Consider the following 57671-nt stretch of genomic DNA (forward strand, 5'->3'; position numbering starts at 1 on the left):
TCCAGTCCTACCAGGCGAGCTGCCTACATACAGAGAACCATGGGGAAGGCGAGGAGATGGGCCGAACGATGAGCATCGGTGTTGCATCTGCTCTTGTCATTCTTCCTCCTGCTTGTGGGATGGCTCTTCTAGTTTCTGAGCTGGCTTTTGCTACTCGCACCGTGAGGAACGCCATTGAACAGGGCAGCTCCCTTCCGGTTTGCCTTTCTATCTGCGTTCAGCGTGCCTCGCTCAAGACACCCCCGCCCTTCGGACGCACGCTCTCCTTCCCAGAACCCGCTGCGCGCCTCTCAAGAGGTGCGGACTCCTGCCCCAAAGCAAGTTTGGGTCCCCTTCCGCAGATTCTATCCAGTCGCCGAGGGAGTGGGTCGCGACGGCACACCCGTTGGGCAAGCATGTACCGCATCCAGCGGACAAACCAAAAGAAATGGAGCCAAACACCATGTTCAACAAAGTCATCCTCATCGGCCGCCTCGGACAGAACGCAGAAGCCAAAACCGCCCAGAACAATAAAGAGTACGTCACCCTCAACATCGCAACTCAGGAGAGCTGGAAGAACGACAAAGGCGAGTACGAAACCCGCACCGAATGGCATCGCGTCTTTGCCTGGAGCAATCTGTCCAAATTCGCCAAAACCCTCCAGAAGGGGCAGCTAGTCACTCTTGAAGGCACTCTGCGTTATCGCGAGATTGAGGATGACGTCGAGGGCACTAGGTTCAAGCACCGGATCACCGAAGTCCATGCCACCAGCATGAAGCGGCTCTCGAAGATCGAGGCCGCGGATGATCCTTCGGACGGAGCAGACGACGAGTAGTCGTCGGCTAGGGTGGATGAGCCGGCCGGCTCATCCACCTGTGCAAGCAGTCAACACCGCGGAGCCTCAGAGGATCTGCCAAATGCTAGCCGACATCCACCATCCGGGGTCACCTTGATTGTTTACCGGACCTATGCTGAATCCGATAATCGGATGTTCTGGACTTGCACGATCGTCATTCTGTTGGTGCACGTGGTCATTTATCTTCCAAGTTGAGACAATGGAATGATACCGTTGCCCATCTGCACTCAGAGGGAATAAAGGCCCTTATGATTACCGCTCGCCAAATGATCGCTCTTCTCCAAAGCCTGAATGAAGGTGATGATGAGCAGTTCTACGCGATCGCCCTACAGGTTGCGGCGACTGAGGCAAGGCGGGGAAGGATTGAGGTCGCAACTGAGCTGAAGTCACAGGTCGACTTGGCCAGATCAAAGAAGCACCTTGCACCACGCTTGGAAACAAAAAAAGCAGGTAGCGTCGTATCCTTCGCGAAACCTCGCGGCGAACTCCAAGGCCTATTCGTCGCAACCTTACCCAAGATCAATCTCGAAAACCTCAGTCTTACTTCGGATGTCGCTGCCCGCCTTAAGAACTTTGTGCGGCAGCAGAGGCAACGAGAAAAGCTCAGAGAGCATTCGAGAACACCGAAATCAAAGCTGCTGTTGATAGGCCCGCCAGGAAGCGGGAAGACCTTTACGGCGTCGGCCTTGGCGGGGGAACTGCATTTGCCTCTACATGCGCTTCGGCTTGACGCCATCATAAGTCGGTTCATGGGTGAGACAGCCGCCAAGCTCCGTCTGATTTTCGATCAGATTGCAATCGAACGCGCAGTGTATCTTTTCGACGAGTTCGACGCGATCGGTGGCAAGCGCACTACCGACAATGATGTCGGAGAGATGCGGCGCGTTTTGAACTCTTTCCTCCAGTTCTTGGAGGAGCACAATAGCACCGACAGCCCAATTGTCGCCGCTACGAACCATCCGGAATTACTCGATCCAGCGTTACTTCGTCGCTTTGACGATGTAGTTATTTATCCTCTCCCGGGGCCCAAGATTGTCGAAAGTGTCTTGAGAAAACGGACTTCGCATCTAGATTCACGTTCAATAGATTGGACGCTTGTTGCAGCAGGTGGACTTGGTCTCAGCCAAGCAGAAGTAGTAAAAGCAGCGGACGAGGTTGTGAGAGATGCAATACTCTCTGGCGAATCTGTCCTCAGAGAAGCGGATCTTTTAGGTGCCCTGCATCACCGGAAGCAACTCCTCGGTCTACTCGACTCGGTCAAGTGAGATAGACTGGCTGCTCCCAAGGTTCAAGTAGTTCAGGAGCAGTAAAGCTACGATGGCCCCTCAAACGACCCCGCCTCCTTCCCATAATCTTCCACATTTTCGTATAGAGCGTTTTCAACGTGCGTCCAGGTATGCGCCGCCGCCAACTAATCGAGATGCCGACCCTCCTCCCATAGACCGTCAAGTGAGGGGCGCACGTTTGTCCCGCGAGTTTTCGGCCGCTTATGATGCAGCGCGCCAGCGGGTTGGGGCTCAACTCGCCAATGCAAGGCGAAAGCGCCCCGGCGTTTACGTTGAAGTTCAAAGCTTACCTGGTCGGCCAATGCCGGAACTTGTCTGGATGACCAAGGGAGTTCGTTTGGGAGCCGTGCGGCCTGCAGCAGAAGAGTCGCAGATAGCTAGCCTTTTTGTTCCAGATTCGGCCAAAGAATTTTTCGGGGAGAAGCTCCACGCTTACACCAACAAAGAGACCGCTATGGGTAATATTCCGCAGAGGGAAAAGTTTGAAGCACTAGGAGCAATCCGTCCAGCAAGCGTCTCGTCTTTGTGGACCGACCGAAGAGCACTCACTGAGGATGCGACTAAAGTGTTGTGGTGGGAATGCTGGACCTGGAAAGATCAAACTAATGAACTCCACTCGATCGCAGAACAGATCGGGTTTACGATCAGCGACCGGACTTTGACGTTCCCCGACATAACCATCGTGCCAATTCACGGAACCAGAGAGCAGCTCCAAGTTCTGATTGACAACACGTCTGCCGTAGAACAACTTCGCTATGCGTCTGATTCACCTGTTTTTTTCACGACCACAGTTCAGCGTGAACAACTGCCTTGGGTTGATGACCTTGTAGGTCGCTTATCTCTTCACAATGAAGACAGCCCGGCAATCTGCCTTCTAGACACGGGAGTTGCCCGGGCACACCCGCTAATTGGAGGTTCACTCGCCGACAGGGACTGCTTAGCCGTTGTCGAGGGCTGGGGTTCTGACGACACAAGTCCACTAGGCCATGGCACTAACATGGCCGGCTCCATTTTGTTTTCTGACCTGACACAACCCCTTATCGGATCTGGGGCGGTCGAGATCCCGTTCATCTTAGAATCTGTCAAAGTGATTCCGCCACCCGCTTTTCCTCCCAACGGACCAGACACCTATGGCGCAATCACGCAGTCCGGTGTTTCCGAAGCTGAGATCAATGCACCTCACCGGAAAAGAGCCTTCTGCATGGCAATCACAAACGAAGATGTCTCTGGGGAAGTTCCGTCAAGCTGGAGCGCAGCCCTAGATCAAATCTGCGCCGGGTCAATGCACGGTGATGATGCGCTTGGGAACGAGCGGAGACTCTTTTTCGTTTCCGCAGGCAACATTCGAGATACCGCTTTACCCGATGAAGTCGAGGTTCCGGGCGAATTCCCCATTGAGGATCCTGCGCAAAGCTGGAATGCATTATCCGTTGGTGGTTTCACTAACAAATCAGAGATCCACCAAGACGAAACCGACTACTTCGAGTGGACCCCCTTTGCAGAAGCCGGAAGTTTAAGCCCGTTCAGTCGCGTCTCGACGGATTGGGAACACTCTCGCACCCCGATCAAACCGGAAATCGTGTTCGAGGCGGGAAACCGCGCTCTAAGTCCAAATGAGAGTGAACTTCTGTCCGGCCTAAGTTCTCTCTCTCTTCTAACAACTGCGAAGGATTTCCTCGACGAGCCGCTAACCACTTTCTGGGCCACCAGCCCGGCTACAGCACAGGCTGCAGGAATGGCAGGCCGACTCATGTCTGCAGATGACGACTGGTGGCCAGAAACCATTAGGGCTCTTATGGTCCATAGCGCTGCCTGGACGCCGTGGATGAATGCACGAATGGATGAGGCAGCGACAAAAATGGATAAGGCGCAACTAGCCCGCCACTTCGGTTACGGAGTTCCAAGTCTTGAAAAAGCCATCGCATCCGCACAAAACGACCTTTGCATGATTAGCCAGGCAGAATTGCAACCGTTCTTTCGGGAAACGACCGAAAAGCATGGCAAGAACGTGACATCAGATCCGAAGCTCTTTGAGCTCCACGTATATGACCTTCCTTGGCCAATTTCTGTTTTGCAGAATTTGGGAGCGGAGGACGTTCGTTTGAGGGTCACGCTCTCGTATTTCGTTGAACCGAATTTAGGTGAAATGACGCCGGTGATGCCAAATCGATATCGGTCCTGCGGCCTCCGCTTTCAGATGAGGCGAGTTGGAGAAACAGAAGCCGATTTCATAATGCGGCTCAACGCTTTGGCAAGAGACGCTGATGCGAATGTCTTACCTGCTCAGCCGGATCCAGATTGGCATTTCGGAAATCAAATGATTTCGGCTGGTTCGCTTCACAGCGATGTTTGGACTGGATCCGCGGCATCTCTCGCCCTTCGAAATAGAATCGCTATAATTCCTGTCGGAGGCTGGTGGAAGGAGCTCAAGAAGGAGAAGAAGTACGGGTCTTCTATCCGCTACTCCCTAATCATTTCAATCACGTCAAAGAACAATGAAGCACTGCTATATTCAGAGATCAAGCAGCTCATACAAACTCCAATAGCTGTCGAGGTGTAGTAGGCCCTAGGAGCAGACTCGACACTTCATATCCGACGTTTTGGAAATAGGCTCAATTGTGTACCATTTGCAATCCCAAGAGCATCGAGGAAAGATCGTGCCTAAATTCCGGTGGGAGCTTAGCCGCCTCACAAAGATATTCGCACGCTAGAAGTGCATACTTACCGGCACTGAGATTCTGGCTGGCTAGCGTCATCGCATAAGCGGTGGAGCCGTCGCCAAGATAGGACCACGCGCATTCCCTGAGCAGCAATGGAACCAGACCGAGCGCCAGCGGTGATTCCAGTGTCTCGCGCACCAACTGGACGAAACGTTCCCATTCAGGCAAAGTTAAGTCCTCTCGCGGAGACTCAGTGGAGACACGAAGCAATTTCCGGAGCGAGTTAAGTGTCTCGTAGTTCCCCTTCCCCCCGTAGAGGACCATCAGAAGTGCTTCCGAAAGCTCCGCTTGAGTTTTAGGAAGCAAATAGCTTGCGAAAATAAGATGAACCACTTCGGAGAGCGATATAGCCATCAGAGCACACGCATCCAAGACGAGAGCCTTATGTTCAAGTTTGCTCGGGTCTAACTCTCCTCGCAAGCCTCGGAGCAAAGTGATATTTGCCCTCAACGCATCGGCGGCACTTGTAAACTGCCAAAAATCGACGGTCGAGAATGTGATCATCTTTTCGAGCGGCGGGTACTTAATTCTGAGGTCTAGAAACAGCTCCCACAGATTCATCTGCGTTGAGTGAGGTTCCCTTGCATTTAGAAGGTGCGTGGTGCTCGTCGCTTTGATGTAAATTTCAAACTCTTCTTCGGTGAGGAGCATGACGCCCAGCCGAGCAGCACTGATACGATGATCCGGCTCAATCCGCTCACCGCGCATCACGCAGAGGCCCCTCTCTGCTTTCATTTCGTCCATCAATCCACGCATCCAAAACGCTCTGGAGATTGGAGATTGATTCTTGAGAGTTTTACAGTCAATTAGAAGTTTGCGGAATGCGACAAAGTCGTCAGGGATCAGACCAAGCACATCTACATCTGTAAGCGCGGGTCCCTTTTTCCTACTCCCTGCTCCTGTCGACAAATCAGGTGCAACGACAACCTCAAGCTGCGGAAAATAGCCTTTTGCGACGATGTATCTGAGAGAGGTCGCCTTGAGGGCGCGATCATTGATCATTTGGTAAGTCCCCTCATGAATAGCAGCTCGAGTTGCTCGGATTGCTCTTCTGACAATGTGACGGTCTCGGTCTTTCGCATTTCGGCAGATGCAATCGCTGACTCAACGTATTCCTGATTCTGCTGCATAGCTTTGCGTGCATCTTGATCTACTTCGAGCCCTTTTGAAGCTCCATCGTTAACCAGGTCGTAGGCTATATCGAGGGCTTCTCGATTTTCCGGAGTATCAATGATCTTCAGAATAGAAAATCCACTTCCGACGTCTTCAAGCATCGCGATTCGTGAGATAGATAGCTGTTTATATTGCTGATTAGCTTCGGTCGTAGCACGACCCAGTTGAAGATCTCGTTGCAGTGTATAAAGAACAGCACCCGGACTCCTGATCGCATATGCCTTAGGTAGAAGTTGGCCCTGTCTGACTGCAGCGACAATTGCCATTGCCTTCTCATAAATGTCTCTCCGGCCCAAAGAAAGGACGCCAGAGGCAGGCGTAGGCGTGAAGATAAAATGGTTCTTGCCCGAGTGTGGGGTCTCGATCGTCGGCGGCTTGACCATACCGTCCTGTGCTAACCGACGAAGTAATTCGATTTGATCTGGAGCTACGTCGCTCTCACCAAGTTTGGCCTTCTTCTCGATAAGACCTAGCGGCCAACCTTGATACTGCCTGATGGACTTCAAGAGAGATGAAATGCTCTTTGAGCCTGTTTTGGCTACCGCATCCGCAAAAATGTCAGCGTTTTCCGAAAAGTACGACGGATTGATGAGTATATCTCGCCCGCGGAACCTGCGGGATATAAGAAAGTTACCTTGCGTCCCAATGGAGATGCTCCGTCGAAATAGCGCGTTGTCGCTACCTAGCTTGTTGCTGAGCGAATCCGACTTTTCTGGCGAGTTGGCTAATCTCTCAACGATCGTGAGTGCAAGAGTTTCGGGCTCATTGAATGCTTTCGACGTCCCCACGAACTGACCAAGATCGTTGTACAGCTTCTCGTAGAACGGAACAGTTGGGAGAACGGCGATGATTGTTGTTCCCAGGGTCTGAAGCCGTACGAATTCGACCTCTGCTAGGAGCCGAACAACACGTTCAACCGCAAGCTTTGGGATCTTAAGATAATGACTTGCCACGAGCTTCAGCAGTTCGTAATTGATGAGTGGCAACCCTTGTATGTGGAGCGCAAGTCGTGCAGCCATCCCCATCTCAGGGAGCGTTTCGAACTCAGGAACTTCCATTGAGCCGAGAGCTGTCTGAATCTCGTTACATCGAATAACGGCCTTTGCTGCATCTGTAAATCCTGCCATTCTTCCTCCAGGTTGATCGGCGACGGGTAACACTATCTCACGCAATCGCTGGCACATAGCATCAATGCTGGACGACGGCAGCTCTTATATGGATCTTGCAATCAAATTCTAGATATCTCCGGTAGTTGGCCGATTGGGGCCGCGTTGGGAAAGCAGTTAGTCATTGGGAAGTTCCAGCTTATCAGTATCTTTAGAAACCTAGATTGTCGTTCACTGCGACAGCAATGTCCTGCTCGGACCCAAGATAACGCTCCGTCGTCTGAATCGATGAATGACCCAGCAGAAACTTGATCTGTTCCAGATCGCCGCCGTTCTTGCGACAGAGCTTGGCGCAGGTCCGGCGTAAATCATGTGCGCCGAAGTGTTCGATTCCTATCTGCTTTGCACACTGTTCGACAATCGACCAAATGGCCCAGTCGCCCAACTCGTCGCCTATCAACTTCCCACTCTTGGAAAGCGGCCGCAGTAAGCGGCCGTCCTCGATCCTGGCCGCTATCATCCAAGCATCGATTCCGTGCTTGACCCAGAGTGGAATTGCCACGGTGCGGACTCGTCCGCCCTTTCCACAAAGATCGGGCATGACCCATCGGCCCTCGCGCATCTCGATACCGTCAACGTCCAGACTGGCCAGCTCCTGCCGCCGCAGAGCGCAGCCCAGCAGCAACGCCAAAATTGCGTAGTCCCGCTTGCCCTTGATCTTGGAGCGGTCGGGGACCGTAAGCAGCTCCTTGGCCTGCTCCCGCGTGAGCCAGTTCCCCACCCTGGTTCCCTTCTGGGAGAGGTTGGGCACGCCGGCGAGGTTGGCGGCCTCTTCCGCGCCGATGATTCCATTGCGTTGTGCCTCGCCGATCAGCTTGCGAACGGCAGACAAACGAACGTTCACGGTGGAGGCGCTCAGCTTCTTCTCCAACATGGCGGCACGGTACTCCATCAAAAGTGCACGAGATAACGGCTGCTTTCGCTCCTCGCACAGCGCGAAGACCTCATCCAGGGCCTTGGCATAGTTGCGTTTGGAATGCTCTGATACAACAGAGTTCAGCACCATCTCCCGCAAAGCCTGGAATGCCGCAGCGCGGTCGAGCGGAGACGCACCGGCCGAGTGCATTAGAGCGAGCGAGGCGCTCATACCATCCCACCGGTACCGGTACGAACCGTTTCATAAGGGCGATGAGTGTTCAAATCCCAATTTTGCAGCAGGCTGCTGCAAAATTGACCGGACCCAGCGATCCCTCGTTCCCCACTAATACGGAACGCTTTATTCCCCATTGCTCGGCTCCCTCCGCAACGTCTCTATCTCTGTGCGGAGCTTGTTGACGACCTCCTGGAGGTCCTCGACCGTGGGCAGCTCATCTTGAATCGGCGCCGGCAACTCGCGGGTTACCCGATAGGTGGACACCCCGATCGGCTGATTGATGTTTTCGAGAGCAAACTCCACCATGGGACCGCTTCGGCTTTCGCACAGCAGAACCCCGATGCTCGGACCCTCGACCGGAGTTCGCAACGTGCGGTTCACGGCAGCCAGGTAGAAGCTGAGCTTGCCGGCGTACTCGGGCTCGAAGTCACCGACCTTGAGCTCGAAGACAAAATAGCGGTGCAGACGGACGTGGTAGAAGAGCAGATCGATGTAGAAGGTTCGATCGTCCACGGTGAGCGGAACCTGGCTACCTACAAAGGAGAATCCGCGGCCCAGCTCTAGGAGAAGATCCCGGAGATGGCTCAGGAGGCCATTTTCGATCTCTCTTTCCTTCGCCGCCGTCGTCACAGTGAGAAAATCGAAGTTGTAGGGGTCCTTGAGGATCTGCTCCGCCAGATCGGACTCTCGAGGGGGCAGCTCTCGCTGGAAGTTGGTCAGCGCCTTCCCTTCCCTCTCACGAAGTTGGCCGGAGATCATGTGGACCAGGACATTACGGCTCCAGCCGTTCTCTAGGGCGGCGCGGAGATACCATTCCCGAGTCTCGCCCTCCTTCACCCGGTCGAGGAGGACCATGTGGTGACCCCATGGCAATTTTGCAGCAAGCTGCTGCAAAATTGGCTCGTCCGGCCAAGCCTCCGCGAAAGTCCTCATATAACGGAGGCTACGGGGGCTGAAGCCCTCGACACCGGGAAACTCGGCCTGCAGGTCCTTGGATAGCCGGTCGACGATCTTGCCACCCCAGTCTTCCCGGTCGAATCTCTGGCTGATCTCCCGGCCGATCGACCAGTACAGTAGAACCAGCTCCCGGGTAACGGCGAAGGCGGCCCGAACCTGGGCACCACGGATGCGGGTTTTGAGCTCCTGCAGGAGCTCGTGGTAGCCGGAGGGTAGCTGGAGGCTATTTTTCACCAATTCAGCCTAGCACAAAAATTTACTAAGACAATTGACATTGTCGTAGGTAATAAATCAAGAAGCCTCACAAGTGTTAATGCGCATATGCGCAGCTATTCCCTTCTCTTGTAAATCATCCTAAAATCCTAATACGTAAAGGAATCTTCCAAGGAGGAACGATGCCACGACCCATCTCATGGATCACTCGACTACACGAAATCCGACGGGCGGTGGCCTCTTCCGTCCGTTCCCATTACGAGCGTAAGGAAATCGAGTCGCTCTTCCAGGTGCAGCCCCGCGCCGCCCAACTCTTACTGGAGATGCTCCCAACCACAGCCATCGGCCGGTCGCGGCTCGTAGAACGTCAGGTACTCGCCGATTTCCTCGATCGCATCCATAAGGCCGATGATCCTTCAGCTGAGCTGGATCTCATCCGCGTCCAGGGGAGAGAAGTCTCACGCAAGAAGCTGCGCACCCTTGTTCGTCGTGACGTAGAACCAATGCAGCTCGATTCCCTTCCCGCAAATATCGAGTTCATTCCCGGCCAGATGATTGTGAGCTTTCGTACGATCGAGGATCTCGCCCAAGCGATGTATAGCCTCGCCCGCGCAATCGAGACGGACGGCGACGAGTTGGCTAGGAGATACGAGGTTCAAGAGGTTGCAGACGACGGCAGCCCTAATCGCTCCGAGTTCGAGGCTATGCTGCAGGAGCTTTCCAACCTGGAGTCCACTCGCGGCAGCGACGCTACTCCCCAACAGCGTCCAACAGCTTCGTAATGGCGTCGTGATAGGTAAGCTTGTATCGATCAGCGTAGCCGACGAACCGATCGTACTGCGACTGCACCATACGCACCGCCAGATGACGTGTAGGCTCCGCCGGCACTGCTCGGCGCCGTCGTCCGTGGATAACTGCTGCCTCAGTAATTACAGGGACAGCCTCGCGGCTCACAAAACCATGTGGAGCCGCAGCCGCATCTACCTCAGCGAGATCGATAGGAGATCTTTTCTGGACCGGGGGGAACCCCGACAAGTCAATCTTCCCTTCAGATCGCTCGATAACGTCGTCCGACTCATCTATGAGGCCAAATTTACTGCTCATTTGGATACCTCTTTCTATCTAGCTCGCGGAGAGTCTCGACCAGTTCCTCTACCAACTCATGAATATTTTGATAGGCAGCTTCGAGATTGCCGACCTTATGCTCACCCAACTCCGAAAGAGTAAGCCTTTCAACGAAGATCGCCTTGTACGCCAGACGTTCCGCAAGGCTCGTACGGAATCGAGGCACCTTCGCGTCCACCAATTCAGACTCCAATTGGCGTTGAACGGATGACACCGGAGCACCAGGCGCAGGAGTGCGCGTCATCAGCACTCGGTAAGGAATCTTGCGCAACATATTTGATCGTTGAGCTACCTTCTCCTCATCTTTTACGGCCCGGATCGCCTTGCCTGCTTGTCTCACGTCGACGGCACTGGCCTGTACCGGAATAATTACGAAATCCGACATAGCGATCGAACGGGATACGAGGACACTGGCGGTTCCCTCCAGGTCTATGAAAACGAATTGATCGTTTTGCGCGTCGAGTACCTCCATCAGGTTCGACTCTTTGATCCCACCAATGACCTTCAAAGTAGTTTTCGATACCCCGTTCGTCTTCCAATCCATGATCGGTTGATTCGGATCTGCATCGAGAACACACACCGACGCTCCGCTTTGAGCGAGATAAGTTGCAAGCAGTAGTGTTGTAGTGCTCTTCCCGGCCCCGCCCTTCGGATTTGAAACTGCAATTACAGGCATAAAACACTCTTTCTTGCGACATTGCTTGTCGCTGCGATATTGCAACTATATCGCAGTGTCGCACCTATATCGCAGCAATATTTATTGTCGCAACTTGCAGTATACAAAGCGTTAGTTTAGTTGCGATATTGCTTATCGCAACTTTGTCGCAGCTATATCGCTTGTTGCAAGGAGATTTTGGGGGGAAAACTAGGAATGAGCTCAGTTTGCTTGGAAGAGGTCAATTTGTCCGTTTTGCGACTTCCATTCCTCGAAAGAGGGAAGAACGAGACCGTCGCGGATCTCTTTCATGATGAGCTGCAGGGCGAGGTTCCGATGCTGGGCAGGAGGTACGCGCCGGAAGAACGTGTCGCCTTTGCTGTTTTTCTTGATGACTTCGGAGAGTTTAGCTTCGAGTTCGTCGCCAGAATAGCGTTCGGCCAATGCTTCTTGACGCTTGCCGTCTACCCAGCGCATGTAGGCCGCTTCCAAAGCCCGTCGGGCCTCTTCCTTAGCACGATCGCGTTCAGCGGCTTGCCGCATCACTTCGCGCCGGCGGCTGCTGATGAACCCAGCAGGGACTGGAAGATCTTTCTCCAGCGAGTAGATGATAAGTCCGGCAGGGTTCTCGACGCCGTTTCGTTTACCAGAATTCATCTGCGATTCGAGGTACTCGACCGTATCGCAGACCAAGTCAGCGCCGAAGCGCTCGACTAACGCCAAGCACTTCGCGGGCAAGATGCCGTGTCTCTTCAAGAGCTGGATTGCCTCATCTTCCGGAGAGGAGGGAAGCTTCGACACTTCTGATTTAGCGGCTGGCAATTCTTGCTGCTCCGGATATGACTCACGTAGAACGAGCATCAACGCAGGACCAGGCGCAAGTACGATTTTGTACCCATCTTTGCTGGACATGGGCTGCACGTCCCATTTGTCGAGGTACTTGATGTTCACAAGCTCATTCAGCGCGAGACCCATGGTCGATTTGATCTTCGACAGATGAGGGTAGACCTGCACGTTGAGCAGATTGCACAGTTCGGCATAGTCTTTTTCGACCTGCCTCCCCTGGCTAGCATGAAACCAGAGATGCAGGTTGCCAAAGATACCCTTCGCAGTCGGCCGCGTGAGCATCTTGTAGGCATTGAAATCTTCGGGGATGACGTACCGCTGATTGAGGTTCTCGATCAACCACTCTTCGAGCATCACCTCGTAATGTTCCTGCCTATCCGTTCCGTTGAGATTGCTCTCCCCGGTCCGCTTAAACGAGCGGAAAACGTGCAGCACTTCATCCGAGTAGACCTTCTTTGCAGCGCGATAGACCACCTTTTCAGAAGTAATCGTGGTATCGGTCATGCGCTTACCCCAGCGCACAATTTCTTCGTAGATTTCTCCGTTGCGCGACAGGCCCAGCTCCTGAATCATGCGATAGCCGCTAAAGCGGATCGGATTCGCAATCTGGCCAGTTTTGACGCGCTCTTCACTGAGTATCTTCAACAAAGCAATGAACTTGTCTCGATCTGTCGTAGAAGGAAGTCCGAGCTGCTCCGATCCGCGGAATTCAGCTGCAACTTTGACTTTGTGCCCATTTCGGAAAACGATCTGCTCGATGCGCCGTGATGTGCGATTCTTGTCGCGTGAATCATTGGCGCCAAAGAATCCGATCGACAGGAGATTCTTTTCGAAACGAACCAAATCAGGATCAACAGCAACAGGCAACAACGGTGCTGAACGTTCCGTTTTGTGGGCCAGTGATTTTGACATCGTGTGAACTGTTGTTGCTTGGTGAATACTATAAGAAAAGCAAATACTTTAAAATCCTTTAAGTACTATAGGCTTTTGCAAGTGGCTGTTGTGCCTACGTTTATACCCCAATCTTTGCCAGCGCACCTCTCTATCTTTGCCAGCGCACCTCTCTAGGGCTGCCAACACACCTCTCACTACCTGTGCCAGCGTTCCTCTCGCTTAATGCCAGCAGACCTCTCTATTCTGCCAGCGAGCCTCTCTATTTGCTGCCAGCGGACCTCTCTACGCTGTTCTTGCTGCCAGCGTACCTCTCTATGGTGTTCCCAAACCCAATCGGAGCTCGTCTAGCGCACCCCAAGACCCTCTTTTTGCCAGCCAACCTCTCTAATTCGGAAGTTTTGACACCCCAATTCAGCGAATTTCAACTGAGCGAGAGGTACGCTGGCAAAAACGCTGAAGGGTGGGTGTGGGAAATGCAACGGAAATGATGCAAACAAATCATTTAGGTCGTGGGCGTGCCAGTCAACCTCTCTATTAATCGCCTTGATTCCACCTAGAGAGGTTGGCTGGCACAACGAAGAACGAGTGATACGTGATTCGCGGCAGGCACTGAGGACAAGAGAGCTTCCTACACACAAATATGTGTACATCTTCGATAAGATGATGCAATGTCGCGAGCCAGCTGGGGCAAAAGGATTCTTGCAGTTATCGGTGTCACCCTCGTAGTCCTTGGAAGCACTTACTTTTACCTGATTTCACCGCACCACAGCTCCGCTCCCCCTGAGTCAGCAGAAGGCTTGCTCGACAGGGCCGATTCCTTAGCATGGGGGAATCGCTGGGCAGATGCACAGCCTTTGTACGCGAGAGCGCAGCATCTGTTCGACGCTCAAAAGCAACGCTCCAAAGCGCTGTATGCCGAAGTGAGCCAGGTCCCACCGGACGAATCGGGAAGTGTTCCGGGCAAAATCTTCCAACTGACCCAAGACCTGGAAAGCCCTGCAGCTCAAGAGGCCGAAACCAGACTCCGTATTCTCACAATCCGGGGAATGCTGGAGACGAATTACGACGCGGGACAGGCACGGTCTACATGGGAGGAAGTAAAGGCGCTTGCATTGAAGCAACGCCATTTCGAACTTGCCTCACGAGCTGAAGGCGAGCAGGGCATCGCCGCTTTTATCCTTGGCGACACCGATACAGCTAAGAAGCAGGTTGTGCGAGCGTGGGGACTTTCAAAAGTCGAACACGATCCCGCCGCGACCGTCCGCTATGCAAGCGTCTTCGGAGCTGGACTCGTGCAGCTTCGCCGCTATAAAGAGGCGCTTACTCCGCTCGATCAGGCAATCAAGATTGCAGAGTCGAATCCAGCTCTCGCATACCCAACGATAGCGGTTTACGCGAAGATCGACGCGCTCGCGGGATTGAAACAGTACGATTCAGCCTTGGCTCTTGCCAACGCATCTCTCTCGCGGCTTCAGGGAACCATTTACGAACAGCATAAGGCGCAGGTTTACATCTCTCGTGGCTCCATCAACCGAGAGCGAGGAGAGTGGAGCGCTGCGATCTCGGATTACATGCAAGCAGTCACGATTTCAGAAAAAACCGACAACTATCGCGGGGTAACGGATGCAGGAGGGTTGCTTGCTCAAGCCTACGAGCACACCGGCGAGCTTACCGCAGCTTTGGGCGCGATAGACGCGGCCATTGCAGCGAACACCCACATTGCCGACGAGCTTTACCTAGTTCCGCGCAATCTCGCCATCAAGGCTGAGATTACTGAGAAGATGGGCCACGCCCAGGAAGCAGACACTCTTTATCGAAAGAGTGTCGCCCTGGTCGATGAAATGATCCAGCACGCCGCGACAACGAACATTGAACGATACTTACTTGCGGAGATGAGCGATGTTTACTCGGGCTACTTCGCTTCTCTTTGCGCTCAAAAGCACTACAACGAAGCATTACAGATGCTAGAGAAAGTGCGTGGCCGTATCGAAACAGAGGCACTTGAACACCACACGAGCCAACCCGTTCACGCGTCCACGCCGGAAGAAAGGGAACTGACGGAGCTAAACGTCGCCCTTATCAACACCGACGACCCCGCTAGAAGGGAAGCGCTGACGAGCGCGATATACAACACTGAGCTGCGGATCAGCCCCAGCGCGCTAACGCAGCAGACCATCGCGCATCCAGTTCGTTTGTCGGAGTTGCAGCGCAGCCTATCGGCAAACGCCCTACTGATCGAATACGTGCTTGCAGAACCCAACTCCTATGCTTTCGCCATCACACGCGAGACTGTGACGCCTTACCGTTTGCCTTCCAAGAGCGTGATTGAAGCAGACGCCAACCGCTACAGGAAGGAAATTCACGATCAGAAGGAAGATCGAGCTCTCGCACAGCAACTCTTTTGGGAACTACTAGAGCCAATCAAGCAGTACAGCGAAAAAGCAGACCTTGTGATTATTCCCGATGGCTCACTTCATCTTCTGCCATTTTCGGCGCTTGCTGATCGTTCCGCGTACGTCCTCAAGACACATACGGTCGATGTAGCACCATCGTCCACAGTCTACGAGCTGCTATCGAGACGCAGCGAAAGCAGGGAAGCGGTTGCCATGCCATACATCGGAGTCGCTGCCTGGACTCAGCCTGCCGACAACCGGAATCCGGTTCTAAGAGCTATAAACGGACCTCAGCGCAGCCAGCTTATCCCGCTCCCGGACAGCAAGAAAGAAGTGGAAACAATCGCGGGCGACCTGCCACATCCAAGCACGATCCTCTTAGGTGCAGACGCGACGGAATCGCGTTTCAAGCAAGTCTCGATGGAGAGTACGGAGGTTGTACATCTTGCTCTTCATGGGTACGCCGACCTGGACTATCCCGACCGATCAGCGTTGGTATTCGCGCCGGAACAAACGACCAGTGCAGAGGACGGCTTGTTGCAAGTGCGCGAGATCCGCGGCCTCCATCTGAAAGCGAAATTGGTCACTCTCTCAGCCTGCAATACCGGTGTCGGCCCGGTTGGACAAACGGGTGTAGCAAACCTTGTGAACGCCTTTATCGAGGCAGGAGCCGATTCCGTTGTGTCCACGCTTTGGGAGCTGGAGGACCACACCACCGAACACCTGATGGCGCAGTTCTACTCACAGCTCGCCAACCACCAAAGGAAAGTAGACGCTCTTCGTGCTGCTCAAATGGAGCTGCTAGACAAGGGAGTGCCGCCGTACTACTGGGCCAGCTTCCAAGTTGTCGGAGATCCCAACGGTACAATCTGATTGGGCGCGCCGGCTTTATACCGCGATCAATTCGAGCGCCTTTTGAAGCTGCCCATCAACACCATTTCTCCGCTCCTGCCATGAGAAATCTGCTGCTACATCAGGCTCGATTGGACTTCCTTCGAGGGCCGTTCCATTCCAGGTGTAATAAGCTCCGGTTGGAAACGCCAAACGGAAACCGTGCCCGACCTTCACCGATGTAGCCGAAAGCAAGCGCCCGGCCGTTTTTTCACCAACAATCGTCGCGAGCTTATTTTCCTTCGCAAATATCGTGACCATCTCGGCTGCACTTGCCGTATGACGATCCACGAGCAACACGATACTTCCGTCATAGGGTTTCGGCCCCAAGCCTTCCGATTCCAACACAATCGGGGACTTGGTGATGAGTGCTGGAAGGAAACGCAGGCCCAGCAGCCAAAGTGCGCCCTTCGACGTTGGAATCTTGCCCAAGCGCGGGAACCTGGCTTTCTCTGTGGCAAGATCACGTTTAGCCCAACGTTTGTTGGGAGCATAGCCGACCGGTACGCGGTCAGGAGTCATCAAGCTCATCAGTCGTAGAGCGCCAGCGCCCCCGCCTGTATTTCCACGTAGGTCCACGATGAGCCCGCCGATATTTCCTAGTTCCGCAACGGCATCGGACAATGCGTTTGAGACCTCAACACCGATCATGCCCGGAAACATCGCGACTTTGAGGTATCCGAGACGTTCGCCCAGGTTCTTTGATTGAACAAGCGTCGGCTCCACAAACTGCAGCTTCTTACCTTTCGGTCGCGACACATTAACGGAGACGGTTCGCTCGTTTCCATCATTTGCAACGATGTCGAGGGTTGAGGTCAACCCCATAGGAAAGACGGGGTGCTCGGGCGGCACAATCTCTTTACCGTCTACCCGAAGCAGAATGTTTCCCGACTCTATTCCGGCAAGAGCCGCAGCTCCGCCGTCATGCACATCTTGGAAGATCCACCGTGAGCCGTAAGGTGTTTCGTCGGAGAGGTAGGTTGCGCTAAGGGCAGCACGGCTTGATGCTCGCCGTGCAGTGCCATGAAAAAACCCGAGATGGGAGGTTTTGAGCGTTTGGAGCAGATCTGTCATCGCTTGCTCAAAGGCGTCCGGCGTCGCAGCAGATTCAATTGCGGCACGATGACTCGCGACCGCAGTCTTCCAATCATGCCCGAGGAGTTCCGGTTTGTAGAACTTGGATTCCAGAGCCTTGAGAACACGCTCAAGAACTTCATGTTTTGCTTTGCCAGTCAGGCCCGATTCACGGCTAGGGGGAGTATTCATATCCACACACCTATGATGCCGCAACCGGAGCTAATTAATCTTCAGCGGATAGTAGTACGTTCCGTTGTCAGTGCCGCGCACTGTCGCGAGGAAGTAGGCTCCTGGCTTGGCAGCTCGCAGATCGAGCGTCACGTTCACCAAGACCTTTCCTCCGTCTCTTTCAACCGCATTCCCGGCCCCCGTTGCGATGATTTGGCTTCCAGTCTTGTCTTGGGACACATTCACGTTATATCTGCCCACTTCGCTGAAGCGGGGAAGCACAACCGAGAGGCGAACGATCGCGGCAGGCAATGAGACCTCTTTCAATGGGGTTGTCTCATCATCAGCCCCTCTCAGAGTGCCGCTATTGAAAAGATCAACCGTAGCGCTTACAGGCTGAGCAGCGGCAACCTGGACGTTCGGAGCGTCCGCTGAATGGTCGTGCCTAAATGCCACATAACCGCCGCTACACATCACAATCAGAGAGGCCGCCAAGGCCAAAGGAACAGCCATCAGGCGCGAGGTTTTTGGGACTCGCGCTGAGTTGGAAGGCGTAACCTCGACAGGGCCAGAAATGGCTTCGGAGTTGGGCGTAGAGGCGACGGCATTCGATTCTTCCCAATCCAAGCGGTAATGCCGATACTCGGCATAGCACTCAGAACAAGATCCAACATGAAGGCGGGCCGGATGCTCTGCCGGCAGCCTATCCTCAGCCAGGGCTTCTAGCGTTTTGTCGTCAGGACAGCCTTTTCGCTCGGGATTCGGAAATGTCTCAAGAAGGAAGTCCTTCATCAGATCCGGGTTCAATGACGATCTACCCTTTCGTCTCGCAAAATTGTGGTGAGCCGTGGCCCGGATCATCTATTTTGCGAGCACCAGTCAATGTGGAAGCTAAGCGCTCTTTGACGCGCTGGATGGCTTTCGCGGCTGCGGAGTATGTCGTTCCCAGCGCATTCGCGACAGTTGCCGGGCTCGTTTTATCTTGCAGAAGCAGAACGAGAATATACCTGTCCCGTTCATTCAGGGTTGCTTTTAGTTGTTCAAAGAGTATTTTACGGTCGATAGCGCCCTGAAAAGAACCACTCAGACCACCAATACTTTCAAGGTCACGCCCAATCCCGGCGACTTGCTCTCTGGCCGCTCCACTCCTCATCCAGTCGCGAACTTTACCTTTGAGTGCGGAGTATGCGTAGCGTTGCGGTGAAATAAGGATCGTTGCTCGCTCTTGCATGCTGAGAGCTACTTCTTCAGCCCAGTTCGCAATCATCGCCGGATCGACTTGAGGGTAATCCCTCAGTACCCAATGAAACGACCGCTCTACAGCGGTTTCGACCTCTGCACAAACAACGGTTCCGTTTGTGTCCACGAGATGTAAGTGAGCCCGAGTCATTGGCAAATCATCTCTGCAAAAAAAAGTGCTCAATGGTGTCAAAAAGAGCCCCTCTCATCTCGCTTAGAGGGTAGAAGTCAAATTTACTACGTGTCTGTAACTGACTGCCAACAGCGAGTTGCAGACTCTGTGGAAAGGGAGAGCTATTTCTTTGACGATTTTGATCGCGACTCGCCGCCCTCGATCAAGCCTAGACCGGCGACCAGTTCTTCGACAGGTATTTGAAAAACCTCGGCAATCCGAAGCAGAGTCGGCACTGAGAGACCATCGCCTTTCTCAATACGTTGTATCTGCGTCAAGTGAAAGCCATGCTGAACAACAAGTGCGCGCAAGGTCAGCCCGCGCTCCTTGCGCAACAATTTGACTCGCTTACCTAAAGCCGCTGAGAACTTTTTGTAGTCGTATCGCAGCATGGAATCGGTGTCGATGTGGACCTCGCGCAAGATGATAAGAGCACACCGCAACCTCCCGGTATAGCGATCTCTGCAAAATCTTAGCAACCTCCAAAGTACACACACAAATGTGGAGATGCCTTATTGTGTTTTGTACACAAAACTGTGGGTATGAAAAGTGTGTTGACACGAAGCGGAAGACTCGCTATAAGTTGTGCATCATGACACAAGTTTGTGGTAACACAGCAACGTGTACACGGCGGCGGATTGTACCGCGTGGCGATAGGGCTGTGGACCGCAAAGCCCAACACGAAAGGAGGACAAAAAGCCACTGCACGAAGGCTCTTTTGAGAGCACAACCCATTTCCTTTAGCCAAAATTCGCTTCATAAGGAGAAAACTTTGAACAAATCAATCGACTCACGCCTGGCGCGACGCTGGGTTCAGAAATTGTCCAAGAAGAATCTGCGGACATTCGGGCGAAGCATCGCACCAAGTCTGCTCGCCATTTCACTCACCTCACTTGCTCACGCTCAAGGCACGGTTGATTTTTCCGGTGCCACGACCGCGATGAACTCCTTCAAAACGTTCGCAGAGTACGCCGGAGCCGTCATCTGCCTCGGAGGTCTCATCTTCGCTGGCGTTCGGATGATGAGTGGTCGCTTCCAAGATGCGATTCCCGGTCTTTTCGGCGCACTCTTCGGTGCTGGCGTTCTCGGCTGGGGCGCTGGTTGGATCAGCTCTCTCACCGGCCAGACCGTTACCCAGTAAGGAGCCCAACCATGACCAAACGAGGGGAACCGTTACCGATCAATCAGGCGATGAACAGATCCAGAACAAAAGCCGGTCTGGAACTGACGACGTGGATGGTTATTGTCTTTGTCTCGATAACGGTTTTCCTCGTTGGTTTTCGCATTCTGGCCCTCATCAGCTTCCCAGTATTGGTAGCTGCTGCGTGGCTCACCGTCCGCAAGCACCCGAAGATGTTCGAGCTTTGGGGCCACAGCCTTTTCCAGAAGCCCTACTATGACCCCCGAAAAGAAAACTGAACTCAGACGCCATACGCCCTGGTACGCGAAAGCTGGAGCCGGTTGCAGCATCGTGCCGATTTCTCGTTTCGTGACCCCGACCCTCTTCGCCCTGAAAACAGGCGGCTATGGATGCCTGTTTTCTCTAACCGGCATAGATGAGGAGAGCTTGACCGATCAGGAACTCGAAGCGCGAGTGCGTTCCATCGAGGGCGCACTGCGCGGATTGCCTGAAGGTTCCTGCCTCTATCAGTACGCCCGCGTTCTCTCAGGTTTTGAGATTCCGCGCCAAAAGAAGTACAGCAATCCCGTCACCGAGACATTTGTAAACGACCGTCTCGCGTTCTTAGATCAGACAGCAGGGTTTCGCAGAATTGACCTGCATTGGTGTCTCACCTTCGAGCCGTCGCAGAAAAACCCTTTTGAACGAAAGCCCAATGAGAAGGCGGAGGATCATGCGCGGATGCTGTCGAGTCTTCAAAAAAGCGCGACGATCTTAGAATCACATCTAAATTCAGCGGTCGGCCTACGGCTTCTCGAAAAAGTCGAGGCGTTCCCATTCTTTTCTTATCTCTTCAACCTAGAGCCGTGGTGCGAACACGACCGTCTCATCCGTGATACCGGAGTGGACCGACAGATTGTAAAGAGCCCGCTGTCGTGGCACAGTGACCATCTCCGGGTTGGGAAGCGTTATGTCCAGATGTTCTCCCTGACGAATACACCGGAAATTTCAAGACCGTGTCAGTTTTCAGGCTTGATGACCCTCGACTGCGACAGTGTTCTATGCACGAGCTGGAGGCCGAAGTCGGCAGCATCAGCGCGATCGGAGATTTCCTCGCAAGAAAAGTTCATCTCCTTTTTCAAGGTAGGCGTTCTCGCCCGCGTGATGAGCGGTAGGGATACTGCTTCGCTAGAGACAGGGGCTGGTGCCAAAGCCGCTGAAGCCAGCGTGGACGATCTTAGTGAAGTCATCCGCTCTCTCGACAAGACCGCGCAAGGTGAATTCACAATGCGATTGCTACTCGCCGCCAGAAGCGTAGAGCAGCTTCGTGACACAATTCCAGCCGTTCACCGACTATTCGTTGATGCCCGCGCTCAAGTGATGGAAGAGACGCTTGGAAACCTTTCTTCGTTCTACACAATGTTTCCGGGGAATCAGAAGTTCAATGTCTTCCCGCTGTGGTTAGGTGAGAACCACCATGCGCGAATGTCCTCTGTATTCGCCCCGCACATCGGGCACCCGTACTCGGAAGACCTTGACGCCGAATACCTGAACATCTTTGAGACGCGGACCCGTACTCCGTTTTTCCAAGATGCCTACGTGAACGGCGTGCGCGTCATGCTCATCATTGGACCAACTGGCACCGGAAAGTCAGTCCACGCTAACCAGATGCTTGCGTTGGAGCGGAAGTACGACGGTTTCTCCTACATCTTTGATATCGGCGGTTCCTACGAGAGTCAGGTAGAACTCTACGGTGGCAAAGTGACCCGAGTTGGCAAGAATGGCCCCCGCGCCGCTCCTTTCTCGCTGGAACCGACAGAGAACAACATCAAATTTCTTTACTCGTTCGAGAAGCTGTTGCTCACAAGTGGCGGCGCGATGCTGAGCCCGGAAGACGACGATGTGATCTACAAAGCCGTGCAAGGCATTTACCACCTTGAACCCCACAATCGCCGTCTCTCAAATCTTGGACTACCGAAGCACCTAGACCGCTATATGGCCAAGTGGGTAGGGAAGGGCGTCTATGCCGCGATCTTCGACAACGTAGAAGACGAGCTTTCCCTTGGACGTCTTCAGTGCTTCGATTTCCAAGGAGTGAACAACAGTCAATACGCCGACCTTATCGAGCCGCTGATGGTTTGGATACTTCGTCGCATTGACAATGTGCTCTACGACCCAACAAATCTAGGCGTCCCGAAGCATGTTCTCATCGAGGAGATTTTCTCCAGTATGAAGAACAAGCAGCTCCTAGATTCTGCACTTGCCTCTATCAAAACTGTTCGCAAAAACCTCGGCGGCGTGACTTTGATAGGGCAATCTGCGAATGACCTGGGAGAAAACGCAGACAGCATTGTCAACTCTTGTACCTCTTTCCTTTTCTTGCCGGATGCCACTTTCAACCGAAAGCATTACGGCGAACTTTTCAAGCTCACCGACCAGCAACTCGATTTATTCGAGTCACTGCGGGACCGTGAAGGGCTCTACGTTCGTCGCGACGGCCTGACTAAGGTTGTCACGCTCAATCTCGACAACCGAAGCTACGCCAAATTCTCCACAAAACCAAAGGACCGAGTACGCCGGACCAAACTCATCGAGAAGTACGGACTCACCGAGGGCATCGAGCGGTTTGCCCAAGGGGAGGCTGTCTAACCGCTGCGCCACACTACTCCACGACAAGGAAAACACTATGAAGACCATCTCAATCCTGCTTATAAGTTCCGGCCTCGCGGTTGGCGCAGTCACAACCAGCCAGGCGGCCACGTCGCCAAACCTATTGCCCAGCGCACCACGTACTGTTGTCATACACGAGACGGAGACGCCGCCCGTTATCCGGGCCGGACTCCTTCAATCAACTCTCATCCTGCTACCCGCAGAGGAAAAAGTCGCTACTGTTTTCGGTGGCGATACCGTGTCGTGGGTGTTCGATGGCGGCCACGTCGCTAGCCGATTCATCTCGATCAAACCAAAAGTCGCAAACACGACTACTGACGTGCATATCGTTTCCGACCACGGGAACGAATACACCCTACAGCTCAGAGAAGTGTCGAGCGACGGTGATCCTCATTTCGATTCCAAGGTTTTTGTCACCCCCGGCGATCAGGCTGGTAAAGACAAGCTTGCAGCGATGCCTGTCTTTGTTCCCGCCGCTGAGTTGGACAAGGCGAAGCGGGAGGCCCAAGAAGCCGAGGTACAAGCGGCAAACGAGCGTAAGGCTGAAGCAGCTAAGGCTGAGCAGTATCGCAGCCAATATCCCGGACAGCTCCACTTTGACTACACATGGGACCAAAAGAAGGGTAATGAACTTGGCCTACAGCAAGTGTGGCGCGATGACAAATTCACCTATCTACGTGGTCACTTCCAAGAGACCCCTGCTCTTTACGAGCTGAAAGACGGGAAGGGAAGTCTGATCAATTTCGATTTCAACGAAGGACTTTACACGATTCCCAAATCTCTTTCAGACGGGTATCTCACCATCGGCAAAAAGCGTGTCGAGTTCAAGCGCACAGGGGGCAACTAGCGTCATGACCGATCCAAACCAGATTCCCCCGACCGTAAACGATCCCGGCCCCGTACCTGCTCAGCCAGAGGCTACGCCCGCAATCAAGAAGTCGATGCCAATCATCATCGGGTTGGCCGCCGTCATCCTAATCATCGGGCTTGCCAATGTAGGGAACCTTTTGCACCACGGCGCAAAGGAAGCACCGCGGAGTGCGCTTCCGATGCGTCCTGCATCACCCAATGCTCAGCAGGTTACGAGTTTCGAGGCTCAGCAGCGGCTTCTTGCCCAGCGTGACGAGGCCGATCGAATCCGTCAACAGCAGCTCGCCGCGCAAATGGCTCAGCTTCAGCAAGAGCAAGCTATACCTGGCCCCGAATCGCCCAACACGGCTCCCATGACGGCGGCACAGCGTCAGGCCATCTACGGCGATAGTCCGAACGCTCCTAAATACACCTCGAACACTGCGCAAGAGCAGGCCGAAGCAAAGCAGCGACAGCTCGCCCGTGAGAAGCAGCACCAAGACGCTCTCAATAGCGACACAGTAGCCATCGACTTTGCACATGGAGGAACGGCAGCCAACGGCACAACTACGCTCGCGGCCAACACTAATGAACCTCAATCGGCCAGCACTGGAGAAAACGCACCGCTAGCGGCTTCTGGCGAGGCCGGCAGCGGTAGCGCTGCGCCAGATACAAACAACGGAGGTCCAGGAGCGCAGCAGCAGCGCTCAGCCGGTCTCAAAAACGTCGCCGCACAGCAATCACAGAAGAAAGACCCGATGGCCGCGTACGACTTCGACGGGTATCAAGGGCGGCTCTACCGTGTTTTTGAGGGAACAGTCTTCGAGGGAGTTGTGACCAACCACGTAGACGGCGGCCTTCCTGGACCAATCATTGTCATGCTGACGACTGACTACTACTCCCACGACCATCAACAGCTTTTGCTACCGCAGGGGACCCGCCTTATCGGGAATGTGCAGAGTGTGGGAAGCCAGCAGCAGCGAAAACTAATCGTAGTCTTCAATCGCGCAGTCTGCCCGGATGGATTCTCACTCGATCTCAATAAGTACATCGGTCTCGATCCCATTGGAACGACCGGCCTAGCTACTAACGTCAACAACCACCTCCTCAGCTCATTTGCCGCCGCCGCCGCAATTGGCGGTATGGGCGGCCTCGCGCAGATCGGAAACAACGGTAGCGTCCTCACCGCCGACACGCAGATACGCAACGGAATCTCCGAGCAGTCCGCTATGGAGGCCGAGCAGATATTGAATCACTTCCTCAATCGTCTGCCCGTGATCACAGTAAAGGAGGGTTCTCGCGCCCGCGTTTACATCAACCAAGACATATTGATTCCGTCCTACGCAGAACATCGCGTCGATTCAGCGCTGTAACAGCCGTTCCCGAAATCAGGAGGACGTATGAACCTTACGCTCACAAAACGCCGCAAGTGGATTGTTGCAGGCGTTGTCATACTCGGAACCGCTACCCCCAGCTTTGCCCTTTTCGGGTTTGGGGATATCGTTTTCGACCCGAGCAGCTACGGCCAACTTGTGTCGCAGCTCTCCACTTTGGCCAAAATGCTCACCACAGCACAAAGCCAATACAACGCGATCAAGAGCAATGTTCAGAACTTTTCTGCCAAGGCCATCTGGCAGACGGAACTGAACAAGATCAAATCCGTTTCGGTCCCCAATACCTACGGGGAAACAAACGGTTTTACGAATGCTCTCAACCTCAACAATCAGAGCGCCGCACTCATGGCCTGGACCAACTCCAAAATTGGTTTGACTCCAGAAACCAGCGGCATTCTCAGCACACAAACGGTAGGGAATAGTTCAAACCTGACACAGCTCGCGATGATCGAGGCATCGGACACCGCTTCACCCGATTGCCTCAATGCCGTGGGTTCCTACCGTCAGGCCCGCAATGACGCCGCCACAGCTCAGGCAAGCCTTCAGTCTGCCCAGCTCGACGGGTCTTCATCTACCAACAGTGAGGTTGAACAACTCAACCTCCTCAACGCAGCCCAAGCGCAACAGCTCAACGAACAGCAAGCGCAGGGTGTTCTGCACGCTTGTCTCGCGCAGCAAATGACCATTCAGAACATGCAACAGCGAAACGCCGCTGCGCAGGATCTGAATACGTGGGGTTTCGTCCAAGCCCAGCACACAGCGAACCCAACCCTCAACGTGGCCGATTCTGGCACGTGGACAACCTATCTCCCCTAAAGGATTGACTTCGATGAAACTGCCGATGTTCAAACGCCTTGCAACCGATGTAGCGCCGCCAATTGTGGCGCTACTCGCCTTCACTGCCTGCGCCCTGGCCCTCGGACTCCTTATGGAGGTTTGTGGAGCCAATCATTCGCTTCAGCAGTGGGGCCAATCCATTCACATGAAACTTGACCCCTCATTTCCACGAGACGACTTCAGCCAGTTTTAGCGCAGTACCAGCTCAAACTACGGAATGGACGCCATGATGATGCACCTAACAACCTTTTCGGCATTGGCGCTGGCTCTGCCGGGCACCGATTGGCTTTATCAGTTCACGAACAACCTTACCGCCCTAACAACGGCCAATGGCGGAGCGCTCACGAATCTAGGGATCACGTTGCTGAGCACCATAGCGTTCTTTCAACTAGTGAATATGGTTGTCAGCTTTAGTACGTCCAATATGACGTTCAGCCTCAATCCAACTCCGTTGGAGGCAGGAGAAATCGTCCGATTCCTTCTCCGGCTCACCGTCTGCTGTCTGCTAGAGACCTACTGGGTCAACCCACTACCCGGCGCGGGTTTCGGACTCAACCACCTGTTCTCCGCACTCGCACAATCAATCGTGAGCGTGCTCGATCAGAACTCGCTCTCAAACTTCACTCAGCTCCTCAGCGACGCCGCCTCGAAGACAGGTTCGCCTTCGCTGCTGTCTGTCAGCGAACAGGTTTGCTACTACCTTGTGCAGATCATTCTCGGCCTCGCTGCTGGCATCCTCTTCGTGATCAACGTCAGCTCATTCATCTTCTACGCAGTGACAGCACTGTTTGGCCCTCTCTTTATCCCGCTGTACATGACTGACAGTTTGCGAGGCAAGTTCTACTCATTCGTTGAAGTGCTACTCAGCTTTGCGATGATCCGCGCCGTTGCTTCGGCATTCATTTTCGTCTGGGAAGGGTTTATGAATACCTTCCTACAAAAGACCTTCAACGGGGACTATTCCATCGGCATGTGGTTGGCGAACCTCATCCCCGTCATTATGGTTTTCGCCGCGTTCATCATCAACATGCTCTTTATCCCGACGATGACCCAAGCTATCTTCGGCGGCGGCGCCGGAGCAACCGGCTCCGCTCAAAATCTTGTAACGCGAGTCGCCCTGGCTAAATTCCGGGGCGGTAAGTGAGGTTCTCCATGAATGTTGTTTTTACAATCCCGTTTGCTCCTCCGCGCTTTCTGGTCTACATCTTCCGAACCTGTCTGATCCTCATTCTCATTGGCTCAGTCATTTTCACCACACTCGGCTTTATCAAGGCAGAACACCAAATCGAAAGGACACCCGCTCATGGCCGCCACACAAGCAACCCCAATCACTGACGCTGCCTGGACTCCCAAGGAAGCGTTACTTACTGACGAGATTGCGAACGAGGTCTACGCCTCGCACTATGCCGAGCGAAAGGTGAGCCGGTTCGTAATCGTCACCATGTCCGTCTTGCTGCTTGGCTCCTTTGGAGCTATGGTCTCGCTCGCTCACAAACCAATTCAGAACCGCTACATCCGCATAGATGAGATGGGGAGGGCGCAGGCGATCCAATACACAGATTTGAACTACAGCCCACGCGAGGGGGAGGTTCGCACGTACCTCACTGATTGGGCTAACTATCGCTTCACCATCAACAGAGACACAATCACCAAAAAGTACCCGCTCAACTATTTCTTTTTCTCACAGCAGCTCTCGACTCAGTTGATGAGCGATGACAACCGAAACCACTTTGTCTCCCAGGTCATTGCCGGACAGATCGAGCAGAGCGATGTGGAAGTGCGAAATGTCACGATCACCAGCATGTCAGAGGAACAGATTCAGGGCGTTCGCATGTCCAAGGGAACGGCCTTGGTCAACATCGACAAACTCTATTCCGTCCGAAACTCGCACGAACCACGTACAGAGCATTGGATGCTTTCGGTCACGTACTACCTTAATCCCAAGCAGGTAAGTGACCAGTCCCGTGTCTTTCCACAATTCGAGACGATCAACCCTCTCGGCATGACCATGACCGAGTTTCACGAGAACCGGATCGGTGTAGAGCCGATTACAGATTCGACCGCAAACCCGCGGCCAGTAGCCCAGACCCTTGTGCCTAGCGCGATAACAGCGCCCGCCATACCTGGGGCAGGATCAGGAGCAATTCGGTGAGCTACGACCTCATTCTCCCTTTCTTTCCAGAAGAGATTCGTGTGCTTCTCCTAGATCCAACAATCTCTGACTTGATGATCAACGGAACGACCGGGGTGTATGCGGATAAAGGCGGTGTTGTCGAACAGATCACACTCTCAACTCCATACACCAACGAGAGACTAACCGCAGCGATTGAGCGTGTGGCTCGAATCTTGGGTCAAGACCTCACAACGCAGAACCCCATTCTCAATACAAGGCTCCCCGATGGTTCCCGCGTCGCTGTCGTAGGCCCGCCATCTTCGATCAACGGTCCTACCCTCACCATCCGAAAGTTCAACAAGTGGTTCACGTCGGACGAGCTTATTGCCTCGGGGAGTATGCCCGTAGAGGTGAGGGATACAGTCGTCGGTCTTATGATGCAGCGCAAGAACGGCATCATTGCTGGCGGCACAGGCAGCGGCAAAACAACCCTCATGAAAGCGCTACTCGATCATATTCCCCCAAGTGAGAGGTTGTGCATCATCGAGCAGCCTGCAGAGTTGAAAGTTCTACAGCCAAACGCAATTCGGTGGGAGGCAGTTGAAGCAATTCCCGGTCAGGTGGCCGTCACACCTAGCGAGCTGCTGGCGGCAGCTCTGCGTCACCGGCCCGACCGAATCATCATGGGTGAGATTCGCAACGAGTGCGGCTATGACCTCCTCCAAGCGATGAACACAGGGCACGGCGGAACATTGTCAACGATCCATGCGAAGTCAGCATGGGATGCTTTGAACCGTCTCGCCAACCTAGCTCTCAGTGCGAGACCTAATCTCAATCACGCTTTCATGCGTAGCGAGACGGCTGAGGCAATCGATTTCACTCTTTACTGCGAACGGGCTGCCAACGGTCGCCGACAGGTTCGAGAGCTTATCACTGTCAACGGCTATGACTACAACGAACAGCGCTTCGAGACGGAAGTCATCTACAGCGCTTCAACTCCAAACGCTGCATAAACCCAAGGAGACAAACGCATGGCATTGCTCACTGTGAAGGCTTCTAAGAAGATCGACGCCACCCTAAAACTTGAAGAGTCAACTGCAAAAATGATTGACCGCTATGCGGCTTTCCTCAATGTTTCTGCTGATGAAGTGGTGGACAAGGGAATGGAATACATATTTACCAAAGACAAAGACTTTCAGCAACACCTTGATAAGCAGCCTGATGTTCATGTGCCAGCATCGTTGCGAATCAAGAAGGCTCCGGGCACTCCTACCGCGATGAAAAACGGCAATCGAAACGGCGCTAAGAGCGTCGCTTCCGACGCAAAGTAGCAGCGCCCGCAGGGTGCGTGTCCTTCACGTCTCCAGTTCTGCATCACTTCGTTGCACTTCGTAGAGACAACAGCAACAGCAACAACAAATGCAACAACAACAGCAACGACGAGGGCGGATGTGCTCCGCACATGAGGAATGATGACACTCCATCCCTTGGAGGGTGGTGTGGAGAGCGACAGATGTTTCCCGCCGGAAACGTCTGTCGCAGCAATCACTTACAGAGACGACGTTTCCGGGCGGAATCATTGTGTTTCCGGGCGGAAACATTCACATAGGAGGTTCCAGTGACCGAAGCAATTCTCGATATGCAGGAGCGCCTTAGACAGAGAATCGGGCGACCGTCGCGTGTCCGCAGCATCGCCATACGCTTCACAGAGGATGAAGCACGAGAGCTTGAAGATGTGGCATCGGCCCAGTGCACGACGGTGCGCGAGTGGGCGCGTGAATTTCTTCTACGCGAGGCGCGACGAGATGATGCTGACGCCCTTTTTACGGAGCTGGTAGCCACACGAATGCTAATGGTGAACCTCTTCAAGCCGCTCATCACAGGCAAGCCAGTATCGCCGGAATGGGTCACTGAAGTTATGGCGGCCGTACGCAAAGAGAAACGGAAAGCCGCGCAGGAAGTACGCCGGCAATACAGCGAAGAGAACGCAGGAGGACGGTAAACATGGCATCGCAATGGGGACGTAAAGAAACGATCATCTGGCCACCGCACGCGCCCATTATGAGCTATTCCGCGCTCGCAATGGCGTTGCTCTGCACGCTGTTTTTCATGTGGGAGCACCTGAATTTCTCCATGTCGCCGCTTCAGCAGAGCTACATCATGGAGTATGTATCGTCGCAGGCTGGGTCAGCTTTCAACTCCCACGGGAACTATCGACTTGTATACCTGGCTGGCGCAAAAGTGAAGCCACGACTCGCCCTTCCCGTTGACCTCACTGATGGTAAAACAACCCTTCCAAGCGGTAAGACTGTGCCGATCGGACTTTCCGAGCTGGCCCAGGCACAAGGCTATAGCTGGTTCTATCGTGGCCCATCTCAGAAGCTCACAGACGGCGCGATGCACCGCTGGCTAAGGGGCGCAGTCTACAACGACAAAGGTTTTTTTGAAATGTTTCGGGTGAGCATGATCGAGAGCGGCGTGTGCCTAGTCGCTATGCTAACCTTTGCGATTCCCAAAGACCTGAAACGCTTCCGGCAGATGAAATACGGTCGCGTTCTGCGCGGCCCTGTCATGCTAACGCCCGCCGACTTCAATAGAGCGGCAAAGGGAGATGGTATCGGTTTCAAAACGACAGAGTTGGGAAAGATGATGCGTATTCCAGAACGAAAGGAGGCACAGCACTTTCAGATTATGGGCGACACCGGTGTTGGAAAAACCCAGCTCATCATGCAAATTCTTCGACAGATCAGAGGCCGTGGTGACTCGGCCATCGTCTATGATCCGGCTTGCGAGTACATCCAGCGGTTCTACGATGAGGCGCGCGGGGACATCATTCTGAACCCGTTGGACGAGCGCTGCCCATATTGGGGTCCAGCGCAAGAGATGGCCACAAATGCTGAGGCCGATGCAATCGCGGCATCACTTTATCAGCCCACTACGGACAGCAAGGACGAGTTCTTTCATCAGACTCCGGCGCAGATTTTCGCTTACCTCCTCAAGAAAGGTCCGTCTCCGCATCAGCTTGCCGAATGGCTGGCAGATGGCACGACGCTGGAGAGGCTAGTAGCGGGTACGGAGATGAGCTTCTATATCGACCGCAAGGCCGGACCACAGCGAGCAGGCGTACTCGCCTCCCTCGGACTGGTAGCAAAATCCTTCCGCTTGTTGCCAGAGCGAGACCAAGCAAAACGGACGTGGAATGCCCGCACCTGGTCACAGGAGCGCAAAGGCTGGATCTTCATCACTTCGCGCCCGCCCGAGCGTGAAACGCTCCGTCCGCTCCACTCGCTTTGGATAGATTTGCTTGTTATGCGCCTGCTGAGCGCCCCACAGCCCGGACAGAAACAGGTCTGGTTTGTGATCGACGAGCTGGCCAGCCTCCAGAAGCTTCCCCAACTCCACACGGCAATCACCGAGAACCGTAAGAGCAAAAATCCGCTCGTGTTGGGCTTCCAAGGGAAAGCCCAGCTCGAAGTAATCTATGGCCGTCTGGCCGAGGTCATGCTGTCCCAGCCAGCGACCAAAATATTCATGAAGACTGCCGAGCCAAAAGCAGCCGAGTGGATCTCTGAAGCGATAGGCAAAGTCGAAATCGAACGGCTCAAAGAGACTAAGTACGACGGCACCCGATCAGGACATAATTTCAGCCTTGATCGCCAGATTGAACCGCTTGTCATGGGTTCTGAGATTAGCGGACTGGACGACCGACATGCGTATTTGAAACTGGGAAACAACGTCGCCCGCTTTGATTTTGACTACCTAGACCTGCCGACTCCGACGCCAGGATTCTTGCCACGGAAGTACGCGGACGGAGGGATGGGTTTTGATCCCGACACCTTAGAACCACGCCGCGCTGCATACCTGAACACTGAAGTAGAAGACGACGACGAGACGGCCGAAACCGAGCCAACGACGGACAGCTCCAGCAGCGCTCCGATCGCTCACGCGCTAAAACAGCGGCCTATCCCTTGGCCAAAGGAAAACGAATTTGAACCAGCCCGCGCCGACGAGAAGAACCGGCTTGCGCCTACCTCTACACTGGCGGCAGCAGCAGAAGCCGATACAACAAGCCAAGCTAAAACCGTCGAGCAGATCATGGTAGCCAACGGCACCCCTGAGCTGGACGGCCCCGCCTTCGAGTTGAGGCCATAACGCCCATGCTCACTATTTCCAAAGCGCTTTCTTCAAGTCAGGCGCAAAGCTATCACAAGCTAGAGTTCACGTCTGACGCACAGAATTACTACAAGCAGGGCGATACGGTGAAAGGCGAGTGGCAAGGGAAGCTCGCCGCATCGCTTGGACTCAGCGGCGAAGTCTCGCCGTCGGAGTTCTACCGTCTCTCCGAAGGGATGCATCCACAGACTGAGGAGCAGATGGTCAAACACCGTCTCGCGCAGGAGTATACGAACGAGGACGGGACAACTACCAAGGCGGTCGAACATCGAGCCGGATGGGATGCAACCTTTTCAGCACCCAAATCCGTTTCGCTTACCGCCCTGGTCGGGGGTGATGAGCGCGTGCGAGATGCTCACCGTGCCGCCGTCGCAACTGCCTTGGACGAGCTGGAGCGTTACACATATGCGCGGATTGGCGGCAACAACCCCGCTGAGCAGACGGGTAAATTCATAGCTGCAAAGTTCGAGCATGATACAGCTCGCCCGGTGGACGGCTACGCTGCACCACAGCTCCACACTCACGCGGTCATTTTCAATGTGACGGAAAGGGCTGATGGTTCCACTCGTGCATTACAGGAGCGAGCTTTCTTTGAAAGCCAGCAGTATGCGACCGCCGTTTACCAATCAGCGCTCACCTATCAGCTCCGCAATCTCGGATATGAAATCGAGGCAGGGAAGAGCGGAGCACCCGAGATCAAAGGCTACTCCAGGGAATACCTTGATGCCTCAAGCCCCCGCTCTCAGCAAATCAAGGATCAATTGGAGAAAACAGGACACAGCGGCCCGGAGGCAGCGCAGATTGCAGCGCACTCCACCCGCGACCGCAAGCAAACGCTCACTCCCGAGGAAGTTCTAACGGCGCACAAAGACAGGGCCGCTGATTTTGGCAACCAGCCGCAGAAGGTCGTCGCTGCCGCCCGCGAGCGGGCCGAGCAGCAGGAGCTTCGCCAAGAGAACAGCACGCAAGCGAAGGAGGCCATTACCTTCACCCGCGAGAGCATCTTCGAGCGCGAGGCCGTAGCTGACGAGCGAACCATACTTCGGGACGCGCTCCGTCGCGGTATGGGTGAGGCGACATACGGAGAGATTCGGTCCGAGTTCGACAGACGACGTGAGGTCGGAGACTTCCGATCAGTTCAAGGAGAGAAGTACAGCTCAGGGCGGAGCTTCACCACGCCCGAAACCATCGCCGCGGAACGTGCCAACGTGCGGCACGTCCTTGACGGCCGGAACACTGTCACGCCGATTATGGGTGCAGAGCAAGCCCGAGAGCAGGCCAACACCCGCGACTTCCTCAATGACTCCCAGCGGCAGGCTATCGAAGAAATTCTAAACTCTTCCGACCGAATCCACGGTTTGCAAGGACTGGCAGGAACCGGCAAAACGACGACGCTTGAGGTCATACGCGAGGGCGCAGAAAAGAACAGCTACACGGTCGAGGGCTTTGCCCCGTCCTCAAAGGCGGCAGGGCAGCTCCGCGAGGCCGGGATCGACGCTAACACGCTCCAGAGCTTCCTTGCGCGTGGGGAAAATCACCCAAGCGCCAATCCCAAAATCAAGCACCTTTACTTGCTCGATGAGTCCAGCCTTGCCAGCACCCGGCAGATGCGGGCGTTTCTGGACAAGCTCAAGCCAGACGATCGTGTCTTGGTAATTGGAGACACCCGGCAGCATCAGGGTGTGGATGCGGGCAGACCCTTCCAACAGATGCAAGAGGCCGGGATGCAGACCTCGCATTTGGATAAAATCATGCGGCAAAAAGACCCGGAGCTGCTAAAGGCCGTCCAGCATCTCGCGAACAATGAGACGGAGAAGGGAATTGCGATGCTGGCCGAGCAAGGCCGCGTTTCGGAGATTACGAACGGCCAGAAACGTATCAACGCGATCGCAAAGGATTATGCTACGCGGCCCGAAAACACGATTATCGTGTCACCCGACAACAAGAGCCGCCAACAGATCAATGAAGCCGTGCGCGGCGAGCTGCTACAGCAGGGCACGCTGGCCGACGACGGCCAGAAGTTCAGCACCCTTGCCCACCGCTCCGATATGACTGGCGCAGACCGTACTTGGGCAGCGCGATATAACGTAGGCGAGGTACTGCAATACACCACTGGCAGTAAGGCCGAAGGCATCGTGCGCGATAGCTTCGCTACCGTTCGCTCTGTTGATGCACGCGCCAATACTCTTACCGTCGAGCTGGAAAATGGATCGAGCGTTACCTATGACCCGCGACGGCTCCGAGGAGTGAATGTCTTTCGAGAGACTGAGCGTGAGTTCGCAACCGGCGACCGCATCCAGTTCACCGCGCCCAACAAAGACCTCGGGCTTGCGAACCGCGATCTTGGAACAGTCTTCGGCCTCGAGGACGAAAAAATGACCGTTCGACTCGACGGCAAAGCCGAGCGTACCGTCACATTCGACGCCGCGGAGTTCCGGCAATTCGATCACGGCTACGCCGTTACCTCTCACAGCTCTCAAGGTCTCACTGCGGGCCGAGTCATCGCAAACATTGATACAGAATCATCAAACAGCCTTATCAATACACGGCTTGCGTATGTGGCCATCTCCCGCGCGTCAGAAGACGCCCGCATTTACACGAACAACGCGGAGACGCTAGGAGAGCGGCTTGCAACCGACATCAGCAAGACCGCCGCTCTCGATTTCAGACAACCGAGTTCCAGTGAACAGACCCGGCTAGCCGTTGAGGCATTCCGCAACAACGACCCAGCCACAGCGACCGAACTGCTACAGCAGCAGGGCCGGATTTACGAATACACGAACCCAGATCATCGCCTAGCCGCGGTTGCCTTGGATTACGCAGCACAGCCGGATCGCGCCGTCATCGTCGTCGCCGATCCAGCCGATCGGCACGAACTTACCCAGCTCATCCGCGACGATTTACACGCACAGGGCCGGCTCACCGAAAGCCGCTCAGTGTCGGTCTTGGTCGAACAGGAATTTGGCAATCCTCGTCTCGCTGCGAACTACTCGCCGGGAGATGAGATCCACTACAAGAAGGGAAGCCCGGAGGAGCATGGGATCATTCACAACAGCACGGCCACTGTTATAGCAGTCGATATTTCCAAGAATCTGCTCACTGTAGAAACACGCAGCGGTGAGCAGGCTTCTTACAATCCGGCGCTCCTAAAACAGCAGACGGGGCAGAGCACCGTCTACCGGGCCGAGGAGCGCGACCTAGCTGTAGGAGATCGCATCCAGTTCACCGTGCCCGACCGGGAAAACCGCATCCACTCCGGCGACTTGGCCAGCGTCGAAAGGATAGGTGAGGACAACGCTCTTTCCGTTCGCCTGGACAACGGAAAGGACATTGAGCTTAGCCCCGAAAAGGCCCGCCACATCGAGCACGGCTACAGCGTGGAGACAGCGAAGTACGTCTCTGCAGACCGGGTTTTGATAACCGGCGAGAGCAGCCAACTCGCGGAGCAGCAAGTCGCCCTCACGAAGCTGAATCCCAATATTCACGACCTCGCAATCTACACATCCGACAGGGCAAATCTCTTGCAGAGAGACAACGGCATTAGTAAAGAACCAGAGCTTTCAAACGTGGCGCTTTCCAATGATTCGAGTCTCAGTAACGGACCAGAACCGTCTGGCCCCTCAATTGAGCAAGAGGGCTTCGGAATTTGCCTTTAGCACTAAAACCAGGGTTGAAAAAAGCCAGAAAGCTTTTTACCCCTTTCTCATTTCTATAAACTTGAATAGCAAAAGGAGAGTGCCTTGAACCGTTCCTATGTAGCTCTAGCGATCTTGATTTGTCTAGCTGGCTGTAAATCTGAGCCGAAGCCCTCAATCGTTCAGCAGCGGACGATCGTGCAACAGGTTGAAGATGCCGGTGCTGGAGACCTGAGCAGGGCTGATGTGGCTGGGCTTCAAATCTGGCTAACGAAGCACTCGGATGTGGCGCGAAACATCGCTTCACAATGCAAAGAGGCGATGAAGGCAGACACAGTGTGGAAGAACTCGGCAGAGGGCCGAATCTGCATAGCCGAAAAGGATGCTGGCTACTCCAATTAGGCATCCCATTGGCGTTTCCGGTATCAAGCACTATTCAGCATCTCAGGACCGTTGTTGCGTACATTGCCGACGAGCCTGTTGGCCGGCGTCATGCGCATTTTGTCTGATTCAAATGGGCGCAGCAGATCGAGGGGCGGCCGAGACTCATCGTAGTCGTTGAGCCATCGGTCGAAGTCCCGCGGGTGCAGGATGACGGGCATGCGGTTGTGGATAGGTTCCATCAACTCGTTTGCTTCGGTGGTGACGATCGAGAAAGTATCAAGCGGCGGGTGTAGATCCCCTCTGCGTGGTCGCCATTCGGAGAATAGGCCGGCGAGGGCGTAAGGCTCACAGTCCGGCATCTCAAATTTGTAGACGGGTCTTGAACCCGCCTTCGGTTTGGGAGACTTCTTCGGGGGCGCCGGAAGATCTCCAAAAAGACCGTGCTCACCGTGCTCGATTGGCGGCGGTTGGGGCAGGGAAGGGCGTTGCAGCCACTCGTAGAAGCCATCAACGGGGATGAGACAACGGCTATGTTGGAAGGGTCCCTTCCAAATCGGCTTGTCGAGAATCGACTCAGCCCGAGCATTGCTTGTTGTGTAGATCTTGAAACTATCCGGATCAGCAATCTTGGCCGGAATCAATCCCCAGCGCATCTGAACAAGAACGCGCTCGCCGGTCTCAGCGTCAGCCCGAATAATGGGCTGATAGGTACTTGGAGCTATGTTGTAGTCGGGCGGGAGCTCGAAGCCTGGCGGAAGCTTGCCGACTTTGAAAGCCTCGGCGATGCGTTGCTTGTCTGATCGACGGTAGTATCGGCCACACACTTGTCTAATCTCCCCAGCTACCGCCGAAACCCTTTAGCTGGCCTAATTCATAGCGACCGGGAAACTCGACAGTCTCTTCAGAGCGAAGGCGGTTTACGATCTCCTTGGCGGCCGATGAATGGACAAGCTCACTGAAGTCGGCTTCATAGCTACCCACGTTCACAGACCACCACTTTTGCGTCTCGCGTTCGGAAGTGGCGATAAAGGTGACCGTCTCCAGATGTCCTTTGTCCTCGCCTTCGAGTAAAAGGAACGGGATGGCCGTCAGTTTATAGGGTTCCGCCATCCCAGAAGCGTATCACCGGAATAAGTGCATCGAAACACTATGGCCAGGAAAAGCGTATCACCGCTTCAGACAGCGACATTTATCGAGTCAATGGAGTGCCTGCCCGTTACAAAGATCCCAGAGGGTCCGGAGTGGACGTATGAGATCAAGCTCGACGGCTACAGACTCGAGGTTGTGCGCACTGGCGGGGAGACGACGCTTTACTCCCGTAGACGGAACGTGCTGAATCGTAAGTTCCAATACATCGCCAAAGCGCTCGACTACCTTCCCGACGACACTGTGCTCGATGGTGAGTTGGTGGCCCTGGGGCCTGACGGAAAGCCAAACTTCAATCTTCTGCAAAACTTTCGTTCGGCGGAGTCGCACATAACCTACTACGCCTTCGATGTGTTGATGCACAAAGGTCGCGACCTAACCCAGGTATCACTTTCTGAACGCCGCGCACTACTACGGACGGTGCTGAAGCCAAGCGATCATGTCGCCCCGTCAGAGGTCTCGGATCGGACGGCAACGGAGATGCTCGAGTTCATAAAGACCCACGGTCTTGAGGGTGTGGTCGCCAAGCGCAGCGATAGCGTCTATCAGCCTGGACTTCGCACTGGACTATGGACCAAGCACCGTATCAATCTCGGGCAGGAATTCGTTATTGGTGGATACACGCCTGGGACACATGGATTCGACGCTTTAATTGTGGGCTTTTACCGGGGCAGGGAGTCATCTACGCCGCGCGCATTCGTGCGGGTCTTGTGCCGGCGACACGGCGGGCGGTTTTCGAGAAGATTAAGCACCTCAAAGCGGCGAAGTGCCCCTTCGCAAATCTTCCGGAACTCTCGGATGGCCGGTGGGGAGCCGGTCTTACCGCTGAGAAGATGAAGGAGTTCGTCTGGCTGAGGCCCGAAGCCGTGGCTCAAATAGCATTTCTGGAGTGGACTGGTGCCGACCATTTGAGACACACCAAGTTCGTTGCGCTTCGCGATGACAAAGACCCTAAAAAGGTCGTCAGGGAAACTGGGGTAGACGTTTGGTAGTGGGTCAGTTTGAAATAGCAATTTGTTACCGAAAGCCCGATATTTCAAGGTATTCCTACAAATTGCTTCTGGATTGCCCGTGATTCGTCCGGAACAAGGGGATATTCGCAGAAACCCTCCCACATGCCGATTTATCAGGACCAAACCGATCCTCAACCTAATCTGTATCCATTGACCCGAGATCTTGTGACTTCTTTTTGACGGTATCGGCTCAGTCAGACTTTCAGAAAAATACGAGCGTCGATCTCCGGAAATTCGAGCTTCCGGGATCAATAGAATAACGCACTAATGAGATATCTGGGGGCTCGGTATATACCGCCGGAGGAGGTCACCCGCTTGGCAATCCGCATAAGACCCCGGCGGCTAACACAAGCTCTTCCTTTTTTGGGCCTGATGGAGCTGAGCGCGTTCAACTATCAATTCAGTCGCCGGACGGTGCTCGCAAGAAGTAGCTCGTCGGTGACCATTTCTTAGCGACGTTTCCCGCAACAGCTCGCGGATGCAACCTAGGCTCCTGATTATCCGCAATCAAGGGCGAGAGTTGATCGGTAGCGTCAACAATGAGGTAGATATGATGAATCTTACCCGCAAGAACCACTCCTACATCACCAGCTATGATCTCCGTATTGAGCATGATCCGACTCCAGTTGCGCCGTTTCTCTAGGTCGTACGCGAGTGAAGGAACCCATGCCTGTAGGTCTCCGGAGCCATCAAAGGCCCCCTTTGGATAGATCCCGGTGAATACCAGCAGTGCACTAAGTGTCGCAGCGCAATGATTCTTCGGCCCACTCACAATCGCAGTCGCGATGTTCTGTGCATGAGTCAACACAGGTGGACTTGTCTTTAAAGTCGTAACAATTTCGGCGACCGCACGTGATTGATCCATCATCGTCTCCTCTGATAATAGGTACGAGACGCGGTTGGACTGACACTACTCCGGAGCAGTGTCTGCCCTTGAGGGCATACTACGTCATCTAGCCGCAGCCGTGCGATTGTTCAGATTAAGAAACTACATAAATCCCCATCATCAACAACTCGTTCCACAGCGCGAAGCATACTGTCGCATTCATGGCGTATCTCCGCACGCCTATTACTTATTGGTCCCCAGTGCTTCCGTTTATGACGTAATCCTATGGCGGCGAACTCAGCAGCAAAGGCCGGACACGACTTGGAGAGCTTTTGAAAATTGTATGCTTCGCCCTGGCCATAGTTAATGTGATCTACGTCAGCGCAACGAACTCCCTCCTTGAAGACATCTAGGAAATCGGTCGAGCCGTTATATCGCTCCAACAACGAAGTAAGAAGGGGGCTCGCTGTTCGTAGATCATAGCTGGCCTGAAATAGGCCGGCCTCTACGGTATCAGGGTTCTTCCGCCGAGCATTGTCGTCCCGACCTGCGCAATACTTCCCTGCGCTCTCGCGCATGCCTAATCCTATGAGGAGGACGAATAAATGTCGGAGAGTACCTATGCCGCTGGATGCATTGCTCATTTCTGCTTCATTGAATAGGTCTCGGTACCACGTCAATGCATCCGTTGCGTTTTCGGTGGACTCAGCTCTTGCCATTGCAACAGCCCCCTTTTCTCCTCGTTTGAATTTGCAATGGACTCGCGCATAAACGAGCGCCATACCCTTGACATAACCGATGGGAGAGCGGCCGCGCTCTCGCCAGCGATAATCGGCGATCGCCGCTTTTTCGGCTACTCCCAAAATCACACTGAGATTTGAGAGATTTGGGTTGTCCAGCATAGACGTCATAGTTCCTCCAGTTGAACGGTTCACAAGCATAAAGTACGCCGAGCTTGTCAAAACGACATTTTTATCTGGACATAGGCGATTTATGTTGCTCTGCCATCGGACGCATGGTATGTATGATCTCCAAATACAAACCTAGTAGATTCCACCGGCAGATTGATTGACTTGAATGCTTGCTCTCTCCCACTCGATCAGCTGAGATCATTTACAAAGGAAGAGGCTAGAAGTGTCAGAACTCCTGAACCCTAAAGTTGAATCTTCTGTCCGTAACTCAAAGAACTTGGAAGCTCTTCTGCCCTACGCAAATGTCGATACAAACGCCACAGATGCGCAACGTGTGGCAACAATGGATGCGCTCCTGGCGGTCGTTGTGGGTCGCATGGATGCGGATCCCGAAGTTCTCAAGCGTGCGAAACGTATGTTGCTGTTGATCGCATGGCACGAAGGTGCACTGTTGCGTACGCGAGTGCAAGGAGCGGATGGTCCTGCCCGCAGCTTCTTTCAGATTGAGTGCGCCACCGCAAAGAATGGTTTTACCTCTTCGGCGTTGGGTGCCGCACTGAAGTCCGAAATGGCTGCCACTGTGGACAGCGATGTACCAACACTGACGGCCGCTGCGGCTGCACTTACGAATACGCACGATTTCCCTGCCGGAAGCCTCATTAAAAACTGGCTCGAGCAGGTGGACATATTCGGCAGCTATCTAGCCCGACTCATTCTAAAGAAGTCTGCAGACGCGCTGCCCGCGCCTGATAGCACATTCACGCGTGAAGCGGACTACTGGTACAACGTTTGGAACCGGGGTGGGGCAGGAAACGAAGGCCGAAAAGCCGTGTTCATCCAGCACGCAAAACTTCTCGGAAGCCAATTATTGCGAATCTCGCTAGAGGGCAACACTGACTTTACTACTTCATTAGATGAAGAATCGCTCAAGCGGGTGACGTGGAGCCATTTGATTTTAATTCCTCCTGGCAGTCCGACAACACCTCCCATAGCTTTTAGTTTTTCTTCTCAAAAGAGCTTCGAGTTCCGGGGTAGTGCGTCTTACTACGTCGAAGGGAAGCTAGTGGCACGTCTGGAAGTAATGCTGGAGGTTCTGGCAGGATCACCAACCGGGTTGACTCTTTCGACAGTTGAAGTACCGGTCGGCACGAAGCAGGTCGAACTGATTATTGATGGAGAGGTTCTGACAAGAGATGAAAAGCTCGAGCTAACCCGTGTTTCGTGAGCAGCGCATTTCCAGAGTGGCGAACGTTCCGACGTAGGCAAGGCACACGTGGTCGAGCCACATTGGGGCGAATTTTTATGCACTCACCGGGCCAGACTCTCTCCCTGTAGTTGGGCAGCACCGCAGTGTCTGCAGTCAAGAAGTGCGTTCTGCAATCCTGTTCGATTTTACCGGAGTCTCTCGTGTCTCTGCCGCCTCGGATCAACCGGTCGTACCTTCGTTCACTTTCGCAGACTTTGCCGCGTAAGTCGGCAGAGCAGGGAGAGAGCGCGTCAGCTACGCGGATTTCGCGGCGAAGCTTTCTGGGCATGTCGGCTTCGGGCTCGCTGGCGTTTGCGCTGCCCCGACGCGAGCAGGTGGAGGTGGTGCATCGCGAGAACGAGGTGCATCTGCTGCTGAACAACGTCGCTCGTTGGAGTGTTGCGGGTGACGAGTTTGGCGAGCGGGCGCGGCTGTTTGTACATCGTGGCGCGGATGCGACGGTGGTGTCGCTGCGCGACGGAGAACTGCCGGGAAGCGGGATTACGGCGGACTTCGACCTTGCGATTGGGCGAGGACGCATGCCGGACGCCGAGATGCGTATGGCGAACGGCTTGACCGTCGTGGGAGACGCTAAAGCGTGGCTCCTGCGAATATCGCCGCTGCAGGGCAGGTGGGACGCGCGATCGCTAGCACCTGGGCGAGCGTGGCAGGTGGTGTTCCAGGGGCGCCCTGCGCGTGCGCGTCTGGATGCAGACTGGGGACTGGATTTGGAAGGCGTGATGGACGTCTCCTTGGCGGGCCTGGATACGATGCGGAGCGAGCGATGCAGCGTGAGTCTGCTGCATGCTTGCGAACTACTAGAGGAGCAGAAGGGCAATGATGCGACGCGGTGGGTGTTTCATCGCGGCGATGCTCGGTGGCGCGTACGACTGGATGGTGGATCACCGGCCGGGGCGAGCCTGGACCATGAGGACGAGATATTCGACGAGTTGCATGTAGAAAGCGTGCGAACGGAGCAGGGCTCAATTCATGGAGCGCTGCTGCGGGCGCATCCGGCGAGAGTGACCGTGGCTACGTTGCGGCCGGCAAACGAACTCATCACTAGTTCAGGGGAGCGTTTTACACTACCGCTGACGAATCTGCGAATGGCGATGACCATGGCCCGCGCCGATACGGAACGCATTGTGGTCTCGGATGAGGGTTCGCATGAGGAGTGGGCGCATGGCAGAGAGGCGAGCTACTTGATCGCATCGGTCCCGGGGCAGCCTCAGCTTGAGTGGAACCTGGATACGGATGAGGCGGCTGTGGGTGCGGCTCCGATGTCTGTGTCTGTGCCGGTGGAGGATGGCTGCCTGACCTTCCATGCGGAGAAGCGACCCCACTCCTTTTGGCATCCGGCGGGATGGTTTGCACCGCTAGAGAGGCTATTCGGGCTTTTTCATACGGCGATTCCGCTGGAGTACTTTTCGCTTCCGCTGGAGCGGCCGGATGACATGGCGATTATGAGGCTAACGTTCCAAAACCTGGAGCTGCGGACGTGGCCTTCGCCAAAGCTGTGCCGCGTCAATAAGGGAGTGGGCAAAGGCAAGGACGCTTTCATCACCGTCATTTTGCCGGGACAGGACTTTGCCGAGGAAGCATTCTTCCGCAGCAGTCCGGAGAATCCCAAGCCGTCGGTGGGAGCGCAGGAGATGGACCAGCTTCCTGGTAAGCCCACCGATCCAAAGGCAGCGCAGAAGGAAGTCGATAAGGACCTCGGGCGCATCGACGACGAGACAGAGCGTTGGCCGGCTGAGAAGTTTGCGGCTAAGGAGACGAAGTTCGTTTACCGGATTCCGGATGGGATGGATCACATTCCGTTTACAGCCGCCTCAATGATGACGTGGACGGCGTGGGAGCTGCAGGTGGCCGATGTGGCGAAGACGGATGCGGAGAAGAACCGCCCCAAAATCGCGCAGCCGGACAATGTGACGCAGATCGAGATGCCGTGGAAACTGATCCTGTCGCCGCATGAAAAAGCAAAGTGGAGCAGCAGGGCAATGCTGCCGAAGCAGGATCCGACTAAACCGGTTGAGTTATGGAGCATGCGCTTCTATCCGGAGGGAGATGCGGGGAGCGCAGGCACGGATGCGAAACATCCGCCGACGATTCCGCTTCGGGCAATCTGGAGCGATGATTATCGGCCCGTGGACAATCCGACGTGCCGTGCTGACGCAACGCAGGCGTGGCCGCCTTTTCCTGATCCGCCTGTGCGGATGGCGTTGAGCCCAAGCGACCGCAACCAGATTGTGCACCTGACCTCGAACTGGAGGATGCCGCGGAGGGCGACGTATTGCAAGAGCGGATCGATCGACAACTTCGATACGCCGCGTCCGTTTGAGGCAGAGCACATGCTGATGACCTCGATGGGCGGATACCTGAAGGGTAAGGGCATCTGGGATCCACTCAAGATTGATGAGAACCATGCGCTGACAATCGAGGAGTGGGATCACACATCGTCGCTAGGGCACCCATCGGCGGATGTGGTGTCGTATGCGGGATTCCTGATGCCGTTTGGGCTGCGAGCGACGCTGATCAAAGAGACCAAGCGCGAGGCCGACAACTGGGCCAAGCCACCGGGCAGCAATCGCGTGACGGCTGCGGAGCACCAGCGCTACTACGTGAAGGTGGCCAAGCAGGAGATTGCGCCGGGTAGGTTTGGCGTGCCGTATGCAGGTAGGGAGATGTCGTGGACCGTGCTGGCGAACAGCTTCACCACGCTTCCACTGAACGATGCAGAGAGCATTGACCAACCTGGCCACGCGGGGACGAAACAGACTTGGTCGCTGTTCTGGCCGATGGTGATGGGCAAGCTTGTCCAGTTCCCTGTGTCGCTGCATGATGTCGCGAGCGGCAGCGTGACGCTGGGGATGCCGATGGCGTTTGTGGGTGTGGATGTGGCGCAGACTTCGCCAGCGGGCGGCGCATCCGTGTCTGCGAAGACGGCAGTGGATTTCTACAACGCTGGCGGCCCAGGAATTGATACTCGCGACGTGGTTGAATTTGGAGGCGCGCGGCTGGCGTTTGCTCCGCCGCTGGTTGGGGGCGATACCGACCTGCTGGTGCAGCGGGTGTTCTTTCAGGCGCAGTTAAGCAACGAGGCTCCGCACGAGTTGTATCGCGAGAACCTGCCGTACTTTTATCCGTACATCGACTGGGCTGAGGTGCGGTCGTCTTCAGTAGATCGCATCTCTGCGCCGGTCGATGCAACGAGAGTTCAAATTCCGGCGATGTATCTGGACAGCGGCTTCGACCCGAAGGGGAACCCGGGCGAGGTGTTCGTGCAGGCGATCAGTAGTACGGAGCTGTCGTTTGGCAGACAAGGCAGAGTGGATCAATCGGGCGGGCTTGTGTCTCCGGATGTGCTGCTGGCGGGCTTCAGCCGCAAGGCCGGACCGGTGGGCGGACGGCCTGCGATAGGAAGGCAGGGCAGACGGCCTGCGATAGGAGGGCAGGGCGGAACGATTGAGCAGTTTGGCGCGGGACGGTTCGACCCGGTTGAGTTTTTCGGAGGGTTGGAGTCGGCAAAGATTCTGGGCGGCATCAAGCTAAGCTCGGTGATTGCCGCGATTGCGCCGGACGTGGCGTCGAACCTGGAGAAGGCGCCGAAGATGCTCGAGGAGGCGGCGTACGAGGTTGGTGCGGCGGAGCTGCGGCTTGCGGACGTGATTACCGCGTTCCAGGCAGACAGCCATGTGCTGCCGATTGCAACGCTGCTTTCTAATGAGGCCGACGCTGTGGCGGTGGCGGCGATTCCGGTACGGAATGCTGTGAACTCAGCGACTGCGCCGGGGATTGCGGAGGGTACGCGACTTGCGACAGCGATTTTGGCGTACAGCAACGCGCTGGGAAGGTTGCTCTCAAAGCCGGACCAGATCGGGCAGGAGTGGATCCGCGAGTTTGTGGAGCGCACTCTGCCGCTGAACGCATTGCTGGCGGCCGCAAGTCAACAGTTCGATGCTGTGCGCGCAGCTCTACTGGAGCAGATAAAGAGCGTGTTGCCGCTGGGAGACGCGCTGAAGCTGCTGAAAGACAACCTGGCGGATGCGGTGATCAATGTTGCGATCCAGGTGTCAGAAAGTCAACCTGCGCAGAACGTGCAGCGCACGCTGCGACAGCTTGCGCCGGAGTTTGTGGCGTTGTTGGACCTGATGCCGGTGGCGACGGATTTGAAAGCTCAGGTTGGCGCGTTGGTGGATAGCGCGACGAGTGTCGATCAGATTCCGCGGAACCTGGAACGCATCAACGCGGCGCTGTCGGATGTGGACCAGATCACGATGCGACTGACGGGCACGCAGCTCGCAGTAAGCGTGCCGACAATGCCGAAGATTATGGACAAGCTGCAGAGCGCATTTGTGCAGGTGTGGATCCGTGTGGTGGATGCGGCCGGCGTGGATGCGGTGGAGAAGGCGGCGGAGCTGCTTTGCTCTGGTACGGCGGAGGAGGATGCGCGCAATTTGCTGCAGGCGACACGGCGGCTCCGGAAGTCGGTAATGGTGCTGGTGAATGCTGGACGGCAGTGGCCTTCGGCGCCGGCGGATCCGCGAAGCAGGCTGCAGATGGTGGTGACGCTGATGGAGGCGCAGCGCGACATCCTTGCGGCGATGGCCGACATTCAGGGTGTTGCGAACCGGTACCTGTCGCTGGGCGATTCTAAGGATCTGCTAAAGGCGGTGGATGCGCTGAGCACGGCTGCTAGTGTGGCGCGCTCGCTGGCGAATGCGAACGATCCACTGTCTGAGGCATTTGATGCCGCGGTGAAGGCTGTGCTAGCGCAGCCCGAGGTGCAGGTGTTTGTTGCCGGCAAGTATGCGGATCTGATTACGGCGCGCACTCAACTGCAGGGAATGTGGCAGAGCGCGCAGACAAACCTTGCGATCCAGGTGCAGGTGTATGCGAACGCGGTCGACTTCGTGTCGGTGATGAACGCGCCGCTGGAGTTCCTGGCGTATAGCCCGGACTTGGGCAAAGACGCGAATGCGTTTCTGAATGCGCTGGCAAAGGTGCCGGCGATTGACAGCACGCTGAGCGACAAGCTGAAAGCTCCGGTGAAGCAGATCGCAGCGCCCTGGGCGTCTCTTATCGCGAAAGTCAACACGCCGATTGCGAATAACGAAGGGCTTGAGTTTGCGCGGAAATCCGTGATCCAGATGTTTGGCCAGGCGATGCAGAATGTGACCACCGGCTTTGCCGATGTGGACACTCAGAAGACGCTGGCGGAGACGTTGCATGCGATGCGGGAACTGGTAGCTGCGGTGATCGCGCTGTATGACACCGTACGCAAGCAGATTGGATCGATCTCAAATGCGGCGCCCGTGCTGATTGCTGCTGGGCGCGCGAAGCTGAACGAGTTGCTCGCGAATCCACCATTTCCGACAACGTACAAAGTATCGTTCGATTGGCATCCGGATCTGCGGGCCTTCGAGCCGGTATTTCTGCTGCGGGACGGCGCGGACATGACTATCACGGCGCAGGCCGTGCTGAAGCTGGCTCTGGCTTCGATTGGAAGCTCGGCTCCCCCATTAAGCACGAGCTTTGAGATTGAGGCTACGCTGAAGGATTTTTCGATCAACCTGATCGGAAGCCCGAGCTTTGTGATTCTGAACGTGGACAGCTTGACGTTCAAGGCGAAGGACGGAGCGAAGCCAGACGTTCGTCTGCTGCTGGATTCGGTGAAATTCGGCGAGGACATGGGCTTTGTGAAGGAACTGGCGGCGCTGTTGAATCCGAAGTCCGGACCCTTCATTGAGCTGATTGATGGCGGAGTCCGCGCGGGTTACCGGTTTGCGGTAGAGACGCAGCCTGTGGGGTGTTTTATTCTTTCCGGACTGCGCTTTGAGGTGGCCGCGGCACTGCCGTTCAACGGCGATCCGATGCGGTGCATCTTCCAAATATCGAGCCAGCAGGAGCCATTCCTGCTTAGCTCTGGAATTTATGGCGGAGGCGGATTCCTCGGGCTTCAGCTTGGGCTTGATGGCGTGGAACTGCTGGAGGGTGCGCTCGAGTTCGGGCTAGTTGGAGCGATGAGCGTCGGGCCGATTAGCGGTAGAGGCTTCATCGTTGCAGGAATTTACTTCTCGATTGCGAAGAACGATTCCAAGGTGTGCGGCTTTGTGCATGCGCACGGATACATGGACATCTTCGGATTCATCACGTTGACCCTAGATGTGTATGTGAGCGTGTGTTACGAGTCTAAGGGCGGATCGGTGTATGGCGAAGCTAATGTGTCGATCCACATCAAGATTGCATTCTTTAGCAAGGCTTTCAACTTTACGACGCGGCAGAAGTTTGCGGGCAATGGGGGCGGGTCGGCACAACGAAACCTTAGTCCGAAGATGCACAACCCTTCCCGGATCGAAACGAATCCTCATCCAGAGGAGTCGCAGGACGAGGCGCAGCAACCGGCGCGAAATGCGGCGCCGCTCTTCCCCGAAAAACAAGAGTGGGATCGCTACATCGCGCAATTCGTGGATTAACACGGGACGGAGGAATTAACTTGGCAAGACTTTATGTAACGACGATCCCGAACGGATTTGTAAACGCGGCGAAGGACGCGACGGACCAGACAGCGCGCGTCAGCGTCGTTTTGGTTCCTGAGCTTGGAGAAAACGAAGCATTCGAGTCCTCGATCTTTGCCGAGTGGCCACGCAAGGTGGATAAACTGAAGTGGCAGGTTGCTGTGAAGGGGCAGGCGTCGGTGGACGCGATGTTGGAGACCACGTTTTCCGTGAATGCGGAGATCGAAACCGCGATGTGGAAGGCGATCTTTGGCGTTGATGGCGATAAGCGCGCGACAGGCGGAAACGAGACAGCAGCGAAGATGCGAGCCATGCAATTCGTATCGCACGACGCCGGGCTATTACACCAGCGCAATATGCGGGCGCGGATGCTACACGCGGTTGCCCTTGCGCTGGATGTGCAGGTAGAAGAGACCAAGCTAAAGCTTACGGACCCTGGAACTCTTAAAGCGGATACGGAGAAGCTGCTGAAGTCACTGATGATGCAGTCGAATATGGCTCTGAGAAACTATGTGGAAGTGCTTCCGGTTTCTTCGAGCGTACACCCGGTGCTGGGCATGCCAGAAAGGGCTCGTACCTTTTACGAACGGGTGTGGTCGACGAAGTTAGAGGCGGCCTTCGAATGGTGGCATGAAGCCCTCAAGAAGACGACGGGTGCGTTTGGTGACGCAGTGTGGCATGGCCTTGAGCCCTTTCTGAGACGCCTTCCCGCAGATGACGGACCGAAGGGATTTGAGAAGGTTTTGCTGTTACGCCATCACGTTCGCTTGAATCATGACAAGCGCGATTCCGATCCTAACGATGTGACCGTCTACCTAGTGGATGAGATGAGCGAGGCGCTGAGCGACTTCGATGGCCTACGCGCGGCGCAGAGGTCGGCGAAGCTGATTGCTGACGCAGAGGACAAACTGAAGAAAAATGTCGCAGACGGTAAGTGTCAGCCAGATGGAATGACGGCGATGATACTGAGGAGATATCGCTTTTTGGAAGGGGGAGTGAAAGAGCATTCGAGCGGGACGATCTCGGCTGACGCACAGCGAAACCTGATGAAGATATCTCGCAAATACTTTGCGAGTGCACCATTTCCGCCTACAGTGACCGATAAAACGCTGGAGTACGTGGATGAGCTGCTTGGGTTTCTGGAGAACGAAGTCCCCGTGCATCGGAGCGCCTCCTTGGAGCAGGATGACGAAGTGCTTCAGGCATATTTGAACTTCGTTCTGTTCCACTGGGCTCCGATGTTGCCGATGCATCGCTCGACGAGGGCGCAAGGCGATGGGGATCCTCTGGATGTGCCGGACTTTGCGCAGGTGCTTCATCTGTTGCAGAGTTATCCGGCGCTGCTGCGTCCGCTAGGATTGATCTTCGATCTGACGTTCAAGCTAGCAAGCGGTGTAACGGATGGTGAGATCTCCGCGAGCGCGACGATTCCCCGCGTGGCGCCAGCGGACTTAACGGTGACACCGTCGACGACGGCATTTGTGGTGGATAAGACCACGAGTGCTCGAAGATTTTATACCAAGCCGCGCGGCGTGGGAATTACAGGAAGGTTGTTGAACTTGAACGCGAAGCTGAACAACGCGGCGGCGTATGCGCTGGTGACGGAAGAGAGTGATCTTGCCACGCAGAAGGCGTTGCACAACGTGAACAACGCCCAGCGCGCGGAGGAGTACAAGGGCGCGGCGAGCGAGATGGATCCGCTGCCAGTAGATCCGAAGACGGTGGGCAGCAGGTTGGTAATGAGTCCGCCGACGCTGAAACAGAGTTCACTGCAGGCGCCGGCAGCAGCGCAGACGGCGCAGGTGTCTCTGTTGTACAACAATCAGGCTGCTGATGTGCGGGCAACTGTAACGGAGGTGACGGAGAAGCAGATTCAGGCTGGCACGATGCGTTACTTCGCCGAAGACCTGGTGCTGGGACACAGAGTGGATGTGTCCTACAAGGACCGGACCGGCAACGAGAAGTGGTACGCGCTGTGCGAGCGGGATGGAACCTATACCGTGCGCAAATTGGGAACTGCAGGGCCGACGCATAAGTGGCGTCCGAATCCGAATGTCGTGCCTGAGATGGTGGCGGACGAAGGCTTTGTGACTCTGGCGGGCACTTCGATCGAAACTCAGACGTCGAACGACGGGCAGCTGACAAAGGTGTCGCCCTCGCTATTCAACTGGGTGGGGTCGCCGCTGGCGCTGGAGGCGCCGGAGTTCGGCGAGGTGAACGAGGCATCGTTTCCAAATAAAAAGCCGACCGACAAGCAGATGCGGATAGGAGTGTTTCCGAAGTATGAGCCGAAGAGCAAGAGCCAGCCGTGGACGGTGCCGCTAATGTACGCGCACTCGTATAAGTTCCGCTGCCGCGTGGTGGATTTGGCAGGAAACAGCGATCCGAGCTGGATGGCGACCGATGACGCAAGTCCACTGATGGCGGTGGACTTCCGACGCAGCGATCCGATTGACGCTCCAAAGATTGTGTTGGAGAGGTGGATTGACCGGAATCGAGCGCCCGGAGAGCAACTGCAGCGCATGGTGATTCGCGATGGACGCGGAAGCGGATCTCGTGTGCTGGCTGCGCCACGCGAGAGCCTGCGGTTGGGAGAACTGCACGGGTTTGCAAAGCAGTATGAGTGGAAGCGGACGGCGTTTGAGCGACAGCGACTGAAGGATGACGGGTCGTTCCTGTCGGTTTACGAAGCGGTGCGCGAGGGGTATCTCTCAACGATGGACACGGTGGATGAGAAACAGGATGGCGATCCGATCTTTCTCTCGCAATATCCGGGAGACCGCGCTGCGCCGAGCAATCCCTATCTGCCGGATCCGGCGGCGAAGCTGGCGCGCATCGTGCCGTTTCACCAGACGGAGAACGCATCGCTGGTGGTGAAGGTGCCGGAGCAGACACACTGGTTTCCATTTGCTACGGAAACGGCTTGGCCGAATGTTTATCCGGTTCGGGTGCGGTTGAGCACTGGATCGAGGCTTCGATTCCGGACGGCTTGGACGAAGGAAGATGAGGATTTGCCGGGGCAGTCCCCGCTGATACCGCTGTTGGAGGTGACACTGCCGAAGGGGCACGTGGTGATGCTGCAGGTGAACTGCGCTGGCGCACTGGATTCAAAGCAGGTGGATCCCGCCTTTCAGCAGGCGATTGCAAAGATGCGGCCGGAACCAAAGGTAGAGGAGTCTCTTTGGCTTTCGTCGCTGACCGGAAATGCGGGAATTGACTTTGGACTGATGGTGCAGCCGAAGGACATTTTGAACGGGCTTTCGCCGCGCCTCGTGGATGGGTCGATTCAGAGTGCGTTTCCGACGCAAGTAATCACGCTGGTGCATTCGGTGAGGCAACCGCTGGCGCCGCCGGAGACGGTTACGCTGGTAGTCTACCGCCTGGACGGGCAGGCGACCGCAGATGTGAGCGGCAACTTGAAGGCGCATTGGCGGACGAGTGCGAAGGTTGCATTCGAGGCGCAATGGATGGAGATTGTGGACGATCCGGGAAAGCCAGAGCCATATGTGGTACACCACTCGGAACAGGCTTTCGAGTGTATTGCCCCGATTCATCCGGATGAAGAGCCGCACATTGTCGAGGCGTTTTACACCCCGCCGAATCCTCCACAGTCGGAAGATGAATTGATAAAAGCGGACACCTATGGACGTGATATTGCGAGTGGAACCCAACATGCATTCCGAAGCAAGCGGGCGCAGGAGGTGCTGTACACACCCGTCGCTACGACGCGATTTCGAGACTATTATCCGACGAAAGGAAACGATGAAGACTTCCGGTGCAAAAGTTTGCAGCCGACAAAGGTAGTAGTTGCGAACTCTGAGCCTCCCGATCTGTTGAAGATTCGATACACGCTTCCGGCGTTCATCACGGATTCGACCTACGACGCCAGGATGCGGACTTGGAAGACCGCGAGGGTCGTCGTTCTGCGCGTCTACTTTGAACGCCCGATGCTGAGTTCGGGGAATAAGGAGTGCATTGGTGTTGTGGTGAAAGATCCAGTTACTAACGCGACGACGGTATCTATGTGGGGAGCAGACCCGACGATCGACCCGACAAAAATTCCACCGTCGCAAAAGGATGTGACTGCACGCGAGATGACGTTGGAGAACTTCAAGACGGATCTCGCGAACAAGAGAGAGGTGGACGTCTGCACTTTTCCATCGGGAGAAAAGGCGATCGTAATTCAGTATCCGATGCTGTTCTCATCCGAACATCGGATCTGGTATAGCGACATTCGCGTGGACACAGATCTAGTGCATCTGCCGTATGTGCAGTTCTCATTGGTGCGATATCAGCCGGACGGTCTTGTTCTTGATAAACCAGACATCAATGGAAAACGAAAGATCAAGCGTGACCTGCGCTGCTCGAATCCGCTCATAGCGGACTTTATCCAGGTGATGCCGGATCGATTCCTTTCGCTGACGCGGCACAACAACCGAAAGTATACCGTTATTGTGTATGGAACATTCGCTGTTGACGGTGAGCAGCAGAATCCGCAGGATAGCCCGATTGTGTGCGAGATCCAAGGCCGGCTCTTCTACGAGGGAAAAGATTTGGGGTGGCGGCCGGAGAAGGCGAAGTCGATTATACCTAACTGGGAGAAAGCCATTGACGGTCCATGCGGTGAAAAGTATTCGGGCTGGAAGATTGAGATCGAACTGAGCCATAATTCCGCTATGCGGAACTATCGTCTGAAAGTGCGAGAGCGCGAGTTGATGGAAGACTCGACGCGGCCAGATAAGAACCCCTGTTTTCGCACGTGCTATCTGAAACTGGTTGATCTGCCCTAGCGAGATTTATGGCAGAGCTAGGGCGTGGGCTTCTCGGCATCCACCTTGCCGCTTTTCCGGTCGCTGTGCGAGATCGCCCGCAGGTTCCCGCACTTTGGCCCCGATCAACTCATGGCCAAGTTCCTCGACCTGTTCGCTGTTCCAGATCGTTTTGCAATTTGTGCCCATCCCTCACACGGCTCCACGGGCTGCACCGGTCCTCTCAGGACCGGCAAGACAGCTGAAGAGGATGCCCAAAAAGACGCAGATGACCACAACACTAAACATCCGGCTCACGATGCTACTACATCTTGTTAGCTTCAATCCACGCGGCGTGCGAGTTTATCTGGGCGGACCTTTTTTGTAGCTTCATCGTCCCACGTTTTCCACGGCCTCGGCATTTCCATGGCCTACCGTGAATTGAAGGATTCGAAGCTTCTGATACTATTCATCTAAATAGTTCATTACAAATAACTTATGGCCGATAACGCAGCTTACGTATAGTCGAATTGTTGAGTCAGCCGTGCTGGGTGGCTGAGCTGAAAGGGATCTGACTTTGCCCTTGTCAGCGCCGGGAAGGTGTACACGCTGAAGGGCGGCAAGAGCCAGTTCGACAAGTTTGCCGGACAGAATGTGACCATCAAAGGAAAGGTAGATGGAAAGACAATCACGGTGGACTCGATAGCAGCTGCCAAATCCTAGAGTCGGTATCTACGATTGCGGATTTCAGCAGCAGCCACAGCTCTCACCGCGTAGAGCGCGCCGTCCCTCGATGACCAAGATGGGCAATGCAAGGAGTGTTGCGGCTGAATCCACCCAATGTATGTGCCAAATGGCATTGATGGCTAGTCCCGCCAAAGTCACAGCAGCCAGGTAGGCACAGGTCGCTGACTGCACAGCATCCGCAGCCAAGGCTCGGTTGTTTGTAAGCCGTGCCGTCCTACGCTTCGCCCAGGCCAGAATAGGCATCACGACAAGGGCAGCAAGTGTGATGACTATGCCACTGCAGCTCGTCTCTGGAGTGACGCCAGACACGAACGCAAGCACCGTCACGAGCGCCACTACTCCTGCAAGTACAAAAAGCAGGATTCCAGCCAGCCGTGCGGCACGGTCTCTTGTGAGCGGAAACGACGGGGCAATCGCTAGCAGAACCACGGTTGCAGACAGCAATTCCACAAAGCTATCGGCGCCGAATGCCAGCAGCGCGGGGCTATGTGCTGAGATGGCTCCATAGAAAGACACCCCGCACTCGATCAACATCCATGCCAGCGTGATGCCCTGCAGCCAGGCTACTTGGCGCGCCGTGTTCATAGGTAGAGAGCTGGAATGAGTTTGGACTGTATGAGCCACAGAAGAATGTACCGAACTGAACTTCCCGGTTCCCGCTAACGATGCCTTATTCCACCGATTATATGAGAGCGTTCCAGCCGCAGCATGTTGCTATGGCGCGTCTTCGACCGGATGGACTTGGAACCCCTTCATCTCGGAACTGAAATAACGCCGCCTCATCCAGAAAGCCACATTGACTAGCCCAATTAGTGCTGGAACTTCGATGAGCGGCCCGACGACGCCGACGAAGGCCTCGCCGGATTTCAATCCGAAGACGGCCACTGCTACCGCTATCGCCAGCTCGAAATTGTTGCCCGCAGCTGTGAAGGATAAGGTTGCGGATTGCGCGTAGTCCGCGCCCAGCTTCTTGCCCATCCAAAAGCTGACCAGGAACATGATGAGGAAGTAGATGACAAGCGGGACCGCTATCTTAACCACATCCAGCGGGAGTCGCACGATCAAATCGCCCTTGAGGGAAAACATGACGAGAATCGTGAACAGCAGCGCGGCGAGGGTCAAAGGGCTGATGCGAGGAATGAAGCGAGTCCGATACCAGTCTTCGCTTTTGATCCGAATGAGAATGAAGCGTGTGAGGAATCCGGATACGAATGGGATACCGAGATATATGCCGACACTCTTCGCAATCTGAGCAATTCCAACATCAACAACACTTCCCTCGAGGCCGAACCACTTTGGGAGCACGGTGATAAAGGCCCATGCGTACAGGCTGTAGAAGAGCACCTGAAAGACGCTGTTGATGGCAACAAGCCCAGCAACATAATCCGTGTCGCCTTCCGCAAGTTCATTCCAGACCAGCACCATTGCGATGCAGCGGGCTATGCCGATCAGGATCAGCCCGCGCATATAGGCGGGCTCGCCCCGGAGGAAGACTATGGCCAGGAGGAACATCAGCACCGGGCCAATAAGCCAATTCTGCACGAGCGACAGGCCGAGAACGCGCTTGTTACGGAATACCTCTCCAAGCTTTTCGTATCGTACCTTCGCCAGAGGCGGAAACATCATAATGATGAGGCCGATAGCGATAGGGATGTTTGTTGTCCCGGTCTGAAAACGGTTGACGAAGCCGGCAGACGATGGAATGAAGTGGCCGATGGAAACGCCAATCGCCATAGCAAGAAAGATCCAGAGCGTCAGAAATCGGTCGAGAAACGAGAGCTTCTTTCGAGCGGCCGGAGCACAAACGCGGCCTTGAGTGAGCGGAGCGGTAGACATTAGCAGGCCTCACAGGTTGTTTCTTGGATCGTTGTAGGTAACGGAGCACCTTCGAGCAGGGCGTACTTCGCCGGGGAGCAACACGCCTTTGTCAGCCGCGCCCTGTCAGCCTGCATTGTCTTTTCTTCTTTCAGCCAGCCGAGCGTCTGCCGCAGGATCTGTGCCGCTCCGATATGCGGAGGCATGACGATCCGATAATGCATCCACTTCCCTTCCCGGCGCACCGCGACGATACCCGCGCTGCGGAGGTAAGCCAGATGACGCGAGATCTTCGGTTGAGGGCCCCCTAGGATCTGGACAAAGTAGCAAACACAAATCTCCTGGTCGCCAATGAGATTCAGTATCCGGAGCCGGGTGTTATCCCCGAGAGCCTGAAAGAACCGTTCCACGTTGAAAGTCTGCTTCGCTGCCATATGTTTATGTATACGCCTTGACGAATGCGAATGCAAGACATATAGTCGCCTAAGCGAATGTTTGGAGGAGATATATGTCAGAGCAGCTATTGGATTCAGTGAAGTCGAAGTACGGCGCGGTCGCGGAGAGCACATTGTCGAACGACCACGCAGGTGTGAAGGCGGTTGCGGAAGCCTTTGGCTACAGCGCCGAAGAGCTCACTTCAATTCCGGCAGGGGCTAATATGGGCCTCTCCTGCGGCAATCCCACAGCTACAGCCCACCTGAGAGCCGGAGAGGTTGTGGTCGATCTTGGCTCCGGCGGCGGTCTGGACGTATTCCTCGCGTCGAAGATGGTTGGGCCAGAGGGCCGCGCGATCGGCATCGATATGACCACTGCTATGATCGAGCGCTCGCGTGAGAACGCGCATCAGGGCGGCTACACCAATGTAGAGTTCTACCAGTCCACCATCGACCGGATTCCGCTCCCGGATGCTTCCGTCGATTGCGTTATTTCGAACTGCGTCGTGAATCTGGCGCCGGACAAGCCTGCTGTCTTCCGCGAGATCGCACGCGTCTTGAAGCCAGGCGGCCGAGTAGCCCTCAGTGATATTGCACTGAAGCACGAGTTGCCGGAAGCCGTAGCTCAAAGCGTCGCGGCGTATGTCGGCTGCATCGCAGGAGCGATCCTCATAGACGACTACCGCGCAGGATTGCTCGCGGCAGGCTTTCAGCACGTTGAGATCGTGGATAGCGGGGCTGATCTCAATGCTTATTCCAAGGTCGAGAATCAAGCTGGATGCTGCTCCCCTTCGATGGACACCGCCACCGGCTTAACAGTGCTCTCAGAGTCTTGCTGCTCGACAGACTCGCCCACCAGCCTGCATCAGGACCTGACGGCCCTATTGTCTGAATACGATGTGAATATAGCGGCGGCCAGCGTCAAGGTATATGCCGTAAAGCCGGTCAAGAGCGCTCAACCGGCTTGCTGTGGCCCGACCTGCTGCGCTCCGACGGCGGCACTGTGACTATCGCCCCTCAAATCGACACTGGATTGCAAGCTCAGTTGGAACTGGCCCGGCAGGTTCAACTGCGCTTACTACCGGAGCGGCGCTGCTGCCTTAGCGATTGGGAGGTAGCGTTTTCCTACGAATCTGCCGGATTCGTAAGCGGCGACTATGTCGATTTGATTCCGGCGGGAGCCGACGCCTTCTATTTTGCTCTCGGCGATGTGTCGGGCAAAGGGGTGGCAGCGTCAATGCTGATGTCTCATTTGCATGCCACGCTGCGGACATTGCTGCCTTCAAGCCGGACGATTGAAGAAGTAGTGACCACCGCGAGCAGCACCTTTTGTCAAAGCGCACTTCCTGCTCAATTTGCGACATTAGTGTTGGGCAAGGCAGATCGCAGCGGGAATGTGGAGTTGGTGAACGCCGGCCACAACCCAGTCCTACTTGTCGAAGGCGCTGAAGTTGAGGTTATTGCGGCTGCGAGCCTTCCTCTCGGGATGTTCTGCTCGACCGAATTCGCGAGCGTAAAACGACGTGTCAGCCCGGAAAGCACGCTGTTCCTGTATTCGGACGGGATTACAGAATCAACCGATGAAGCTGGAAATGAATTTAACCAGAACCGCCTCGCAGAGGCGCTCCTTCAATCGAGAAACCTGCTCCCTTCTGCGGTTGTGGAAACGATCCAACGCACCATCGTTCGTTACACCGATGGTGCGCAACCAAGCGATGACCGCACAATGCTTGCGCTTCGCCGGTCACCGAAAGGAATTTGAACAATGCCACACTACAACGTCTTGTTCCTCTGCACAGGAAATTCCGCACGTTCGATTATGGCCGAAGCGATCATGAAATGGAAAGGTACGCCGACCTTCACCGCCTACAGTGCCGGAAGTCACCCTTCCGGTTCGGTGCGGCCGGAGGCCCTCAGCCAGATCGAGAACGCGGGTTTGAGCACTGAGAACTTCCGGAGCAAGTCCTGGGATGAGTTCTCTAAGCCGGATTCTCCCTCGCTTGATTTCGTCTTCACCGTCTGCGATAACGCAGCGAACGAGGTCTGTCCATTGTGGCCTGGGCAGCCCATGACAGCGCATTGGGGTATCCCCGACCCCGCCGCCGTCCAAGGAACGCCAGAAGAAATCGAGCATGCTTTTAGTCAGGCTTTCACTATGCTCGACCGACGCATCAGCCTGTTTCTCTGTC

45 protein-coding genes and 1 pseudogene (1 of these 46 running past the window's edge) are annotated in these 57671 nt (G+C 55.1%); 29 read left to right on the forward strand and 17 right to left on the reverse strand.

What is annotated here, in order from left to right; all coding sequences use genetic code 11:
* The first annotated feature begins 442 nt into the window (after positions 1-442).
* The 3 genes from HDF10_RS19865 (at position 443) to HDF10_RS19875 (ending at position 4681) form a co-directional block, all read left to right on the forward strand.
* A complete protein-coding gene (locus HDF10_RS19865) occupies positions 443-814 on the forward strand; it encodes a single-stranded DNA-binding protein (RefSeq protein WP_183816603.1) in 372 nt (123 codons plus the stop codon).
* Positions 815-1083: 269 nt separating this feature from the next.
* Positions 1084-2100, forward strand: coding sequence for an AAA family ATPase (locus tag HDF10_RS19870; RefSeq protein ID WP_183816605.1), 1017 nt, complete (start codon positions 1084-1086; stop codon positions 2098-2100).
* Positions 2101-2299: 199 nt separating this feature from the next.
* Positions 2300-4681, forward strand: coding sequence for a S8 family peptidase (locus HDF10_RS19875; RefSeq protein ID WP_183816607.1), 2382 nt, complete (start codon positions 2300-2302; stop codon positions 4679-4681).
* Positions 4682-4733: 52 nt separating this feature from the next.
* On the opposite strand, the gene HDF10_RS19880 is transcribed toward HDF10_RS19875, so the two are convergent.
* The 4 genes from HDF10_RS19880 to HDF10_RS19895 form a co-directional block, all read right to left on the reverse strand.
* Positions 4734-5843 carry a hypothetical protein gene (locus tag HDF10_RS19880; RefSeq protein WP_183816609.1) on the reverse strand — a complete coding sequence of 370 codons (1110 nt, stop codon included), beginning with the start codon at positions 5841-5843 and terminating at the stop codon, positions 4734-4736.
* Positions 5840-7141: a hypothetical protein gene (locus tag HDF10_RS19885; RefSeq protein WP_183816611.1), complete on the reverse strand. Its 1302-nt coding sequence runs from the start codon at positions 7139-7141 to the stop codon at positions 5840-5842. The genes HDF10_RS19880 and HDF10_RS19885 overlap by 4 nt, the downstream gene beginning before the upstream one ends.
* Positions 7142-7331: 190 nt before the next feature.
* On the reverse strand, positions 7332-8267 hold the full coding sequence (locus tag HDF10_RS19890) for a tyrosine-type recombinase/integrase (protein ID WP_183816613.1): 936 nt from the start codon (positions 8265-8267) through the stop codon (positions 7332-7334).
* Between the two features lie 129 nt (positions 8268-8396).
* A complete protein-coding gene (locus HDF10_RS19895) occupies positions 8397-9464 on the reverse strand; it encodes a PDDEXK nuclease domain-containing protein (protein WP_183816615.1) in 1068 nt (355 codons plus the stop codon).
* Between the two features lie 161 nt (positions 9465-9625).
* Here HDF10_RS19895 and HDF10_RS19900 point away from each other — a divergent pair, with 161 nt between their 5' ends.
* The gene (locus HDF10_RS19900; protein ID WP_183816617.1) at positions 9626-10225 is read left to right on the forward strand and encodes a hypothetical protein; all 600 of its coding nucleotides are present in this window, start codon (positions 9626-9628) and stop codon (positions 10223-10225) included.
* On the opposite strand, the gene HDF10_RS19905 is transcribed toward HDF10_RS19900, so the two are convergent.
* The 3 genes from HDF10_RS19905 to HDF10_RS19915 all read right to left on the reverse strand — a co-directional run bounded on the left by HDF10_RS19905 (position 10194) and on the right by HDF10_RS19915 (position 12981).
* Positions 10194-10547 carry a hypothetical protein gene (locus HDF10_RS19905; RefSeq protein ID WP_183816619.1) on the reverse strand — a complete coding sequence of 118 codons (354 nt, stop codon included), beginning with the start codon at positions 10545-10547 and terminating at the stop codon, positions 10194-10196. The two genes, HDF10_RS19900 and HDF10_RS19905, sit on opposite strands and share 32 nt — an antisense overlap.
* Positions 10537-11244, reverse strand: a complete 708-nt coding sequence (locus HDF10_RS19910) for a ParA family protein (RefSeq protein WP_183816621.1) — start codon at positions 11242-11244, stop codon at positions 10537-10539. Before HDF10_RS19910 ends, HDF10_RS19905 begins: the two co-directional genes overlap by 11 nt.
* Positions 11245-11445: 201 nt before the next feature.
* Positions 11446-12981 carry a replication initiator protein A gene (locus HDF10_RS19915; protein ID WP_183816623.1) on the reverse strand — a complete coding sequence of 512 codons (1536 nt, stop codon included), beginning with the start codon at positions 12979-12981 and terminating at the stop codon, positions 11446-11448.
* Between the two features lie 650 nt (positions 12982-13631).
* Here HDF10_RS19915 and HDF10_RS19920 point away from each other — a divergent pair.
* Positions 13632-16229, forward strand: a complete 2598-nt coding sequence (locus HDF10_RS19920) for a CHAT domain-containing protein (protein ID WP_183816625.1) — start codon at positions 13632-13634, stop codon at positions 16227-16229.
* 15 nt (positions 16230-16244) lie between these two features.
* On the opposite strand, the gene HDF10_RS19925 is transcribed toward HDF10_RS19920, so the two are convergent.
* The 4 genes from HDF10_RS19925 to HDF10_RS19940 all read right to left on the reverse strand — a co-directional run bounded on the left by HDF10_RS19925 (position 16245) and on the right by HDF10_RS19940 (position 19325).
* Positions 16245-17513, reverse strand: a complete 1269-nt coding sequence (locus HDF10_RS19925) for a S41 family peptidase (RefSeq protein WP_183816627.1) — start codon at positions 17511-17513, stop codon at positions 16245-16247.
* Between the two features lie 30 nt (positions 17514-17543).
* Positions 17544-17804: a hypothetical protein gene (locus HDF10_RS19930; RefSeq protein WP_183816629.1), complete on the reverse strand. Its 261-nt coding sequence runs from the start codon at positions 17802-17804 to the stop codon at positions 17544-17546.
* A gap of 502 nt (positions 17805-18306) precedes the next feature.
* Positions 18307-18924 carry a sigma-70 family RNA polymerase sigma factor gene (locus tag HDF10_RS19935; RefSeq protein ID WP_183816631.1) on the reverse strand — a complete coding sequence of 206 codons (618 nt, stop codon included), beginning with the start codon at positions 18922-18924 and terminating at the stop codon, positions 18307-18309.
* A gap of 101 nt (positions 18925-19025) precedes the next feature.
* On the reverse strand, positions 19026-19325 hold the full coding sequence (locus tag HDF10_RS19940; protein WP_183816633.1) for a helix-turn-helix domain-containing protein: 300 nt from the start codon (positions 19323-19325) through the stop codon (positions 19026-19028).
* Between the two features lie 413 nt (positions 19326-19738).
* Here HDF10_RS19940 and HDF10_RS19945 point away from each other — a divergent pair, with 413 nt between their 5' ends.
* The 15 genes from HDF10_RS19945 to HDF10_RS20015 all read left to right on the forward strand — a co-directional run bounded on the left by HDF10_RS19945 (position 19739) and on the right by HDF10_RS20015 (position 36096).
* Positions 19739-20044, forward strand: a complete 306-nt coding sequence (locus HDF10_RS19945; protein WP_260178042.1) for a hypothetical protein — start codon at positions 19739-19741, stop codon at positions 20042-20044.
* Between the two features lie 11 nt (positions 20045-20055).
* On the forward strand, positions 20056-20322 hold the full coding sequence (locus tag HDF10_RS19950; protein WP_183816635.1) for a VirB3 family type IV secretion system protein: 267 nt from the start codon (positions 20056-20058) through the stop codon (positions 20320-20322).
* Entirely contained in the window at positions 20300-22672 is a 2373-nt protein-coding gene (locus HDF10_RS19955) for a VirB4 family type IV secretion system protein (RefSeq protein WP_183816637.1), read from the forward strand. Before HDF10_RS19950 ends, HDF10_RS19955 begins: the two co-directional genes overlap by 23 nt.
* A gap of 37 nt (positions 22673-22709) precedes the next feature.
* The gene (locus HDF10_RS19960) at positions 22710-23540 is read left to right on the forward strand and encodes a TrbG/VirB9 family P-type conjugative transfer protein (RefSeq protein WP_183816639.1); all 831 of its coding nucleotides are present in this window, start codon (positions 22710-22712) and stop codon (positions 23538-23540) included.
* Positions 23541-23544: 4 nt separating this feature from the next.
* Positions 23545-24915, forward strand: coding sequence for a TrbI/VirB10 family protein (locus tag HDF10_RS19965; RefSeq protein ID WP_183816641.1), 1371 nt, complete (start codon positions 23545-23547; stop codon positions 24913-24915).
* A gap of 27 nt (positions 24916-24942) precedes the next feature.
* On the forward strand, positions 24943-25752 hold the full coding sequence (locus HDF10_RS19970) for a hypothetical protein (protein WP_183816643.1): 810 nt from the start codon (positions 24943-24945) through the stop codon (positions 25750-25752).
* Positions 25753-25765: 13 nt separating this feature from the next.
* Positions 25766-25966, forward strand: a complete 201-nt coding sequence (locus HDF10_RS19975; protein ID WP_183816645.1) for a hypothetical protein — start codon at positions 25766-25768, stop codon at positions 25964-25966.
* 24 nt (positions 25967-25990) lie between these two features.
* Complete coding sequence (locus HDF10_RS19980) at positions 25991-26917, forward strand: type IV secretion system protein (RefSeq protein ID WP_260178040.1); 927 nt, start codon at positions 25991-25993, stop codon at positions 26915-26917.
* A 159-nt stretch (positions 26918-27076) separates the two neighbouring features.
* Positions 27077-27925 carry a VirB8/TrbF family protein gene (locus HDF10_RS19985; RefSeq protein WP_183816647.1) on the forward strand — a complete coding sequence of 283 codons (849 nt, stop codon included), beginning with the start codon at positions 27077-27079 and terminating at the stop codon, positions 27923-27925.
* On the forward strand, positions 27922-28899 hold the full coding sequence (locus HDF10_RS19990) for a TadA family conjugal transfer-associated ATPase (protein WP_183816649.1): 978 nt from the start codon (positions 27922-27924) through the stop codon (positions 28897-28899). Before HDF10_RS19985 ends, HDF10_RS19990 begins: the two co-directional genes overlap by 4 nt.
* Before the next feature lie 18 nt (positions 28900-28917).
* On the forward strand, positions 28918-29217 hold the full coding sequence (locus HDF10_RS19995) for a hypothetical protein (RefSeq protein ID WP_183816651.1): 300 nt from the start codon (positions 28918-28920) through the stop codon (positions 29215-29217).
* A gap of 287 nt (positions 29218-29504) precedes the next feature.
* Positions 29505-29888 (forward strand): hypothetical protein, encoded by a 384-nt coding sequence (locus HDF10_RS20000; RefSeq protein ID WP_183816653.1) that lies wholly within the window; start codon positions 29505-29507, stop codon positions 29886-29888.
* A gap of 2 nt (positions 29889-29890) precedes the next feature.
* A complete protein-coding gene (locus tag HDF10_RS20005) occupies positions 29891-32038 on the forward strand; it encodes a type IV secretion system DNA-binding domain-containing protein (RefSeq protein ID WP_183816655.1) in 2148 nt (715 codons plus the stop codon).
* A gap of 5 nt (positions 32039-32043) precedes the next feature.
* Positions 32044-35715: a MobF family relaxase gene (mobF, locus tag HDF10_RS20010; RefSeq protein WP_183816657.1), complete on the forward strand. Its 3672-nt coding sequence runs from the start codon at positions 32044-32046 to the stop codon at positions 35713-35715.
* A gap of 177 nt (positions 35716-35892) precedes the next feature.
* Positions 35893-36096, forward strand: coding sequence for a hypothetical protein (locus HDF10_RS20015; protein WP_183816659.1), 204 nt, complete (start codon positions 35893-35895; stop codon positions 36094-36096).
* 23 nt (positions 36097-36119) lie between these two features.
* On the opposite strand, the gene HDF10_RS20020 is transcribed toward HDF10_RS20015, so the two are convergent.
* Together HDF10_RS20020 and HDF10_RS20025 are read right to left on the reverse strand one after the other, a co-directional pair.
* Complete coding sequence (locus HDF10_RS20020) at positions 36120-36902, reverse strand: SOS response-associated peptidase (protein ID WP_183816660.1); 783 nt, start codon at positions 36900-36902, stop codon at positions 36120-36122.
* Between the two features lie 4 nt (positions 36903-36906).
* Positions 36907-37188, reverse strand: a complete 282-nt coding sequence (locus HDF10_RS20025) for a hypothetical protein (RefSeq protein ID WP_183816662.1) — start codon at positions 37186-37188, stop codon at positions 36907-36909.
* Between the two features lie 90 nt (positions 37189-37278).
* Here HDF10_RS20025 and HDF10_RS21510 point away from each other — a divergent pair.
* Together HDF10_RS21510 and HDF10_RS21515 are read left to right on the forward strand one after the other, a co-directional pair.
* Positions 37279-37791: pseudogene (locus HDF10_RS21510) on the forward strand (ATP-dependent DNA ligase); the annotation flags it as partial.
* A gap of 2 nt (positions 37792-37793) precedes the next feature.
* A complete protein-coding gene (locus HDF10_RS21515; RefSeq protein ID WP_406706849.1) occupies positions 37794-38216 on the forward strand; it encodes an ATP dependent DNA ligase in 423 nt (140 codons plus the stop codon).
* 996 nt (positions 38217-39212) lie between these two features.
* Here HDF10_RS21515 and HDF10_RS20035 read toward each other — a convergent pair.
* Positions 39213-39974 carry a hypothetical protein gene (locus HDF10_RS20035; protein ID WP_183816666.1) on the reverse strand — a complete coding sequence of 254 codons (762 nt, stop codon included), beginning with the start codon at positions 39972-39974 and terminating at the stop codon, positions 39213-39215.
* 223 nt (positions 39975-40197) lie between these two features.
* Here HDF10_RS20035 and HDF10_RS20040 point away from each other — a divergent pair, with 223 nt between their 5' ends.
* The 4 genes from HDF10_RS20040 to HDF10_RS21120 all read left to right on the forward strand — a co-directional run bounded on the left by HDF10_RS20040 (position 40198) and on the right by HDF10_RS21120 (position 53209).
* Positions 40198-41199, forward strand: coding sequence for a hypothetical protein (locus HDF10_RS20040; protein ID WP_183816668.1), 1002 nt, complete (start codon positions 40198-40200; stop codon positions 41197-41199).
* A 182-nt stretch (positions 41200-41381) separates the two neighbouring features.
* On the forward strand, positions 41382-47696 hold the full coding sequence (locus HDF10_RS20045; RefSeq protein WP_183816670.1) for a hypothetical protein: 6315 nt from the start codon (positions 41382-41384) through the stop codon (positions 47694-47696).
* Positions 47697-47716: 20 nt separating this feature from the next.
* Positions 47717-52528: a hypothetical protein gene (locus HDF10_RS20050; protein WP_183816673.1), complete on the forward strand. Its 4812-nt coding sequence runs from the start codon at positions 47717-47719 to the stop codon at positions 52526-52528.
* 558 nt (positions 52529-53086) lie between these two features.
* Positions 53087-53209: a hypothetical protein gene (locus HDF10_RS21120; protein ID WP_260178041.1), complete on the forward strand. Its 123-nt coding sequence runs from the start codon at positions 53087-53089 to the stop codon at positions 53207-53209.
* A gap of 24 nt (positions 53210-53233) precedes the next feature.
* On the opposite strand, the gene HDF10_RS20055 is transcribed toward HDF10_RS21120, so the two are convergent.
* The 3 genes from HDF10_RS20055 to HDF10_RS20065 all read right to left on the reverse strand — a co-directional run bounded on the left by HDF10_RS20055 (position 53234) and on the right by HDF10_RS20065 (position 55482).
* Positions 53234-53818: a cation efflux transmembrane domain-containing protein gene (locus HDF10_RS20055; RefSeq protein WP_183816675.1), complete on the reverse strand. Its 585-nt coding sequence runs from the start codon at positions 53816-53818 to the stop codon at positions 53234-53236.
* 129 nt (positions 53819-53947) lie between these two features.
* Complete coding sequence (gene arsB, locus HDF10_RS20060) at positions 53948-55069, reverse strand: ACR3 family arsenite efflux transporter (protein WP_183816677.1); 1122 nt, start codon at positions 55067-55069, stop codon at positions 53948-53950.
* On the reverse strand, positions 55069-55482 hold the full coding sequence (locus tag HDF10_RS20065) for an ArsR/SmtB family transcription factor (protein WP_183816679.1): 414 nt from the start codon (positions 55480-55482) through the stop codon (positions 55069-55071). Before HDF10_RS20065 ends, arsB begins: the two co-directional genes overlap by 1 nt.
* 74 nt (positions 55483-55556) lie before the next feature.
* Here HDF10_RS20065 and arsM point away from each other — a divergent pair, with 74 nt between their 5' ends.
* The 3 genes in view from arsM to HDF10_RS20080 are tightly spaced (at most 3 nt apart) and all read left to right on the forward strand, a layout consistent with a single transcriptional unit that may run on beyond the window.
* Positions 55557-56489 carry an arsenite methyltransferase gene (arsM, locus tag HDF10_RS20070; RefSeq protein ID WP_183816681.1) on the forward strand — a complete coding sequence of 311 codons (933 nt, stop codon included), beginning with the start codon at positions 55557-55559 and terminating at the stop codon, positions 56487-56489.
* Positions 56447-57244, forward strand: a complete 798-nt coding sequence (locus HDF10_RS20075; RefSeq protein WP_183816683.1) for a PP2C family protein-serine/threonine phosphatase — start codon at positions 56447-56449, stop codon at positions 57242-57244. The genes arsM and HDF10_RS20075 overlap by 43 nt, the downstream gene beginning before the upstream one ends.
* Positions 57245-57247: 3 nt before the next feature.
* Positions 57248-57671, forward strand: the 5' portion of a protein-coding gene (locus HDF10_RS20080) for an arsenate reductase ArsC (RefSeq protein WP_183816685.1). It continues 65 nt past the right edge of the window; the window shows 424 of its 489 coding nt (coding positions 1-424); the start codon lies at positions 57248-57250; its stop codon lies beyond the right edge, outside the window.

It is taken from the genome of Tunturiibacter empetritectus (assembly GCF_014201375.1).
Taxonomy (GTDB): Bacteria; Acidobacteriota; Terriglobia; order Terriglobales; family Acidobacteriaceae; genus Edaphobacter; species Edaphobacter lichenicola_D.

What these genes read in the sequence shown, in the direction of transcription:
- HDF10_RS19865 (WP_183816603.1), top strand. Translation starts at nt 443, where the DNA reads ATGTTCAACAAAGTCATCCTCATCGGCCGCCTCGGACAGAACGCAGAA.
- HDF10_RS19870 (WP_183816605.1), top strand. Translation starts at nt 1,084, where the DNA reads ATGATTACCGCTCGCCAAATGATCGCTCTTCTCCAAAGCCTGAATGAA.
- HDF10_RS19880 (WP_183816609.1), bottom strand. Translation starts at nt 5,843, where the DNA reads ATGATCAATGATCGCGCCCTCAAGGCGACCTCTCTCAGATACATCGTC.
- HDF10_RS19885 (WP_183816611.1), bottom strand. Translation starts at nt 7,141, where the DNA reads ATGGCAGGATTTACAGATGCAGCAAAGGCCGTTATTCGATGTAACGAG.
- HDF10_RS19890 (WP_183816613.1), bottom strand. Translation starts at nt 8,267, where the DNA reads ATGAGCGCCTCGCTCGCTCTAATGCACTCGGCCGGTGCGTCTCCGCTC.
- HDF10_RS19900 (WP_183816617.1), top strand. Translation starts at nt 9,626, where the DNA reads ATGCCACGACCCATCTCATGGATCACTCGACTACACGAAATCCGACGG.
- HDF10_RS19905 (WP_183816619.1), bottom strand. Translation starts at nt 10,547, where the DNA reads ATGAGCAGTAAATTTGGCCTCATAGATGAGTCGGACGACGTTATCGAG.
- HDF10_RS19910 (WP_183816621.1), bottom strand. Translation starts at nt 11,244, where the DNA reads ATGCCTGTAATTGCAGTTTCAAATCCGAAGGGCGGGGCCGGGAAGAGC.
- HDF10_RS19915 (WP_183816623.1), bottom strand. Translation starts at nt 12,981, where the DNA reads ATGTCAAAATCACTGGCCCACAAAACGGAACGTTCAGCACCGTTGTTG.
- HDF10_RS19920 (WP_183816625.1), top strand. Translation starts at nt 13,632, where the DNA reads ATGTCGCGAGCCAGCTGGGGCAAAAGGATTCTTGCAGTTATCGGTGTC.
- HDF10_RS19925 (WP_183816627.1), bottom strand. Translation starts at nt 17,513, where the DNA reads ATGAATACTCCCCCTAGCCGTGAATCGGGCCTGACTGGCAAAGCAAAA.
- HDF10_RS19950 (WP_183816635.1), top strand. Translation starts at nt 20,056, where the DNA reads ATGACCAAACGAGGGGAACCGTTACCGATCAATCAGGCGATGAACAGA.
- HDF10_RS19955 (WP_183816637.1), top strand. Translation starts at nt 20,300, where the DNA reads ATGACCCCCGAAAAGAAAACTGAACTCAGACGCCATACGCCCTGGTAC.
- HDF10_RS19960 (WP_183816639.1), top strand. Translation starts at nt 22,710, where the DNA reads ATGAAGACCATCTCAATCCTGCTTATAAGTTCCGGCCTCGCGGTTGGC.
- HDF10_RS19965 (WP_183816641.1), top strand. Translation starts at nt 23,545, where the DNA reads ATGACCGATCCAAACCAGATTCCCCCGACCGTAAACGATCCCGGCCCC.
- HDF10_RS19970 (WP_183816643.1), top strand. Translation starts at nt 24,943, where the DNA reads ATGAACCTTACGCTCACAAAACGCCGCAAGTGGATTGTTGCAGGCGTT.
- HDF10_RS19975 (WP_183816645.1), top strand. Translation starts at nt 25,766, where the DNA reads ATGAAACTGCCGATGTTCAAACGCCTTGCAACCGATGTAGCGCCGCCA.
- HDF10_RS19980 (WP_260178040.1), top strand. Translation starts at nt 25,991, where the DNA reads ATGGACGCCATGATGATGCACCTAACAACCTTTTCGGCATTGGCGCTG.
- HDF10_RS19985 (WP_183816647.1), top strand. Translation starts at nt 27,077, where the DNA reads ATGGCCGCCACACAAGCAACCCCAATCACTGACGCTGCCTGGACTCCC.
- HDF10_RS19995 (WP_183816651.1), top strand. Translation starts at nt 28,918, where the DNA reads ATGGCATTGCTCACTGTGAAGGCTTCTAAGAAGATCGACGCCACCCTA.
- HDF10_RS20005 (WP_183816655.1), top strand. Translation starts at nt 29,891, where the DNA reads ATGGCATCGCAATGGGGACGTAAAGAAACGATCATCTGGCCACCGCAC.
- mobF (WP_183816657.1), top strand. Translation starts at nt 32,044, where the DNA reads ATGCTCACTATTTCCAAAGCGCTTTCTTCAAGTCAGGCGCAAAGCTAT.
- HDF10_RS20025 (WP_183816662.1), bottom strand. Translation starts at nt 37,188, where the DNA reads ATGGCGGAACCCTATAAACTGACGGCCATCCCGTTCCTTTTACTCGAA.
- HDF10_RS21515 (WP_406706849.1), top strand. Translation starts at nt 37,794, where the DNA reads ATGGACCAAGCACCGTATCAATCTCGGGCAGGAATTCGTTATTGGTGG.
- HDF10_RS20035 (WP_183816666.1), bottom strand. Translation starts at nt 39,974, where the DNA reads ATGACGTCTATGCTGGACAACCCAAATCTCTCAAATCTCAGTGTGATT.
- HDF10_RS20055 (WP_183816675.1), bottom strand. Translation starts at nt 53,818, where the DNA reads ATGAACACGGCGCGCCAAGTAGCCTGGCTGCAGGGCATCACGCTGGCA.
- arsB (WP_183816677.1), bottom strand. Translation starts at nt 55,069, where the DNA reads ATGTCTACCGCTCCGCTCACTCAAGGCCGCGTTTGTGCTCCGGCCGCT.
- HDF10_RS20065 (WP_183816679.1), bottom strand. Translation starts at nt 55,482, where the DNA reads ATGGCAGCGAAGCAGACTTTCAACGTGGAACGGTTCTTTCAGGCTCTC.
- arsM (WP_183816681.1), top strand. Translation starts at nt 55,557, where the DNA reads ATGTCAGAGCAGCTATTGGATTCAGTGAAGTCGAAGTACGGCGCGGTC.